52 protein-coding genes (1 of these 52 running past the window's edge) are annotated in these 57,671 nt (G+C 44.7%); 33 read left to right on the forward strand and 19 right to left on the reverse strand.

The window, feature by feature from the left end:
* Positions 1–412 precede the first annotated feature (412 nt).
* The 9 genes from ACE1CD_RS27365 (at position 413) to ACE1CD_RS27405 (ending at position 11,304) form a co-directional block, all read left to right on the forward strand.
* Complete coding sequence (locus tag ACE1CD_RS27365) at positions 413–1,966, forward strand: radical SAM protein (protein ID WP_374826866.1); 1,554 nt, start codon at positions 413–415, stop codon at positions 1,964–1,966.
* Between the two features lie 541 nt (positions 1,967–2,507).
* Complete coding sequence (locus ACE1CD_RS27370) at positions 2,508–3,053, forward strand: hypothetical protein (RefSeq protein WP_374794033.1); 546 nt, start codon at positions 2,508–2,510, stop codon at positions 3,051–3,053.
* A 28-nt stretch (positions 3,054–3,081) separates the two neighbouring features.
* On the forward strand, positions 3,082–4,101 hold the full coding sequence (locus tag ACE1CD_RS27375; protein ID WP_374826867.1) for a substrate-binding domain-containing protein: 1,020 nt from the start codon (positions 3,082–3,084) through the stop codon (positions 4,099–4,101).
* A 77-nt stretch (positions 4,102–4,178) separates the two neighbouring features.
* A complete protein-coding gene (locus ACE1CD_RS27380; RefSeq protein ID WP_374826868.1) occupies positions 4,179–5,819 on the forward strand; it encodes an iron uptake porin in 1,641 nt (546 codons plus the stop codon).
* A 102-nt stretch (positions 5,820–5,921) separates the two neighbouring features.
* A complete protein-coding gene (gene proX, locus ACE1CD_RS27385) occupies positions 5,922–7,880 on the forward strand; it encodes a glycine betaine/L-proline ABC transporter substrate-binding protein ProX (RefSeq protein ID WP_374794036.1) in 1,959 nt (652 codons plus the stop codon).
* A gap of 304 nt (positions 7,881–8,184) precedes the next feature.
* Positions 8,185–9,213: a DMT family transporter gene (locus tag ACE1CD_RS27390; protein ID WP_374826869.1), complete on the forward strand. Its 1,029-nt coding sequence runs from the start codon at positions 8,185–8,187 to the stop codon at positions 9,211–9,213.
* A gap of 268 nt (positions 9,214–9,481) precedes the next feature.
* Positions 9,482–9,652, forward strand: coding sequence for a FeoB small GTPase domain-containing protein (locus tag ACE1CD_RS27395; RefSeq protein WP_374826870.1), 171 nt, complete (start codon positions 9,482–9,484; stop codon positions 9,650–9,652).
* Entirely contained in the window at positions 9,618–11,075 is a 1,458-nt protein-coding gene (locus ACE1CD_RS27400; protein WP_374826871.1) for a nucleoside recognition domain-containing protein, read from the forward strand. The genes ACE1CD_RS27395 and ACE1CD_RS27400 overlap by 35 nt, the downstream gene beginning before the upstream one ends.
* A 1-nt stretch (position 11,076) precedes the next feature.
* On the forward strand, positions 11,077–11,304 hold the full coding sequence (locus ACE1CD_RS27405; RefSeq protein WP_374794040.1) for a FeoA family protein: 228 nt from the start codon (positions 11,077–11,079) through the stop codon (positions 11,302–11,304).
* 45 nt (positions 11,305–11,349) lie between these two features.
* On the opposite strand, the gene ACE1CD_RS27410 is transcribed toward ACE1CD_RS27405, so the two are convergent.
* From ACE1CD_RS27410 to ACE1CD_RS27420, 3 genes are all read right to left on the reverse strand, one after another.
* On the reverse strand, positions 11,350–13,209 hold the full coding sequence (locus ACE1CD_RS27410) for a ShlB/FhaC/HecB family hemolysin secretion/activation protein (RefSeq protein WP_374826872.1): 1,860 nt from the start codon (positions 13,207–13,209) through the stop codon (positions 11,350–11,352).
* A 278-nt stretch (positions 13,210–13,487) separates the two neighbouring features.
* A complete protein-coding gene (locus ACE1CD_RS27415; protein ID WP_374794042.1) occupies positions 13,488–14,033 on the reverse strand; it encodes a hypothetical protein in 546 nt (181 codons plus the stop codon).
* Between the two features lie 147 nt (positions 14,034–14,180).
* Positions 14,181–14,858, reverse strand: a complete 678-nt coding sequence (locus ACE1CD_RS27420) for a response regulator (RefSeq protein ID WP_374794043.1) — start codon at positions 14,856–14,858, stop codon at positions 14,181–14,183.
* A gap of 331 nt (positions 14,859–15,189) precedes the next feature.
* On the opposite strand from ACE1CD_RS27420, the gene ACE1CD_RS27425 reads away from it, so the two are divergent.
* The 4 genes from ACE1CD_RS27425 to ACE1CD_RS27440 all read left to right on the forward strand — a co-directional run bounded on the left by ACE1CD_RS27425 (position 15,190) and on the right by ACE1CD_RS27440 (position 19,359).
* Positions 15,190–15,792, forward strand: a complete 603-nt coding sequence (locus ACE1CD_RS27425) for a superoxide dismutase (RefSeq protein ID WP_374826873.1) — start codon at positions 15,190–15,192, stop codon at positions 15,790–15,792.
* A 202-nt stretch (positions 15,793–15,994) separates the two neighbouring features.
* Positions 15,995–16,210, forward strand: a complete 216-nt coding sequence (locus ACE1CD_RS27430) for a hypothetical protein (RefSeq protein WP_374794045.1) — start codon at positions 15,995–15,997, stop codon at positions 16,208–16,210.
* Between the two features lie 152 nt (positions 16,211–16,362).
* Positions 16,363–18,516 carry a polyphosphate kinase 1 gene (ppk1, locus tag ACE1CD_RS27435; protein ID WP_374826874.1) on the forward strand — a complete coding sequence of 718 codons (2,154 nt, stop codon included), beginning with the start codon at positions 16,363–16,365 and terminating at the stop codon, positions 18,514–18,516.
* Positions 18,517–18,954: 438 nt separating this feature from the next.
* Positions 18,955–19,359, forward strand: a complete 405-nt coding sequence (locus tag ACE1CD_RS27440; protein WP_374826875.1) for a response regulator transcription factor — start codon at positions 18,955–18,957, stop codon at positions 19,357–19,359.
* A 97-nt stretch (positions 19,360–19,456) separates the two neighbouring features.
* Here ACE1CD_RS27440 and ACE1CD_RS27445 read toward each other — a convergent pair whose 3' ends face one another.
* The 3 genes from ACE1CD_RS27445 to ACE1CD_RS27455 all read right to left on the reverse strand — a co-directional run bounded on the left by ACE1CD_RS27445 (position 19,457) and on the right by ACE1CD_RS27455 (position 20,321).
* Positions 19,457–19,639, reverse strand: coding sequence for a hypothetical protein (locus ACE1CD_RS27445; RefSeq protein WP_374794061.1), 183 nt, complete (start codon positions 19,637–19,639; stop codon positions 19,457–19,459).
* A gap of 72 nt (positions 19,640–19,711) precedes the next feature.
* Positions 19,712–19,969 carry a hypothetical protein gene (locus tag ACE1CD_RS27450; RefSeq protein WP_374794048.1) on the reverse strand — a complete coding sequence of 86 codons (258 nt, stop codon included), beginning with the start codon at positions 19,967–19,969 and terminating at the stop codon, positions 19,712–19,714.
* A gap of 85 nt (positions 19,970–20,054) precedes the next feature.
* Entirely contained in the window at positions 20,055–20,321 is a 267-nt protein-coding gene (locus ACE1CD_RS27455) for a zinc ribbon domain-containing protein (protein WP_374826876.1), read from the reverse strand.
* A gap of 192 nt (positions 20,322–20,513) precedes the next feature.
* Here ACE1CD_RS27455 and ACE1CD_RS27460 point away from each other — a divergent pair, with 192 nt between their 5' ends.
* Positions 20,514–21,062, forward strand: coding sequence for a DUF2854 domain-containing protein (locus tag ACE1CD_RS27460; RefSeq protein WP_374794050.1), 549 nt, complete (start codon positions 20,514–20,516; stop codon positions 21,060–21,062).
* A gap of 143 nt (positions 21,063–21,205) precedes the next feature.
* Here ACE1CD_RS27460 and ACE1CD_RS27465 read toward each other — a convergent pair whose 3' ends face one another.
* Positions 21,206–21,463 carry a chlororespiratory reduction protein 7 gene (locus ACE1CD_RS27465; protein ID WP_190475854.1) on the reverse strand — a complete coding sequence of 86 codons (258 nt, stop codon included), beginning with the start codon at positions 21,461–21,463 and terminating at the stop codon, positions 21,206–21,208.
* Between the two features lie 76 nt (positions 21,464–21,539).
* Here ACE1CD_RS27465 and ACE1CD_RS27470 point away from each other — a divergent pair, with 76 nt between their 5' ends.
* The 5 genes from ACE1CD_RS27470 to ACE1CD_RS27490 all read left to right on the forward strand — a co-directional run bounded on the left by ACE1CD_RS27470 (position 21,540) and on the right by ACE1CD_RS27490 (position 31,183).
* Positions 21,540–22,001, forward strand: a complete 462-nt coding sequence (locus tag ACE1CD_RS27470; protein WP_374826877.1) for a hypothetical protein — start codon at positions 21,540–21,542, stop codon at positions 21,999–22,001.
* Between the two features lie 323 nt (positions 22,002–22,324).
* Positions 22,325–26,071, forward strand: coding sequence for a response regulator (locus ACE1CD_RS27475; RefSeq protein WP_374826878.1), 3,747 nt, complete (start codon positions 22,325–22,327; stop codon positions 26,069–26,071).
* On the forward strand, positions 26,059–27,090 hold the full coding sequence (locus ACE1CD_RS27480) for a diguanylate cyclase domain-containing protein (protein WP_374794053.1): 1,032 nt from the start codon (positions 26,059–26,061) through the stop codon (positions 27,088–27,090). Before ACE1CD_RS27475 ends, ACE1CD_RS27480 begins: the two co-directional genes overlap by 13 nt.
* A gap of 395 nt (positions 27,091–27,485) precedes the next feature.
* Positions 27,486–29,708 carry a glycogen debranching N-terminal domain-containing protein gene (locus ACE1CD_RS27485; RefSeq protein WP_374826893.1) on the forward strand — a complete coding sequence of 741 codons (2,223 nt, stop codon included), beginning with the start codon at positions 27,486–27,488 and terminating at the stop codon, positions 29,706–29,708.
* 452 nt (positions 29,709–30,160) lie between these two features.
* Positions 30,161–31,183 (forward strand): hypothetical protein, encoded by a 1,023-nt coding sequence (locus ACE1CD_RS27490; RefSeq protein WP_374826879.1) that lies wholly within the window; start codon positions 30,161–30,163, stop codon positions 31,181–31,183.
* Between the two features lie 237 nt (positions 31,184–31,420).
* Here the strand turns inward: ACE1CD_RS27490 and ACE1CD_RS27495 are convergent, their stop codons facing one another.
* Positions 31,421–31,720: a DUF2973 domain-containing protein gene (locus tag ACE1CD_RS27495; protein WP_374794057.1), complete on the reverse strand. Its 300-nt coding sequence runs from the start codon at positions 31,718–31,720 to the stop codon at positions 31,421–31,423.
* Between the two features lie 258 nt (positions 31,721–31,978).
* Entirely contained in the window at positions 31,979–32,314 is a 336-nt protein-coding gene (locus tag ACE1CD_RS27500) for a DUF2605 domain-containing protein (RefSeq protein ID WP_374794058.1), read from the reverse strand.
* 306 nt (positions 32,315–32,620) lie between these two features.
* Between ACE1CD_RS27500 and thrS the strand changes: the two genes are divergently transcribed.
* From thrS to thrB, 4 genes are all read left to right on the forward strand, one after another.
* The gene (gene thrS / locus ACE1CD_RS27505; protein WP_374826880.1) at positions 32,621–34,462 is read left to right on the forward strand and encodes a threonine--tRNA ligase; all 1,842 of its coding nucleotides are present in this window, start codon (positions 32,621–32,623) and stop codon (positions 34,460–34,462) included.
* Positions 34,463–34,842: 380 nt separating this feature from the next.
* Complete coding sequence (locus ACE1CD_RS27510; protein ID WP_374826881.1) at positions 34,843–36,318, forward strand: FecR domain-containing protein; 1,476 nt, start codon at positions 34,843–34,845, stop codon at positions 36,316–36,318.
* 84 nt (positions 36,319–36,402) lie between these two features.
* Entirely contained in the window at positions 36,403–36,588 is a 186-nt protein-coding gene (locus ACE1CD_RS27515) for a hypothetical protein (RefSeq protein ID WP_374826882.1), read from the forward strand.
* 445 nt (positions 36,589–37,033) lie between these two features.
* Positions 37,034–37,999, forward strand: a complete 966-nt coding sequence (gene thrB, locus ACE1CD_RS27520) for a homoserine kinase (RefSeq protein WP_374796189.1) — start codon at positions 37,034–37,036, stop codon at positions 37,997–37,999.
* Positions 38,000–38,133: 134 nt separating this feature from the next.
* Here thrB and ACE1CD_RS27525 read toward each other — a convergent pair whose 3' ends face one another.
* From ACE1CD_RS27525 to ACE1CD_RS27540, 4 genes are all read right to left on the reverse strand, one after another.
* Entirely contained in the window at positions 38,134–38,499 is a 366-nt protein-coding gene (locus ACE1CD_RS27525; protein WP_374796188.1) for a PleD family two-component system response regulator, read from the reverse strand.
* Between the two features lie 310 nt (positions 38,500–38,809).
* A complete protein-coding gene (locus ACE1CD_RS27530; RefSeq protein ID WP_374796187.1) occupies positions 38,810–39,016 on the reverse strand; it encodes a hypothetical protein in 207 nt (68 codons plus the stop codon).
* 252 nt (positions 39,017–39,268) lie between these two features.
* Positions 39,269–39,688, reverse strand: coding sequence for a sensor histidine kinase (locus ACE1CD_RS27535; RefSeq protein ID WP_374826883.1), 420 nt, complete (start codon positions 39,686–39,688; stop codon positions 39,269–39,271).
* 54 nt (positions 39,689–39,742) lie between these two features.
* Positions 39,743–40,819 carry a chemotaxis protein CheB gene (locus ACE1CD_RS27540; protein WP_374796185.1) on the reverse strand — a complete coding sequence of 359 codons (1,077 nt, stop codon included), beginning with the start codon at positions 40,817–40,819 and terminating at the stop codon, positions 39,743–39,745.
* Positions 40,820–41,089: 270 nt separating this feature from the next.
* On the opposite strand from ACE1CD_RS27540, the gene ACE1CD_RS27545 reads away from it, so the two are divergent.
* Together ACE1CD_RS27545 and ACE1CD_RS27550 are read left to right on the forward strand one after the other, a co-directional pair.
* Positions 41,090–41,743, forward strand: coding sequence for a chemotaxis protein CheB (locus ACE1CD_RS27545; RefSeq protein ID WP_374796184.1), 654 nt, complete (start codon positions 41,090–41,092; stop codon positions 41,741–41,743).
* Between the two features lie 2 nt (positions 41,744–41,745).
* A complete protein-coding gene (locus ACE1CD_RS27550) occupies positions 41,746–43,596 on the forward strand; it encodes a CheR family methyltransferase (protein WP_374826884.1) in 1,851 nt (616 codons plus the stop codon).
* A 276-nt stretch (positions 43,597–43,872) separates the two neighbouring features.
* On the opposite strand, the gene ACE1CD_RS27555 is transcribed toward ACE1CD_RS27550, so the two are convergent.
* From ACE1CD_RS27555 to ACE1CD_RS27565, 3 genes are all read right to left on the reverse strand, one after another.
* Positions 43,873–44,001: a hypothetical protein gene (locus ACE1CD_RS27555; protein ID WP_374796182.1), complete on the reverse strand. Its 129-nt coding sequence runs from the start codon at positions 43,999–44,001 to the stop codon at positions 43,873–43,875.
* Positions 44,002–44,224: 223 nt separating this feature from the next.
* Entirely contained in the window at positions 44,225–44,599 is a 375-nt protein-coding gene (locus ACE1CD_RS27560) for a translation initiation factor (RefSeq protein ID WP_374796181.1), read from the reverse strand.
* Between the two features lie 112 nt (positions 44,600–44,711).
* The gene (locus ACE1CD_RS27565) at positions 44,712–44,852 is read right to left on the reverse strand and encodes a hypothetical protein (RefSeq protein ID WP_374796180.1); all 141 of its coding nucleotides are present in this window, start codon (positions 44,850–44,852) and stop codon (positions 44,712–44,714) included.
* A gap of 72 nt (positions 44,853–44,924) precedes the next feature.
* Here ACE1CD_RS27565 and trpB point away from each other — a divergent pair, with 72 nt between their 5' ends.
* From trpB to ACE1CD_RS27580, 3 genes are all read left to right on the forward strand, one after another.
* Entirely contained in the window at positions 44,925–46,151 is a 1,227-nt protein-coding gene (gene trpB, locus ACE1CD_RS27570) for a tryptophan synthase subunit beta (protein ID WP_374796191.1), read from the forward strand.
* A 196-nt stretch (positions 46,152–46,347) separates the two neighbouring features.
* The gene (locus ACE1CD_RS27575) at positions 46,348–46,944 is read left to right on the forward strand and encodes a CAP domain-containing protein (RefSeq protein WP_374796179.1); all 597 of its coding nucleotides are present in this window, start codon (positions 46,348–46,350) and stop codon (positions 46,942–46,944) included.
* Positions 46,931–47,563 (forward strand): ribonuclease D, encoded by a 633-nt coding sequence (locus ACE1CD_RS27580; protein WP_374796178.1) that lies wholly within the window; start codon positions 46,931–46,933, stop codon positions 47,561–47,563. The genes ACE1CD_RS27575 and ACE1CD_RS27580 overlap by 14 nt, the downstream gene beginning before the upstream one ends.
* Positions 47,564–47,748: 185 nt before the next feature.
* Here ACE1CD_RS27580 and ACE1CD_RS27585 read toward each other — a convergent pair whose 3' ends face one another.
* Positions 47,749–48,129, reverse strand: a complete 381-nt coding sequence (locus ACE1CD_RS27585; RefSeq protein ID WP_374796177.1) for a rhodanese-like domain-containing protein — start codon at positions 48,127–48,129, stop codon at positions 47,749–47,751.
* A 249-nt stretch (positions 48,130–48,378) separates the two neighbouring features.
* Between ACE1CD_RS27585 and ACE1CD_RS27590 the strand changes: the two genes are divergently transcribed.
* On the forward strand, positions 48,379–51,699 hold the full coding sequence (locus ACE1CD_RS27590; protein ID WP_374826885.1) for an ATP-binding protein: 3,321 nt from the start codon (positions 48,379–48,381) through the stop codon (positions 51,697–51,699).
* Between the two features lie 337 nt (positions 51,700–52,036).
* Here ACE1CD_RS27590 and ACE1CD_RS27595 read toward each other — a convergent pair whose 3' ends face one another.
* Together ACE1CD_RS27595 and ACE1CD_RS27600 are read right to left on the reverse strand one after the other, a co-directional pair.
* The gene (locus tag ACE1CD_RS27595) at positions 52,037–52,645 is read right to left on the reverse strand and encodes a rhodanese-like domain-containing protein (protein ID WP_374826886.1); all 609 of its coding nucleotides are present in this window, start codon (positions 52,643–52,645) and stop codon (positions 52,037–52,039) included.
* 13 nt (positions 52,646–52,658) lie between these two features.
* Complete coding sequence (locus ACE1CD_RS27600; protein ID WP_374796174.1) at positions 52,659–52,925, reverse strand: hypothetical protein; 267 nt, start codon at positions 52,923–52,925, stop codon at positions 52,659–52,661.
* A gap of 20 nt (positions 52,926–52,945) precedes the next feature.
* On the opposite strand from ACE1CD_RS27600, the gene ACE1CD_RS27605 reads away from it, so the two are divergent.
* The 4 genes in view from ACE1CD_RS27605 to ACE1CD_RS27620 are tightly spaced (at most 15 nt apart) and all read left to right on the forward strand, a layout consistent with a single transcriptional unit that may run on beyond the window.
* Entirely contained in the window at positions 52,946–53,851 is a 906-nt protein-coding gene (locus ACE1CD_RS27605; protein WP_374796173.1) for a phosphate ABC transporter substrate-binding protein, read from the forward strand.
* Between the two features lie 15 nt (positions 53,852–53,866).
* The gene (locus ACE1CD_RS27610) at positions 53,867–54,490 is read left to right on the forward strand and encodes a DUF3859 domain-containing protein (RefSeq protein WP_374826887.1); all 624 of its coding nucleotides are present in this window, start codon (positions 53,867–53,869) and stop codon (positions 54,488–54,490) included.
* 5 nt (positions 54,491–54,495) lie between these two features.
* The gene (locus ACE1CD_RS27615; protein ID WP_374826888.1) at positions 54,496–56,331 is read left to right on the forward strand and encodes an asparagine synthetase B family protein; all 1,836 of its coding nucleotides are present in this window, start codon (positions 54,496–54,498) and stop codon (positions 56,329–56,331) included.
* Positions 56,319–57,671, forward strand: the 5' portion of a protein-coding gene (locus ACE1CD_RS27620; RefSeq protein WP_374826889.1) for a diaminopimelate decarboxylase family protein. 42 nt of this gene lie beyond the right edge of the window; the window shows 1,353 of its 1,395 coding nt (coding positions 1–1,353); its start codon is at positions 56,319–56,321; its stop codon lies off the right edge, out of view. Before ACE1CD_RS27615 ends, ACE1CD_RS27620 begins: the two co-directional genes overlap by 13 nt.

Below are 57,671 nucleotides of genomic sequence, written 5' to 3' on the forward strand. Positions count from 1 at the left end.
GGAATCTCTAGATTTATTTAGTGAACAAACTGCTAAATTAATGTCTTTAAGTCCTCATAAATTACCTTATTATCAACGAGGTCATCGCGCCGAAATGCTTATCCAGTCTACCTTTGAGCTATAGTTGTCGCCCCGTCAGGGCGAAAGGGGGGAAGGGAGAGAGGGGGAGAGTGGGGGAGTGGGGGAGTAGGAGTTGGAATAACAAAGTTTAAGCATTATAGCAAAACAGCATCAGCAGAGAAACTATGAAGAAAATTAAAAATTTGGTTATTCTTATATATTTGATATGTTTTTCATGTATATTGTAAGTTTTATAGAGCATCAACTCACCGACTTGTTTTACTGTTCTAAAGAGTTGGGAGCGTGACAGCTCCAAAGCTCCTACGGTCATCTCACTTACGAAACCTGAACTATGGTCAGCAATAAGACTCCCTCGATTGGATTGGTTGAAGTTCCAGCCACGGGACTATACGATGCAGAAGGCAAAAATTGGACTTCTCTATATAGACATCGTTCTTTAATCAGCAAGCAAGTTTTGATCGCTGACTTGCAAGCCGGAGGATTTGATGCCCGATTGGTCAACCTCAGAGATGAGAGTTATAGTGAAGAATTTGGGGAGATTGACTGGAAAGGAATGACCCTGCGGAAAACTTATGTAGGGGGCCAAATTTCCGCTCTCGATCCCCACGCCTTCGATGCTTGGGGAGTTACAGTCAATTTCTCCCAAGATCGTCAAGTTAGCTGTATGCTGATCGAGCATCTGGCTAAGGGGGGTCGTCCTATTGTCGTTGGCGGCTCGGATGCTTTCGCCGAACCGCACCACTACTTCCAGGCTGGCGCAACAGCCGTAGTTCAGGATAAATCAGGGGCAGCGAATTGGGCTATTTTCGATTATGTACTGGGAAGACCGCCGCGAGAAGAAGTCACGGGTGTGATTCTGGCAGATGGTAAACAGTATCCCAGGAAGACGAAATCAAAAAGTCCAGATGAGTGGGCACTACCCTCACTGGAAGTGGCGCGGGACTGTTTGGGAACACTCCCCAATGTGCAAGGATTTGTGCCAGTCGGTTCGTTGGTGGCTGATATTGGTTGCGATCGCACCTGCGATTTCTGCATGACACCCACCTACGGCACAGGTTTTCGGCGAATGTCCCCAGAAACAGCCCTCAAATGGTTGGCGATTCAGAAAGAAGCGGGAGCTCGATCGATCAATATCGGTTCCGATCAATTCCTGGCGCGTGTACTCTTTCCGGGAGGACGAGAAGAAATCCTTGAAATTACCAATGGTGCGCGAGAGATGGGTATAACTCTCATGTGGCCCAATGGTTTAGAGCTGAGAAAAACTACTCTGGGGGCGGGGCGTAACTACGAAAGCACCGACCTCAGACCTGATGAAGAACTGATTGAAGCACTGTTTGGTTGGGATGGCAAAGTCGGTTGTCCTTTGGCATATATCCCTGCCGAACGTCCGGTTTTTGGACGAGAAGCATACAAAAAGCTCTTGCCCTGGCAAGAGCATTGTGAGTTGATGAAATCTGTAGTGAGAACGGGTGTCCCTGTCATTGCCTATGGCATCATTATCGGGTTAGCCGATGATGACCATGAGGATTTGTTACGTCTTGAGGAAGCGATCTCAGACTTGGTGGATGAACTGGTACAGATTAACCCTCAACTGGAATTTCAGACTTCGTGCTACAGCATTATTCCCTTACCCGGAACTCCCCAAGCTTATAACTTACGCAAATCAGGAATGCTTCAGTTTGAAGACAGCTGTCTTTGGGGGGTATGGACAACCACTTCCAAGACTCATCACCTTACCTACGAGGAAGTTTCCGATTGGCAAATTCGTCTATCTAATATTCGGAGAGGCCCGTCTGGATTTACTAACTATAACGGGGAATATTCCGCGATGGTTAGTGAAGCTTCATCTGACGACTCAAAGATTGTATTGGCGAATGTGAGCTAAACACCGCCGATTATTCTCGGCTGTAACTAGACCCTTTGCAGTTATGGGTCTGGTTACACCCACTACCCGATCGTGCTTCTCCATTCACGATCGCAGCTCTGGGATTCCCGCGAATAACCTCGAAACCCAATACTGCTCGGTTAAGGGTTTTTGATACTTAATTCTGTATTAAGTATTGATAATCAAGCCAATCGCTCGAGGAAATACACGAATCGTGATTTTTCTGATGAGTCATTGCCATTCAATAACAAGGAGATTTAGATAGTGCAAACAACTTTTATCAACAAATTAGTCCTGCCTCATCATAATTACTTTCTTTGTTAAGTCAAAAATCAACTACCTTTGAGCTAACCTATGCAAGCAATGTTAGACATACTGAAAAATTTCGACTAATCCCGGCATACCCATCAGCATTTAAGTAGCCAAAATTAATTTGGTATTATTTGGGGTTGGAAGATGCAATGGAGTTAATAAATAATTAAATTTGACAAAATTTCAGCAAAAGTAAGGTATAAATGTAACACAAACCAAGGAAAAACTTATGATATTTTACTCGCATACTTGGCAAAGCATATTAATCATTACAGGCATGGTTGTTTCTGCCTCTTCCATATACCCCTGTCATGTTCGAGCTCAATCAAAGATTGAGACAGAAAATATATTAATCACCCAAAATTTGGGGGGAATAGTCCGCAAAATACCCCTGGAAGAAGTAGTACCTACAGCAATGTCTGCCGCCAAAACAGCCACTAATGCTGAATTTAACCAAGCCCGAATAGAATTAAAGTCAGATGGTTCGTTAATCTACATTCTCAGAGGTAAAAATCAACAAGGTTTTGAAGTAGAAGCACAAATTACTCCCACTGGTACTATTGTTCAAGTTGACGAGCAAATAGATATCAGTGCAGTTCCTGAAATTGCTGTAAAAGCTTTCAAACGATGGGCCCCAAATGACCAACTGCTCAGCACTTGGCGGAGTACCCGTCTTGGCGAATTTTTCTATCAATTTGTCATTCAGGATTTTTGGTTAGAAATTTCTCCAGATGCTAGTAAAGTTGTTATTTACCGCAAAAAAATCAATGTTTAGTAAAACGCTTGCTCTGAGCAGAAAACTCATGAAAAACTTGACAATCAATAACTGGCAAAAAATGTTAATTCCCACATTAGCTATAACCGCAATTTCTTTTACCGCTAATGCAACTGGGGCAGAGTTACTTAGAGGTGCTGGTGATTCTTTTGCCGAACCTCTTTATCAGCGTTATAGCAAAGAATACTCAGAGCAAACTGGAGCCAGCTTTAAATACAGTATTATTGGTAGTGGTGGTGGGATTCGGTTATTTATCAACAAGTCGATCGACTTTGGTGGCAGTAGTTTAATTCCCACGCCTATTGAGCGAAATCAAATGGAAGATGGTTTATTAATGATACCCACAGGGGGAGGTGCATTAGCGATTGTTTATAACCTGCAAAGTGTGACAAAACAAGTCAAATTATCCCGCGAGCAGTTAACGAAAATTTTCACAGGTCAAATTACCAATTGGCAACAGATTAATTCCACCTTTCCCAATCAAAAAATCCAAGTAGTAGCTTGTTCTGGTAATTGTGCTACTAGCTTTATTCTCACTAAATACTTAAACAAAATTACCAGGAGAAAAATCGAAGCCAGTAGAAATCCAGTTTGGGGATTTCAGGTATATTCTGCCTTTCCCGAAGATAGTGAAATAGCGGGAGAAGTACGCCGAATTGATGGTGCTATTGGCTATGTACAAAGCAACCTTGCTGTCGCTAACAAGCTGTCTATTGCCAGTATTGAGAATCAGAAAGGTCGTTACGTTCAACCAACTTTAGCAGAAACCAAAAAAGCCTTAGTAAATGTCAAGTTTAATGATGATTTTACCACTGAAGATATCAAAGATCCAGAAGATGGTTATCCTTTAGTAAGTTTAACTTGGTTGCTAGTTTATCGTAGGTATCTCAATCCAGATATGTTGAAAGCAACACAAAACTTGTTGACTTGGATTTTAACCAATGGTCAAGAATTTAATGAGCAGTTGGAATATACCAGAGTTCCTGAAGATGTGGCGCAAAAGGCGATCGCATCTGTAAATAACGAATTGAGAATTCAACCTTATTAAAACTTAGATTTTTGGCGATTGTCGCCGCAAATATAACAGTGGCTTTAGGTGTGATAATTAATCTGTCAGGGGCAATCATGAAGAACTTAAATGTCTTATTTTCTTTTACCTCAGTAATCCTGAGTTCTCATTTACTAAATTTATCTCCAGTCTTAGCGCAAGCAAATTTAAATTCCAAATCTGAAGTTCAAGAAACTCCGATTCAGCAAATCGAAAGATTATATAGCGACATACCTCGCAAACTTGAGAAAAACATCACCTATGTCGATCGACTGTCAGATGTGACGCCCGATCATTGGGCTTATCAAGCTCTTATAAGTTTAACAGAAAAATATCGCTGTATTAGTGGTTTTCCTGAAGGAAATTTTAATGGAACTCGGGCGATGACTCGCTATGAATTCGCTGCGGGATTAAACAGTTGCTTAATCAGTATTAGACGTTTAGTTGAAAGCTCAAACAATCGATTTCCACAAAAAGAGGACTTGGCCGTTATCGAAAGATTGCAATCAGAATTTGCCACAGAACTCCAAATTATTACTGCCAAAGTAGACAAAATAGAACAACAAGTAACTTTTCTCGAAAGGCATCAATTTAGCCCTATGACAGTGTTACGCGGTAGAGCAGATTTTGCTTTAGTTAGTGCTTTTGGGGACAATAAAGCAGTTTCTCCAGGAAGTCAATCTACGGAAAACGTGGAAGATAATCCGACTTTCTCAGGATCGAGGGTACTGGGATTGGTTACTAGCTTTACTGGTAAAGATATATTGCGAGCTCAAATTGTAGCCGGTAATATTAATAGTTATGGTAGTGATGTCACTGGCACAGATATGAGTCTGTTGATCGGTGGAATAAACACTCGTAATAATATTAGGTTAGGGTCATTATTTTATCAATTTACGCTTGGAAAAAAGGGCGTAATAGCTATTGCTCCTGTTGCCGACTTTCCCACTCGAATTTTTCCGGCTTTTAATCCGGTTAACTCGATCTCAAATTTTGGTGCAGAAAGTCCTATTTATTCTTTTGCTTTTGGTGGTGGTGGCATAATTTATTATAATTTCACTGACAAACTAGCTGGAGGAATTACTTATTTAACTACTTCGGCTGGGAATGTAAGTCAGGGACTATTTAACGGTCAATATACTGTCCTGAGTCAAATAAGTTATACTCCATCTAAGCAATTTGGATTAGCTTTTACTTACGGTCATTATTACGCCCCCGAACCTGGTGCGACTGTTAATGTCACTGGGAGTAAAGGGAGTAGATTCGCTCAATTACCTTTTGGGGAAAGTACCGCTACTTCCTCCAATGCTTTTGGCTTACAATTTACTTACCAACTCAACACTAAATTTATATTAGGTGGTTGGGTTAGTTACTTTAATTCTAAAGCGGAAGCTTCTCCCAGTGTTAGTGGTTTAAATGGTTTTCGGGGTTCTCAAGCAGATATTTGGAGTTGGGCGATGACTGCATTTTTAGCAGATTTAGGTAAAGCTGGTTCGCAATTAAGTTTTGTTTTTGGTATGCCTCCTAAAGTGATAGATAATGATATTTATGTACGGGAAGATCCGGATACTTCTTTGCATTTTGAGTTATCTTATAGCTACCCAATAAGTGACAAAATTTTTCTCACTCCAGGATTTTTAGTAATTACTAACCCAGAGCATAATTCAGATAATTCTCCGGTTTGGATCGGCTCGCTCCGAACTTCTCTTATCTTCTAGTTTAGATCCTCGAACAAAATGAAACAGGATTTACGCAATAGTCAAACTTTAACTCTTGCTTGTTGTAGGATGAGCCCACGTCAATTCTATAGGAATAAATGTATGTTCGCACAACGCATAAAACAATTTAGTTCGTTTTTTCTAATAACTCTATTTTCGATCGTTTTAATCAATTTTTTCTCCTTAGCACAAACAACAACTAACTCAAATCTACCTGGAAAAGGCATTACGATTCGTCCGGGAACAAGCGATTGGATTGAGGATCGGTTTCAAACTGAAATTATCAATATTGGCTTGGAGAAACTCGGCTACAAAATAGCGCCACTGGTAGGAGCGGCTTATCCAGCCCTTTATACCGCAGTCGCTAATGGTGATTTGGATTTTGCTCCTGTCTTTGGAGAACCCGGGCATAATTTATTTTATCAAAATGCTGGTGGTGCAGAAAAATTAGAGAAGGTAGGTTTGCTGTTTCCACTCATCCAGGGGTATCAGATTGATAAAAAGACTGCGGATAAATATCAAATTACTAACTTACAACAATTTCAAGACCCAAAGATTGCCAAGCTATTTGATACCGATGGAGATGGCAAAGCCGATCTAGTTGGTTGCGATCCGGGTTGGAGTTGTGAGTTAGAAATGGATGGTCATCTAGATGCTTACAAATTGCGGAATACTGTAGAAATTAATAAGGGAAATTATACAGCTCTGATTGCAGATGCCTTAACTCGTTACAAACAAGGAAAACCATTTTTTTCCTATGTTTATAGTCCTTTCTGGCTGGGTCAGGTAATGAAAGTCGATCGAGATACGATCTGGCTGGAAGTTCCATTTACTACCTCTTCCAAAGCCACTGGAAAACTTACGGCCAAAGATACATCTGTAAACGGAAAAAATCTGGGGATGGTTCAAGGTAGATATCGAGTACTTGCCAACCGAAAATTTTTAGCGAAAAATCCCTCGGTTAAACGTTTCTTTGAACTGGTGAAAATTCCTTATCAAGATATGATTAGGGAAAGTTTTATCATTAAACGGGGTGAAGATAAACCCCAAGATATTCGTCGTCATGCCGAGGAATGGGTGAAGCAAAATAATAAACTGTTTCAGGGCTGGATAAATCAAATCAAGCAAACCGATAATAACCTGTTAGAAGAAACCTCTTCAAGTATTGGGAATAATCCTAACCCTAAAACCCAAACTTTAACGAGACTGAGTATTTTATTAAATCCATTTCAGCTTTACACCGTTCCTCTAGACAAGTGGATTACAGCAACTATTAATTTCTTGGTGGATAACTTTCGTCCTTTCTTCCAAACAATTCGCATTCCGATCGGTTGGGTATTACAACAAATTCGGAATTTATTATTGGCGATTCCGCCGATAATCTTGCTACTATTAGCCAGTGTTATGACATGGCGAGTTGCAGGAAAACCTGTAGGAATTTACAGCTTACTTGCCCTAATATTAATTGGTTTGACTGGGCTGTGGGAAGCGGCGATGCTTTCCTTAGCTCTTGTGGTTACGGCTGTGGTATTTTGCATTATTGTTGGTATTCCATTGGGTGTAGCTTGTGCCCGGAGCGATCGATTTGAGCGAGCGCTTTTACCCATCCTTGATGCTATGCAAACTCTGCCAGTGTTTGTTTATCTGGTGCCGGTAATTATGCTCTTTGGAATTGGAGAAGTTCCGGGGGTGATTGCTACGATTATTTATGCCCTTCCTCCCTTAATTCGCTTTACTAATTTGGGGATTCGACAAGTCTCTCCAGAGATTGTGGAGGTAGCTAGTGCCTTTGGTTCAACACCCAGACAAACCTTATGGGAAGTGCAAATTCCGCTGGCTATACCCACTATTCTGGCTGGAGTTAATCAAACTGTGTTGTTTGCTCTGGGGATGTCGGTGGTTGCTTCCATGATTGCAGTTCCAGGACTTGGTTTAACGGTATTACAAGGCGTGGGGCGCTTAGATGTGGGGATGGCAGCGGTGGGGGGATTAGGAATTGTTTTGTTGGCAATTCTGCTCGATCGCATCACTCAAGCTATTGGAAAGAGGTATAACGGTTGAAGTTTTACCGGAATACCCAAATAGGGGTCTATCTTTCCCAGGAAATGTTAGAAATTGCTCGAAAAAAAATAAGTCGATTGAGATTTGTAACAGGAAACTTGGGAAACAAAATTTCTTTCAGCAGGAATCATTAGATGCTATTATTTATGTAGGAATATCCACCTTTGGTTACGCTCATTAGATTGAACAATGAAAAGACGAAGCAATTCTCTGGGATAAAAGTCGGAGCAAAACTTACTCACCCCAGTATCAGGATTTTCCCAATTTACCCAGGGATTTCCCACAAAAGTGCAAGAGCATAAATTTGCCAACATATTCAAGTAATACAGAACAAATCGAACAACTACCAATGTCAATATTAGAGCCATCTCCGCAGATTGTCACAAAAGATTCCCATTTCCTGGCAATTGCTGCCATATTATTAGCTGTTTTAATTTGTGGATTCACACCAATACTGATTCGATTTTGCGAAAGCGAAGTCGGACCAGATGCGCTCGTCTTTAACCGCTACTGGATAGCCACAACAGTTTTACTATTATGCAATGGCTTGGGGGCTGGACACCGCTTTTGGAGCAAATCTCAAAATCTGTCCAGTCAACTGAATGAGGAAACATCCTCCCCCATATCTTATACGACTCAAACAGTATGCCTCTTGTTAATATCGGGATTCTGCTTCGCTACTATGCAGGTTTTATGGTCTTGGTCACTCACTCAGACTAATCTTGCCAACTCTGCCTTGATTCATAATTTTTCCATCTTTTTTACAACAACAGCGGAATGGTTGCTCTTCAAGCAATACTTTCATAAAAACTTTATGATGGGTCTTGCTATCGCTGTAGGAGGAATGATTTTACTAGGATTAAATGACCTGCAATTTGAGCCATCTCAAATCCAAGGAGATATTCTTAGCCTAGTCTCTAGTGTGGCGTTAGGAGCGTTTTTAATGAGTACAGAAAGAGTGAGAAAACGAGTAAATACTAACACCACAATGTTTTGGTGTTACGCATTAGCAATTATCCTGACTCTCCCGCTGGTTGCGATCGTTCGCGAGCAACTATTCCCTATATCAGTTCAGGGGTGGTATGGTACTGTTATTTTGGGGCTTAATGCTGCTATATTCAGTTTTTTGCAAATATATAGTCTTCAGCAGTTATCTGCATCTTTCGTTGCCCTAGTTTTCCTACTAGATCCAATTTTGACAGGTATCTTTGCCTGGTGGATATTTGGAGAAACGTTGGCTTGGCTCAATTTATTTGCATTTGCTGTAATTTTAGTGGGGTTGTATTTCGCGGTATCTAGTCCATCGGTAGCGAGCGATTTTGAGGAGGATTAAGTACGGAATAGCCATAAAGGTTGAAATCGGGTACACTCATTCAGATCCAGCCAGAAACCATATCATTCCCCATACCCAAATCGATCGAGTGCTTCTGTATCCTATTTAACCCAACTCAATTATCAAGTATTGTTAAAATTATTTCTCAATAACTCTAAACGTTATATAAGTGTTTTAGGTCTGCTTATTGAGAATATTTTTTAACAACCCTCATGTTGTTTTAGTTAGAGGTGCGAACATAACAACCTTTGACTGTGCAACTTATAATATGATGGACGAAGCACAACGTTTGGGTATCCAAATCAATCCCGCTCGCCTGGAAAAAGAATTGGGAATTACAGTCGTGACAATGGCGGCGGCACAAAATGTCGGTATTTCGGTATTGAAGGAAAGGGTGTTTGAATATGTTAAGTCAGATTGCTTATCCGCAGCCTATTGAGGAAGCGATCGCCAAAATAGAGTCTCTGCTTTCCCCAGAACTATTTATATCTACTCGTCATCCAATTTCCCAACGCAGTATCGCTTTATTGCTGTTACAAAAAGACCCCGATTTTTGGGAAAAAGTGCAGCAAAAAGAACAGCAATATCAAGCAATTGAAGCAGCAATTAATTTAGCACAACAGCAACTAAACCAACCTCTCAGTTTAGCGATCGCGCACGCCCGTCAACACCAAGCTTGGAAAATTGAAAAAGAGGTACTCTCCGAACCCAATCAACAAGAAAAAATCCTCAATGACAGGTTACACCAGTTAACTGTTAATCCCATCACCGGATTTCCCATTTTACTCTCGATCCTCTACTACGGCGTTTATAAATTTGTCGGAGAATTCGGTGCGGGGACTTTAGTAGATGCGATCGAAACTTTCTTTGAAGGTAATATCAATCCCATTGTCAATACGGTGACAGCGCAGATTTTACCTTGGCCACCCCTGCAAGATTTAATTGCCAACGAATACGGCATTATCACGCTGGGAATTCGCTACGCCGTCGCCATCGTCCTACCAGTAGTCGCCACTTATTTTTTAATGTTCTCCCTCTTAGAAGATAGCGGCTACTTACCGAGATTATCCCTCATGCTGGATCGCTTATTTAAATCGATCGGTTTATCGGGACGCGCCGTGATTCCTATGGTGTTGGGATTGGGTTGCGATACAATGGCGACAATGGTAACCCGCACTTTGGAAACCAAAAGAGAGCGCTTGATTGCGACCTTTCTCCTCTCTTTAGCCATTCCCTGCGCCGCGCAATGGGGCGTAATTGTCGGTTTGTTAGCCCAAAAACCGGCAGCGTTGTTAATTTGGGGAGGATTTATTACCGGAATTTTCCTAGTAGTCGGTTATTTAACAGCCAAATTACTACCAGGAACAAAAGCCAGCTTTTACATGGAAGTTCCGCCTTTGCGGTTGCCCAAAATTAGAAATATTCTGATTAAAACTTGGGTGAGGATGAAATGGTATTTCATCGAAATTATTCCCCTATTCGTTTGGGCATCTGTGATTATTTGGATCGGGCGTTTAACTGGGTTATTTGATGCTATCATTAAAGGCATCGAACCGATCGCGATCGCTCTCGGATTACCCAAAGAAGCCGCTCCCATTTTCTTATACGGTTTCTTCCGCCGAGATTATGGAGCCGCCGGACTTTTCGATATGCAGCAAGAAAATATTTTCAACGGCAATCAATTACTCGTTGCTTCCGTTGTCCTCACCTTATTTCTGCCCTGCATTGCCCAATTTCAAATCATGCTGAAAGAGCGAGGTGCCAAAACTACTTTCGCCATGACAGCATTTATTTTACCCTTCGCTTTCCTGATGGGTTACTTGATGAATTTAGTTTTGAACGTTTTGAAGGTGACAGTATAAAATGGTAGATCTCTCGACAGTAAAAAGCGGACACAGCGGCACCATCGCCGCTTTGAAAACTCAGGACGAAGCAACGATTCGCAAATTAATGGCTCTCGGCGTAATGCCAGGAATCACTCTCACATTAGAACAAAAGTTTCCTTCCTACATTATCAAAGTTGGCAGAACTCGCGCTGCGCTCGATCGGGAAACTGCATCAACCATTTATTTGCATAAAACTATCAATTAGTCACTATTTCGCTTATCTAAGAAGGGTGCGTAAGGGAGCTAACCATTACGGTTGATAAACAACCCGGAAGTAAAAACCCATATCTTGTGCATTTTCCCCTTTATCGCTAATACTAATGAGCGGCACACCGTAATCAACTCGTACATTCAATCTGGGAAATGGCTCCCACAGCAAACCCATCCCAACTCCCGCTAAAAACCTCTCGTCATCTATCTCTTCTGATGTATTGGGATTATTCGGGTTATTCCAAACTCCTCCCACATCAAAAAACGGTGCTATTTGTAATGTCGGCAAATCGTTTTTATTGCGTTGCAAGGTAATGCGGTCTTCTAGAGAAACTCGAAAGCCACTATCACCCGAACGCAAATTTTGCCGATAGCCGCGCAATGATTGACCGCCGCCGATCACAAACTGTTGGGATGACAATAAGCTATCCGGTGTTAATTGCACATCCGCTTGTAAGATGAGCAGATGATTGTTGCTGAGTCTTTGAACGCGCTGCACTTGACCTAACCAACTCAAAAAGCGTCCATCTGGAATTGGATCGGGATTAATAGTAGCGTCAAGTAAGCCGGTACCGAGACTGAATTGCGATCGCACCGCCGTCGCTCCCTTCGTATCCCGGCTCACATACTCCTGTTGAAAGTTAATTACACTCGTGCGGCTTCTCCCTTCTTCATCTGGCCCCTCACCAAAAGGAGTTGGCTCGCCATCCAGAAACGTCTGACTTTCCCGACGGGTAAAACCAAGCGATAAGGTAAATTCTCGACGAGGCGATCGAAATATCGGTTGACGGTAACTGACTTCATAAAGATTCGATTGACCTGTAATATTAAATCGATCGAACGGAGGCTGAGTAATTTCGTAGAAATTAGGTGCAACTCTTAATTGTAGAGTGCCATCCCTCGCATTGAGGGGAACGCTGTAGGTAAAATCCAAAGCATTAGAACCTCCTGTAGTGGAACGATAATAAGCAGCAGCAAATTCATCCCCAAAACCGGTTATATTGCGATAGTGCAGATTAATTCCCAATCTTTCCGAACCTACGCTGGGTGCAGAGTAATTGTCAATAGTAAAGTTACTATCAAATTGCTTTGCCTCGGTGACGCGAACGATGAGAACACTTTTTCCCAACTCGCTGCCAGCTCGCAGACTCGCTTCGACATTTTCAAATAACGGGTTAACGCGCAGTAATCTGAGTCGATCTTCTAGTTGGTTGGTATTTAAGGGGTTACTGACTCCCAAACGCACGCGATCGCGCACATAAGATCTTCTTAAGCGTCGCGTTCCTTCGATCTGAATTCGTTCTAAACTACCTTCAATAATCCGAATTAGCACCACACCATTATTAACAGTTTGGTCTGGCAAAACCGCTCTTGATGTAATGTACCCACGGTCGATGTAAAGCTTGGTGATTGCATCGGCAACCGCCCTCAATTCATCCAAACTAACTTCCCGTCCTTCAAAAGGTTTGGTGATGGCGTTAATTTCTTCTGTACTTAAAACTGTGTTACCGACGACTTCGATTTTTTGAAGCGCTATTCTGATGGGAGGTGCATCTGACTCTGTTTCCGGTGTCGTTATTTCCAAAACCGGACGCTGGTCTTCCGGTCTGGTCGGTAAGGGTGTCGGTGCTGGTTGCAAAAAGCGATCGGTATTCGGATTCGGTTGCGGATTCGGTGGTATTTGAGGCGGTATTTGAGGCGGTATCTGAGGTGCATTCTGTGCTAATTCCTCAGTAAATTCGGCTGCGGAGGGACTTGGCAGCAAAACAACTCCAACTGCTGCATTACTGGGGCTTACGCCACAAAATACAGCACTGAAAATGGAAAATCCCGAACATAGCGATCGCCCTAAACTGCGATGAACTAATCCCTTATATCTGGAATAAATTTTTTTTCCCATTGGTCGAGCCCAAGTTGCTATCAAATAATTAGTTTTGTTTACAGGAAATTTTCTTGTTGTCTTTTTGTCCTGCTTACACATTACACTTTTTGAACGCAACTCGCTATCGGTAAATCGGTGCAAACAGTTTCACTTACTATGCTTTTGGACGATTTTTATAGTTAAGCTGCCTTATGGCGAAACATAGATTTGAAAAATTTATCAAAAAATATTTTTTAAAATTCTCTTTCCGAAGCAGATTTTGGCCATCTGCAATTTGAAAGTTAAAAATATCTCACTTACACCTGTTCAAATGGTACTCGATCCGATTGCTCTAACACAAGCACTGGTATCGGTTTAGCATTTTCATCCCATTTTATGTAAACAATGCGATCTTCAATTGTGGGTTGCCAAACATCGTCTCGATCGCAAGGACTCAAAAACGTTTCAATGCAGTCAATAATTTGATTTATTGTCACATAAGTGTATTGAGTCGGGAACTTCTTTAAAAGAACTTGAATGCGAAACAGCACAATATTTTGGCCTTTGTCAGATACGTTTATCTCATGTTCCACATCAAATACTTCGTCAACGGGTCGATCGCCAGCGCTATCACTTTTTAAATTGCTGGAGCGCAGTTTGGAGGAAAACTTTTCTTTTAGTTTGCCTTTAATTTGCTCTACGATCGCCAAATGAAACACTTCCTCGCACATCCGCATCCGGATATAGTCCAAGATAATTTCTCGCGAGTACATCAGATCCCGGTTTGCAGGCGTCTGCTTGTAGGCGATCGAATCCTCTGCGTCTCTTGAGCTTGCGAGGCTGGGCTGCTTTTTGGGCTGCATTGTCGATTTACTCCGCCTTTGGGGAGTGGGAATTTATTTTGAATATACTCCACTTCAGACAAAACGACGGAAAGCGATCGTCATTTTTAATCATCAGCCATCAAACCCCGAAACATCAGTAAAGAAAAATCACCCATGACGATTTTCTCAAACCAGTCCCGATCGCAACGCCACCACAGCTGCCTGCACGCGGTCATCAACCGATAACTTATTCATAATCCCCCGCACATGAGTTTTCACAGTGTTAGGACTGAGGTATAATGCCTCCGCAATTTCCGGATTGCTGTAACCTTCTACCATTAATTTCAACACCTCTAACTCCCGCTGCGACAAATTCGCCACATTACCCGTAGGAGAAGGAGGTTTGAGATGGTCGATCACTTTGCGAGCGATCTGAGGGTCGAGATAAGTAGCACCCTCCGTAGCAGCTGCGATCGCCGCCAGCAGGCGATCCACACTCGCCCCCTTAATACAGTACGCATCCGCACCGCTAGAAAGAGCGGCAATAATTTCCGTTTCAGTCGTGTGGGAAGTCAGCATCACCACCCGCACACTGGGAAGTTCCTTCTTAATTCGCTGCGTCGCCGCAATACCATCCAATCGGGGCAAACCAATATCCATTACCACCAGATCCGGCTTGAGTTTTAAAGCCGCCTCCACTCCCAGATAACCATCTTCGGCTTGTCCCACAAGCTCGATCTGTGGATGAGCGGCTAAAGATTGCTCCAACCCCAGTTGCATCATGGGGTCATCTTCCACAATCAAAACCCGAAGCAGCGGGGAATCAGCAGGCAAATTTATCGGGGATGGTGTTTCAGGGGACATGATAGGGACTAGGTAAAGTCAAAAGTCAAAAGTCAAAAGTCAAAAAGGGCTTGGGGCTACGGTAAAGAGGGAGAGGCAAAAGGAAACCGAAAAAGAGAAAAATATTAATTCTGCTTTGGTCGCCCCGACGCGCCTCTGCTCCGTTGCTCTTCCTCAGAATAGTGTATTTCAAATCCTCGAATGCAAAGATGTTCGACTTTTGATATAAACTTCTATCATAAGTTAGGGGTTTACCAGTCTTGTAACTCGAACTGGTGAGCGGGAACCCGCCAGTTGAAGCTAGCTGTAGCATTAGCTCAATAACCAAAACATCGTAGAGAGGATCGAACCAATGGCATTTACACTTCCCGATCTGCCTTATGCTGCCAATGCCCTAGAGCCACATATGTCGGCGAACACTTTTTCGTTCCATCACGACAAGCACCACGCTGCTTACGTCAACAACCTCAACAACTTGATTAAGGATACGGAACTAGCCGATAAATCCCTTGAGGAAATTATCAAAGCAACCTTCAAAGACTCCTCCAAAGTCGGTGTGTTCAACAACGCCGCCCAAGTATGGAACCACACCTTCTTCTGGAATTCCATGAAACCGGGTGGTGGCGGCACCCCCAGCGGAGCCCTAGCTGACAAAATCAACGCTGACTTCGGCAGCTTCGACAAATTTAAGGAAGAATTCAAAAACGCTGCTGCTACCCAGTTTGGTAGCGGTTGGGCTTGGCTGCTGTTAGACAACGGCACCTTGAAAGTTAGCAAAACTCCCAACGCCGAAAACCCCCTAGCCCACGGACAAACTGCTCTGCTGACTTTGGATGTTTGGGAACACGCCTATTACCTGGATTACCAGAATAAGCGCCCCGACTTCATCGCTACCTTCCTCGACAACTTGGTTAACTGGGACTTCGCTGCCGAAAACTTGTCCAAAGCTGCTTAAACCTTTACTGGGATAGCCTTTGACCGATTAATGCACCCAGTAGTTACGCAAAGAAACCCGGTTTCTTTAAGAAACCGGGTTTGGAAGGATACACTTTGTACAACTCAAAACTGCTATAACAGCTGCGATCGCGATCGCGGCTGTCTTTCATTTGTTGTCGTTTTTTGCTACTAAATATGTCAAACTTGTCACAATTTAAACTATGGATAGCAAAGAACTAGCTCAATACGTCGAAGCAACAGACAGCATCTCAAAACCCTGGCTGCTGGTGCAACTCCGCCTCAAAAAACTCGAAGAGCGTCGCGGCACTCTTTCACCCCAAGACTACGCCAAAGAGTTGGCCGACATTCATCAAGACTTGATGAATTTGGGTGAATGGTGGGTCGGCATCGAAGATGAGGCATTCGGCACAGATTAAAACATAAATATTTTTTGGCACGATCGACTTTTTACAGCCACCGCTCTCGTCAGTTAGGACGTTGTTAATTCCACCAAACCCTTTATTCTAGCCCCGACGCCCGACGCCCGACGCCCTACCCTCTAGCCCCTACGCCCGACGCCCTAGAAATCATGGCTAAAACCAAAAAAACCACAACCGCCATCAACCTTAGCGATCCCCAATATTACTTCAGCCGGGAATTGAGCTGGTTAGAGTTTAATCACCGGGTTCTCCACGAAGCGATCGATCCCCGCACTCCCCTGCTAGAACGCCTCAAATTCATGGCGATTTTTAGCTCGAATTTAGATGAGTACTTCATGGTTCGCGTCGCCGGTCTCAAGCAACAAGTAGAAGCAAACGTAAGTCGCCCCACTCCGGACGGTCGGACGCCCAGCGAACAACTCGATCTGATCGGTCAGCGGCTGCGCCCCCTCGTTACCCAACAGCATCAACACTTCGAGCAAGAATTGCGACCCCAACTGGCTAAACGCGGAGTCCATCTCCTCGACTACATGGACTTGAATCAGGAACAACGCATTTACCTGCAAAATTATTTTGAAGAGCAAATTTTTCCCGTCCTGACTCCTCTTGCTGTCGATCCCGGTCATCCTTTTCCTTATATTTCCAATCTCAGTCTCAATCTTGCCGTGGTAGTTCAAGACCCGGACACCGGAGAGGAATTGTTTGCTCGCGTTAAAGTCCCAAAGATGTTGCCCCGCTTTTTACGATTGCCAGAAGAATTGCGGGATAGTACCGATATTTGGACGGTAGTTCCCCTGGAACAGGTAATTGCCCATAACTTGGCATCTTTGTTTCCCGGTATGAATATTCAGGAATGCCATCCGTTCCGAATTACTCGCCACGCCGACTTGACAGTAGAAGAAGACGAAGCCGAAGATTTGCTGTTAGCGATCGAACAAGAACTCCGCAAACGTCGCTTGGCAGGATCGGTAGTGCGTCTGGAAATTCAAGCCACTACTTCCGAGCCGGTACGCCAAACTTTAATGCAAGAATTATCTTTGAACCAGAACCAAGTCTATGAAGTAGAAGGTTTGCTGGGACTGGGGGATTTAATGGCATTTATGGAATTGCCCCTGCCAGAACTCAAAGATCCTGTCTGGACTCCGGTAGTACCCCCCCGCGTGCGCCGCATCGTCGAACCCGATGGCTCTCATTTCCAAAGGGATACGGAAGAAGGAGAAGATTTTTTCAGCGTCATTCGCGCCTCGGATTTGCTGCTACACCACCCCTATCACTCTTTTGCCGCTACCGTGCAGCGCTTTATCACCCAAGCCGCACACGACCCAAACGTTCTGGCGATTAAAATGACTCTCTACCGCACTTCTGGAGATTCACCCATCGTCAATGCTTTGATTGCAGCAGCAGAAAATGGCAAGCAGGTGGCGGTGCTGGTAGAACTCAAAGCTCGCTTTGATGAAGAAAACAATATCATCTGGGCACGCAAGCTGGAGCAAGCTGGAGTTCATGTCGTCTACGGTTTGGTCGGTTTGAAAACTCACACCAAAGTCGTACTGGTAGTACGTCGGGAAGACGATCGCATTCGCCGCTATGTCCATATAGGTACTGGTAACTATAACCCCAAGACTGCCCGTATTTATACCGATCTGGGCTTGCTAAGCTGCCGTGAAGAATTGGGAGCAGATCTGACGGATTTGTTTAATTATTTGACAGGTTACTCGCGACAGCGGTCTTACCGCAAGCTGATGGTAGCACCTGTAAACCTGCGCGAGCGGATGACTTCTCTGATTCTGCGAGAAGCGGAACATTGTCAAAAAGGTCATTCCGGTCGCATTGTTGTCAAGATGAATTCACTGGTCGATCCTAAGATTATTGCGGCTCTCTACGAAGCTTCCCGTGCTGGCGTTCAAATCGACGCGATCGTGCGAGGAGTATGCTGTCTGCGTCCCGGCTTACCAGACGTGAGCGAAAATATCCGCATCATCAGCATTGTCGGTCGCTTTTTGGAACACTCGCGCATCTATTATTTTCATAACGCAGGTCAAGAGGAAGTGTACATCGGCAGCGCCGATTGGATGACTCGCAACCTCGACCGCCGCGTAGAGGCGATCGTACCTGTAGAAGATGCCAATCTTGCCAAAGATTTACAAGAAATTTTGGGAATTATGCTCGCGGATAACCGCAAAGCTTGGGAATTACAGCCTGATGGCAGTTACATCCAACGCCGAAGCGCCGATAGCGCCAGCGAGCAAAATTCACAAACTATTTTGATGGAAATGGCGCTTTCTCCCGGTGGAACAGCATAAAGTTTAGCTACCAAGCTCTGCAATCTCAGAAACAGACGATATAAATAATTTTGGCACTCAAAACTCTCGAAGGGCGGGAATCCCGCTCTTCTTTTCTATTGCTCGATCGCCTCATACTCTTTGCCCTAATTACCAATTTCCAAGCGTTTCTAAACACCTGGGGCAACCTTATACCCGTGAATATACGTAGAAATAACGCGCTACTCTGCGCCCAGTCACAAATTAACCGCAATTACACTGAAAAAAATTGATTTTAAACATCAGTATTTTTATCTTAAGTCTTTTTTAAGAATTAAATCTTTATATAACATGGTAGAGAAGCTTGTCCAACAAGTAAAGAATTAATTGATTGATTCGCTCAAATGATAGATGAAGCAGACCGATAAGCAAACGTACACTGTAACCATATGTGACATTAGAAAAGCATCTGAGGTCGTAATGTTGTCCTGTTGTGAGAGTTCCAGTTTACGAGTCCTAGTGGTTGACGATCACGAACTCACTCGGCTGAGCTTGAAATTTGCGCTTTCCAGCCAAAAAAATATCGAGCTGGTTGGCTTGGCCTCTAACGGCCAAGAGGCGATTAGAATGGTGGAAAACCACCGCCCTGACGTGATCATTCTCGATTTGCAGATGCCAGTCATGGATGGCTGGAGCGCTTCTAGATATATCAAAAGTATGTATCCCCACGCGCAAATCATCGCTTACTCAGCCGTGGAGGAGCAACAAGCTGCCGCCACGAACCCAAAGCCAAGCGTTGATGCCTTTTGCAGCAAAGAAACGGCCACCCAGGAACTGATAGAGCTAGTCAAGGTATTGGGGAATCGGAATGGCAGTGGTACTTGATGGCGTTAGCGGTTGCCAAGTTTGACACTCCCCCGCATAAATCACGGGGGCTTTCCGCATCACGCCATACTTGGTTACCAGGCAGGGCTATGACTGGTTAACTTGCTTCCGCATCGGGAAAAGTGCGTTTAAATTCCTCGATCAAATCGTCCATTTCTTCCAGAGCTTGGTTGACATCTATTCTCAGAGTTCCCAAGTCTGGCTGTTCCAGAAGCCTTAACAAAGCTTCGCGCTTGCTTTCAATCAAGGAAATTCGTTCTTTAATTGTTTGTGGCTCCATCATTTTTTTTTTCGCTCGCTTACACCTCAAGTTTAAAAGAGAGCAGCAGTCAGTCGATCGCATCTCCCCTGTTTACCGCAAAAAAGGAGGCCGATCTGTATCCGTATGCTTGTTTTTGTTCGATTCGGCAATAAACCGCTTGAGAGCTTTTTCCCGATTTTTCATGAACGCCGCCCAAAACCCAGGTTGAAACTCATCCATAGTTTTGGCAAGCGCCCAAACATCTACCGCTAGGATATTATAAAGCGTTTCGTCCTCCCGCTTGAGCGAGTTGATCTGCTCTAGTAAGGTACGCTCTTGAGTGCCATTCTGATTTCCGTCTCCAGTCATGTTTAAGCCCACACTTTAAGAATTACGGCGATGAGTCAGGAACGTTGTTGTGGAGCAAACCATCTGGATGAGTGTTGACTCGGCTTTATTGACATAACGCTGCTCTTAAAATATTTTTATTGGTGTTGACATCCCGCTCTTCCACATACCCACAGTGAAAACATCTGTGAGCCCTCAAATCGCGGGACTGTTTCCGAATTTCACCAGAACTGGAACATTCCCGGAAAGTGTAATCAGGTGCCACAGCAATTACCGTTACACCAAAAATCTTTCCCACATACTCCAACCACTGACAAAATCTTAACTGGGCTGTATCGGAAATCGATTTAGCTAGGTGATGGTTTTTCACCATTTTCCCCACTTGCAGATCTTCTAAAGCTACCAAATCGGGTAGGGCCGAGGGGAGATCGTAAATTTACGATACGTCAACCACCTTAAATTTACTTGGCTAAATCTAAAACACCAAGCTGTAGAGGCAGGGGTTTGGGATTTCACCCAAACCCCCTTATTCTATAAGGATTGGTGATTTAACTACCCAACTAATATGTTACGTCAAACTTCGTTGGCAACATTGGGCTTAAGTCTGGGCAGCGTTCTAACTATAGTTGGATTTGCAGCTTACTTTGCCGATAATGCCACACTCAACCTCATCGGATTCTTTTACGGCTTTCCTCTCCTACTGGGAGGACTAGCGCTCAAGGCGAACGAACTCAAACCTATACCCTTTACTCAACCGACACCTCCGAACGTGCTGGAACTGCGAAAGGAGCAAGCGACCTTGACGCAAAACAAGCTTCGCAAAGATTTAACTCGCTACACCTACGGTCAGGATACCCATTTTGACAGACCTCTCGCTCAGCTGGGTCTGAGCCCTTCTGACGAAAAACGGCCAACGATCGTCGGACTGCGAGAAACTGAAGTAGACAGTGCTTACGCTTTGGTGCTGGAATTTGAGTCCCCCGACGTACCCCTCGAAGTTTGGCAAGAAAAGCACGCAAAAATGGAAAAATTCTTTGGCCCTGGCGTGCGAGTTGAGTTGACTCAAAAAGAAGCCTCACGCATCGATTTAACTCTGATAACCACACTCCAGTAGTCAAAAGTCAAAAGTCAAAAGTCAAAAGTCAAAAGTCAAAAGTTAAAAGTCAAAAGTCAAAATTCCTCTACCCTAACCCCTAACCCCTAACCCCTGACCCCTGACCCCTGACCCCTGACCCCTGACCCCTAACCCCGACGCCCTCACTTTTCCAAGCGCACGGCATACCACTGTAGGTACTGCCCTGGCCCAACATCCAGATCGCAGGATGTATCGAGCAAATACTGAGCTTGAGACTCCAGAGATGTAAATTTCTGCAAATCCCGTGGCAAATTATCCTGTCGCTGCGCCAAAATTTGCTTGAGCTTTTCTAACAATTCCGACGGCGTAAGGAATTGCTCTGGTTGGTTTGGTTCTAGGACGACAAAAGCATCCTGTTGGAACATCATCGGATCGGGCATCTTTGGTTCTTTATAACTTTATGAGGTTTGAACTGAGACAGATTCATTGCTTATGGTTAATTTTTCGCGCCAATAAATGAGCAATAAACTGCGAAAGAAGCAAGTAATGGTTTTGCTTGCTGGTATTGGTTTTGAAGCAGAAACAGTCGAAAAAGCCGATCGCGAAGCTAAAAATCGCTTTGGAATGCTCGCTTATATTTTAGCTGGAGTACAGCAGATCGGAGATTTAGAAAGGTTTGAATCAGAGATTGAAACTGATGACAAAATTATTACTGTAACCGCAGCTGCCGTGACCGTCGCCAATGTCGCACCTCCTACCTCGATGTTGGCCCAAGGGCCGACTGGCTTGATTCCGGATGATGGTTTGCTGGATGTGACTGTAGTAGCGCCGATGAATATAGCTGGAGCGCTCGCTGCTTCCGATCACCTGCTTCAAACAGCTCTTAGCGGCAACGCAGCTCAACGCGACGACATCGGTTATCTGCGGACAAGAAAAGTTAAAATCAACACCCTCCCTCTTATCCCCTCAATCGATTAGCTAAATTTATCCTTCTTAAGGTAGAGGTAAATTTTACAAATATACCCAACACCCAATTTTAACATAGAGAAGAAACTCCGGCAAACAAATATAAAACTGATAATTGCAATTTATTTCCTGACTGTTTTCGAGAATAGTAGATTTTAACTGTGACTGCAATCCCATATATGACATTTTTATTGCTGAATTGCAATAGACTAATACCTAATAGCATTATTGGCTATTAGCGAGGCGGTATCGGTAACTGGCCATCCCAAATCACACTTTAAAAATGACTGCTGCGGCAACCACTAGGGAAGTTTGAATCAAGGAAGTTTTAATTGATGCCTATAAAACTTGCGCTCGGCACGATTATCTTTATTGCCACTTGCTACTTTATGATTGCATTTATAATTATTAAGCAACTGGTTATGGGGCAGCATATATTATGGAATCGGCTGTTAGCAGCAGGCTCCGCAATCTTTTTTACTTGCACATTTACATACTCAGGCTATGTCCTGGCAACTGCCGTTGGCGGCGAACAGCAGATGGTCTCCACAGCATTCATATTGCAAGTAGGATTTGACTTTTTGATTACCCTAGCGGCTGGGATTTCGATCGCTTGGGTTTATCGCACATCGCGCCAAAGCATTGCGGATGGGACTGCGACTACTGTAGCCGATCGCCAGCGAATTTTCCGCTGGTGGGGCGGTGATATTTTTCAGCCGCCCCACCAGCCTCAACGTGCAGAGCGAGTACTGCGAGAGAGCGAAGCGTCAATTCGAGCGCTTTATGAAGTGACGGCATCGCAAGAAATGGATTTTCAGCAGCGTCTGAAAAGGATGCTAGAAATTGGCTCTCAGCGGTTGACCCTAGATTTTGGCATCTTGGCTTATATAGAAGGAGATCGCTATGAAGTAGTTGCAGCAGAAACGCCCGATAATAGCATCCGTAGCGGAGATGTGTTCGATTTGCAGCAAACTTACTGCCGCGAAACCTTGCAATCCGAAGAACCCATTGGCATTGACGCCAGCAATTGCGAATGGCGGCATCATCCAGGCTACGCAGCGTTTCAAATGGAAGCTTATCTGGGTACCAGAATAGTTGTAGCGGGCCAAGTCTACGGTGTGCTGTGTTTCTGTAGCCGCAGCCCGCGATGCACGCTGTTCCAATCTGTGGACAAAGAATTTTTGAAGTTAATGGGGCAGTGGATCGGCAGCGAGATCGATCGCGCTAAAGCTTACTCGGCTTTAGAACAACAACTGGAACGCAGTCTTCTTTTAGCACAAATTACGCAAGAAATTCGTGCCTGTTATAACACAACACAAATTATTCAAACCACGGCCAAACTGCTAGGTAATGCCTTCAAAGTCAACCAATGCGTCATTCATACCTATATTGCCACTCCTACCGCCCAGCTTACCGTAGTAGCTGAGTATTCAGAACCTGGATACGAATCGATTATAAATTTAGAAATCCCCGTAAATGCTAATCCCTACGCACAGCATATACTGGCTAGCGATCGGGCGATACCTTCTCCTAATGTTTACATCGATCCGCTCTTAGAACCCGTGATAGAACTCTGTCGTAAAATGAATCTCAGATCGCTTTTAGGGATTCGTACCTCCTATCAGGGGGAAGCTAACGGGGTCATTGGTTTGCATCAGTGCGATCGCTTCCGTCAGTGGACTAAAGACGAAATTGAATTGTTGGAAGCTGTCGCCGCTCAAGTCGGGATCGCCTTGGCGCAAAGCCACCTCCTAGAGCAAGAAATGCGCCAACGCGAGGAATTAATCGCCAAAAACTTCGCTCTCGAACAAGCTAAAAAGTCCGCAGAAGCTGCCAACCGCGCCAAGAGTGAATTCCTGGCCACTATGAGCCACGAGATTCGGACTCCCATGAATGCGGTTATCGGTATGACAGGTTTGTTGCTGGATACGCAATTAACGCCTCAACAGCAAGACTTTGTGGAAACTATCCGCAGTAGTGGCGAAGCGTTGCTCGCTATTATTAACGACATCCTCGATTTTTCTAAAATTGAGGCGGGTAAGCTGGAGTTGGAAAAAACGCCTTTTGTTTTGCGTAGTTGTATTGAAGAATGCCTCGACTTGGTAGCGCGTCAAGCAACTGAAAAAGGACTGGAATTAGCTTATCTGATTGAGCCCTCTGTGCCTGTAACTTTAGTAGGGGATATCACCAGAGTACGCCAAATTTTAGTAAATTTGCTCAGTAACGCCGTCAAATTCACTGCGAATGGGGAAATATTGGTGTCGGTGTCTGCCCGCCCCCTGAAGAGCGAAACAGAGTCGGAGGAAAATTTTTTAACTCAAAACTCAAAAACCGAAGTTAATCACTCCCCTACTCCATCAAAATACGCGATTCGTTTTGCAGTCCAAGATACTGGCATTGGTATTCCTTCAAATCGGATCGATCGCCTATTTAAAGCTTTCAGTCAGGTTGACGCTTCTACTACCAGACAATTTGGCGGTACGGGATTGGGCTTAGCGATCAGCCAAAAGTTAGCAGAAATGATGGGTGGGCGGCTGTGGTTTGAAACAGAAGAGGGAGAAGGCTCTACGTTCTATTTTGCGATAGTTGCTGAAGTTGCTCTCAACAGCAGTCCCGACAACCTTGCCAGCGTCACGACAACTTTGGGCGAGCTTCGCTCTCATTTAGCAGGAAAGCGACTGCTCATAGTTGATGATAATGCCACCAATCGCAAAATTTTACTTTTACAAGCTCAGTCTTGGGGAATGTTAGCTCAGGCGGCTGCATCTGGTAGCGAAGCATTGGAATGGCTGCTTCAGAAAAAGGAATTTGACTTGGCAATTTTGGATATGCAGATGCCGCAGATGGATGGTCTTACCCTCGCCACTTGCATTCGTAAAATCCCAGAGTACCGTCAATTGCCTTTAGTGATGCTAACTTCACTGGGACGACAGCAAAGGGATTTCCAGAACAGCAATGCAGATTTTGCCGCTTTCGTGAACAAGCCGATTAAACAATCTCAACTTTACGATATTTTGGTTGATATCTTTTCCGTTCGTTCGTCTTTTATCAAAAATAATTTTTCATCGTTAAAAGACAGAGAACAAATGACTTTCGAGACAGGGCAAACATTGCCCAAACTCGCTGAATCGCTACCGCTGCGAATTCTGTTAGCGGAGGACAATGTGGTAAACCAGAAGGTAGCTCTACAAATCTTACAGCGCCTGGGGTATCGGGCGGATGTGGCGGCGAATGGCTTGGAAGTGCTGGATGCCCTGCATCGGCAATCCTACGACGTGGTGTTAATGGATGTGCAAATGCCAGAAATGGACGGACTGGAAGCCACTCGTTGCATTTGCCAGAAATGGGGAATGGAGAGAGAAAAGCAGAAGAGAGAAGAGGAGGAAGGAAAGGGGAAATCTATTCCATCCCATTTAAAATCTAAAATTCAAAATCTCAAGTCGAGTAGACCTTGGATTATTGCGATGACGGCTAATGCTATGCAGGGCGATCGCGATATTTGTCTGCAAGCGGGGATGGACGACTATATCAGTAAACCAGTCCGGCTGGAAGAATTGCTCTTGGCATTGGAGAGGTGTCAGCAGCACAATTCCACCTGTGGGATTTTCGATCGCGCATCGGAGTTTAAGGATAATTACCAGCAGACCATCCCATCCGAGGCGCGACCCCACGATCGAAAAACTCAAATCCCACGTCCGCAATCGATCGATCCTCTCGCTTTGCAAGCAATCCGCGATATGGCAGGCAAAGAAGCTGCTGGCGAACTTCTGGAGGAAGTAATTGATTGTTTCCTAGAAGATGTCCCCCAATTGTTGCAAGCGATCCAAACTGCTGTTGAAATCGGCGATTGGCGGACGCTCATCCGGGCGGCTCATACCCTAAAATCAACCAGTGCTACTTTGGGTGCAGCTACTCTTGCCGAATTAAGCAGACAATTGGAAGCACTCGGTCAAAATGGCAATCTCGAACAGGCGTCGGCAATTGCCTTGCCCGCACGAACTGGCAATCAGTCTCTCATTAATCTCGAATATGAAGCCGTTAAGGCCGCTTTGCAAATAGAACGCCAAAAATGTCAACCATGAACACAGGAGTTTGTCAACCAGAACCACCTTCGATCCTGATCGTGGATGACGAAAAAATGATGCGAATTCTACTCCGGCGTGCGCTGGAAAAAGAAGGATATCGGGTTGTAGAAGCTTGTGACGGTCAGGAAGCGATCGATATTTACCAACGCATCAAGCCGGATCTGGTGCTATTAGATGCGGTCATGCCAATCCTGGATGGCTTTGCCTGCTGTGCAAAATTGCAATCTTTAAATGAAGATGATGCCAAACAGACGCTGCTTTACGGTAATCCAGAAGGTCAACACAATTCTCTATGGCAAATGCGATCGGGTCGCACGCCGGTCTTAATTGTGACCGGTTTGGAGGATGCGGCATCTGTCGATCGAGCTTTTGAAGTGGGTGCTACTGATTATGTGACTAAGCCAATCCACTGGGCTGTACTGCGCCAGCGGGTGCGTCGTTTAATCGAACAAGCTCAACTTTACAAACAGCTGGAAGCAGCTAATCAGGAGTTACAGAGGATTGCCTGTTTGGATGGTCTGACTCAAGTCGCCAATCGTCGCGGTTTTGATGAAACTCTCGAACGCGAATGGCGACGAATGGCACGCGAGCAAGCTCCCCTATCCTTGATTCTGTGCGATGTAGATTTTTTCAAAGCCTTTAATGACCGTTTCGGTCATTTAGCTGGAGATATATGTTTGCAACAGGTTGCTCATGCTATTCGCGACGCTACGAAACGTCCCGCCGATCTAGTGGCGCGTTATGGAGGTGAAGAATTTGCCGTGATTTTGCCCAATAGCCCCAATAATGGTGCAATTCACGTAGCTCAGCAGATCCAAGCTAACATAGCAGCGTTGAAAATCAGCCATCCCCAATCTGGGGTAAGCCAGTACGTCACTGCTAGTTTGGGTCTTGCCTGTATTGTTCCGCCTCCTAATTCCCAGCCGAGAATACTGATTGATGCTGCTGATAAGGCGCTCTACGAAGCAAAAGCTAGCGGACGCGATCGCTTTATCCTTAACGCATGGGAATCCTAGCACATCTTCACAGAAATTTGAGGTGTTTCAGAATTTTTACGCTCATCTATACCATGAATGTTTGAGCATATTTAATATTATGTCCGGTTGCATCGGTAGTATATGACTGATGCTTAAGATTATCTGTGGGAGATCGGGAGTTCAATTTTTACCGCAGATGAATACAGATAAACGTTGTTTTTATAAGAAAATTTTTATTTCTTTTCTCCTCTGCCGTAAGTAGAATAACCAGGGAAGATCTGTTTTTGATTAGGTGATTTGCAGTCGCTCAGAGAGCGACAAGCCAACTTTTCCGACTGAGAGGGGCAGGATATTAACCTGGGGGGATGTCAATCGAAAATCGAAAATCTAAAATCTAAAATCAATAACGTACACTGGAGCGAAAATTGATTGGAATGTTGCCGGATATTGTTGAGCTAGACGATAAAATTTTTGTCCCCGCAGATCGAGAGCCAATTCCAGAATGGCCTTGCGTTCTGAATGAAGAACCCCAGCCAACGCTCACTATCAAAGACCACGATATGTTTTTGGTGACCGATACGCTGGGTAACATCGCTTGCAGTTTAAGAGACGATGTAGACACCAGTATGGGTCTATTCTGCAAAGACACCCGGTTTTTGAGTCGCCTGGAGTTGCAAATAGAAGGTCGAGCCCCAGTTTTGCTCAACAGCACAGCCGATAAAGGTTTTGTGCTGTCGGTTTTGTGTACCAATCCTAGAATCGAAAATCTTCTCGCACCCGATACGTTGGGAATTCGGCGCGAACTTCTTCTCAATGGCGCTCTTTTTTCAGAAATAGAAGTCACTAATTACAGCACCAACACCGTTAGCTTTGAACTGAGCATTAGCTTTGATGCCGATTTCGTAGATTTATTTGAAGTGCGAGGTTTCGGGAGAGAAAAACGCGGGCAACTTCTGCGATCGATCCGAGATGGAAAACCAGCCGAACAAGAAACTGGCGAGCTGACCTTAGCATACCAAGGTTTGGATGGTTCGATTATGGAATCTCGCATCCAGTTCAACCATCGCCAGCCAGATTTTTTCAAAGGTTACACTGCTATTTGGCGTCTGGAGTTGCCATCTCACCAAAGCGAAACCATCGGATATCGGCTTCAGATGTTTACCAATAACCAACCGATATCTACAATACAGGCTCCCGTTACGCTAGGCCAAGCCAAGGCGGCTGAGTTAGTGGAGGAGCAAAGTTGGATGCAACAAAGTACGCGGATTCGCTCGGACAAAGCTATTTTTAATCAGGCGATCGAACGAGCTGAAAAAGATGTTTATTTGCTGCGCCAATCGTTCGATAAAGGTACGGTGCTTTCTGCTGGAGTGCCTTGGTTTTCTACTTTGTTCGGTCGCGATTCTATCATAGCGGCGTCTCAAATTTTAATGTACAACTCGTCGATCGCACGGGAAACTCTGATGATTCTTGCCGAATACCAAGGCAAAATAAATGATGAGTGGCGCGACGAGGAACCGGGTAAAATTTTACACGAGATCCGCTTTGGGGAAATGGCTCGCTGCGGTGAAGTTCCCCATACACCGTACTACGGTACTGTGGACGCGACACCTTTGTGGTTGATGCTTTATGCAGAGTACTATGCTTGGACTGCGGACAGCGAAACCTTAGACCGTTTGTGGCCAAACGCTTTGGCGGCGATGGATTGGATCGATCGCAATTGTCAGGAAACCGGTTATCTCAGGTATGCTTGTCGATCGTCGCGAGGTTTGGTAAACCAAGGTTGGAAAGATTCCGGCGACTGTATTGTCGATCGTAAAGGTCAGCTGGCAAAACCGCCGATCGCTCTTTGCGAAGTCCAAGCTTACGTCTACGCCGCGAAGGTGCGTTTGGCGGAAATTGCCAGAATAAAGAAGCACATCGATTTGTCCGAGCGCTGGCTAGAGGAAGCAAATGATTTAAAAACCCGCTTTAATCGCGATTTTTGGCTGGAAGATGAGGGTTTTTGCGCTTTAGCTCTCGATGGCGACGGCAATCAAGTAGATAGCATTACTTCCAATCCCGGTCACTGTCTCAATCTCGGCATTCTTACCCCGGAAAAAGCTTATAGTGTAGCAGAACGACTGGCAGCGCCAGATATGTTCAACGGTTGGGGTATTCGCACCTTGAGCAGTTTGTCACCCGCCTACAATCCTATGGGCTATCATATCGGTTCTGTTTGGCCGCACGATAATTCGCTGATTGCAATGGGGTTACGCAGTCTCGGTTCGATCGATCGAGCGTTGGAACTTTGCCAGGGATTGATCGATATGACCCTGCATCAACCCTATCAACGTCCCCCAGAATTATTCTGCGGCTACGAACGTAACGGCGACAATACTCCCATACGCTATCCTGTCGCTTGTTCGCCCCAAGCTTGGGCAACTGGCAGCATTTTTCAGTTGTTGCAAATGACGATCAATTTGGTGCCGGATGCGCCGAATAATTATTTGCGAATTATCGATCCGGCGCTTCCGGAGTCGATCGAATCTCTATCGTTGCACAATTTGCGAGTAGGCGGAACTTTGCTCGATTTGGAATTCGAGCGAACTGGAAATACAACTTCCTGCCGAGTCGCTAAAAAGCGCGGTAATTTGCGCGTAGTCATCGAAGCTTAAGCTTGTAGGGTGGGCATTGCCCACCTTACTTTTTCAGCTTGTAGCTTGGGTTTCTTGGTTAATGATAACAACTACAAGGATAATGTCGGCACGCTGATTGTCGATTGGTCAGCTAACTTAATCTAAATGGCTAGTTAGAGAGTCGGTAAGTAGTCGGACAAAAGTAAACGATACTGTGTTAACTTTTGTAAAACTTCTGCGATCGTTGCCAGCAGCCTGATTGAGCATCTTTCTAAAACTTAAGACAGTTAACATTATTTATGTCCGACTACTTATTTCGATCCGACTACTTAATTTCCTCCGAAAGTATCAAATTTAAATTCTAAAATTGTCCCTCAGCTCCTCTTCATTTTTTGGATTAAAATTTTTCTTACTTAACTTGACAATCCAAATTTTTGGCTCATATAATTGACCGAAGTGTAAAAATAAATACTTCATAAAAGGTGAATGTAATGCCAGCAGCAAAAATAAAACCAGGCAAGATTGTAATCAACCATGACGAATGGACTTTATCTGACACCGGATTTCAAAATTCTCCTGATGCGGAGATTTTTGTAAAAAATGTTGCTAATTGGTTTAGTGGCGGTCGTCCCGGCAAGTTCCACGCCTACTCAAGTAACTTTGGTGTGAGCCAAACTAAATTGAAAGAGGCAATAACTAAAGCAGGTCATACCTGGACTGTGGATGTTAACAATAAATTCGATTTGGGGACTTTGTTAACCTTTGATGGCGTATTTGTCGGTGGGGAGGCCAAGGATAACAAAGTGTTGACCGATTATGTCAAAGCCGGAGGTAACGTTTACCTCATGGGTGGTACGGGAGTCGTGGGTAGCGCTCAAGCTGAAAGCAATACTTGGAAGGCTTTTCTGAATGCTTTTGGTTTTGAATTGGCTGCACAATACAATGGTGTCAGTGGCAATCAGGCAATTAATAACGCCCATCCAATTTTTGCCGGAGTTAAATCTCTCTATCACAATAATGGGCAATCAATTATCAATAGCGCTACTAATTCAAAAGACAATCAAATTCTGGTCAGTCATACCTCCGGCGGGTTGTTTGCAGTATTTGACCCGACGACTGGAGAGTTTGAAGTGCCAACCAACTCCGACGCAGGCGTTGAATTTACTAACAGCCAAACGAAAGATATCTCGTATAAATTCACACCATCCGGTACTTGGAAACCAAAAGCCGATATTCCAGATTGTACCGCCGCTGGATTGAAGGGTTTCCCACCGGAAATTCAGACACCTCTGAATGAGGGCTTGAAAGCATTTGAGCAGTACCTCAAATATCCCAAAAACACGACATTTGCACTGCTGGCAGTGAACAAAACAACTGGTGCTGTAACTGAAGTGGGTCAAGAAACGACTATTGTTCTCAAAGCAAATGAAACTTTGACTTTCTTGGTCAATGATTTTACACCCAATTATGGCGATAATACTGGCATTTTAACGGTCAAGTTCTCTGCCATTTGAACGAAATGAAGAGGCGGCGAGCGGCTGTTGGTGCCTTCTTTAAGAGTTAAGGCAACGAAGCTGATGCTGGGTTAAGGCAGGGCAACTCAATTATGGGTTAAAAGTAGGGGCGGGTTTGGCCATTATTCTGCTCTGGAAACCATAAATTATCTGCCAAACCCGCCCCCGTCACAGCGAAGCTTTGACGATGGGAGTATGTCAATCACAAACCAGCGCCAGATGTGTTCCTACAGGCAGTTAGCCATTCGCTTCGGGAGGATTTTCGTAAAGCGATTCTAATTTTTGACGAGCATCTTCTACGCCGATCGATCGCATTACCAAAAGCGGTTCGTCAATGACGTTGCCAGCTTCATCCAAAAATTCTGGATGCGGCACCTGCTTAACTCGGCGAGAATAGGGGCGGGAAGTCGATCGATCGCTTGCAGACCAATTGCTGTAATTGTAATCCGCACTTATACTCATCAAACTGCGGATCAGATTGCCTACAGCTAAAAAGGCAAGAATAGTAAAAGCCAAAATGTAAAGCAGGTGCAACATCACATTTTCCTCCAAGTCAAACAGTCTATAAAAAAGTCAAAAATCAAAAGTCAAAAAGGCAATAGGAACTTGGCACTAGGGGCTGGGGCTTAAATGAGCGGATTTAACGAGACATAATTTTTTCTTTTTCCACTTTTGAAAACATGGGCTGGAAAGTTTTTGAGGCACGGTCAAAAATTTTTAGGGAAACAAGCGCGTTTTATGATATATTTACAAGGCTTCTGCAAGTGCAGAATCGGAGCTATTTTTATTTTGCGTCTACTCGTCTTGTTTTTGTTTGGCAGACTGCTCCATCCGAAAACGCATCCCAACCTGCCAACATTCCATAAGCAAGCGGTGCCAGGGCATTAGCGTTGCCGTTTCGACGCCTGCTTGACAGCCGGTTGCTTCGTAAAGCAGATGGACTGTACTTACCTCACTTTGAGCGTGTTTCACCCGTTCCAATAGCTCAGATTGCTGCTTTCGACTTAAGAAAGTAATTTCTTCTGTTTCCAGCAGCTCGCGCGATCGCCCAAACCAATATTGAAAGTCTTCTAACAAAGGTTGCAGAAGGGTTTTGAGCAATTCAGGCTCAGGCAGGTTGGAGTTAAGCATGAATTATTTACAGATTACTAACCTATCTAAATATTAACCTTAATGCAATTTACAATTGTTTACAATGCTTTAATCAAGGCTAGGGGCAGGGGAGTGGGGGAGTGGGGGAGTGGGGGAGTGGGGGAGCGGGGGGGCGGGGGGCGGAAGAATTAATATTTTCCCTCTCCCTTTTCCCTGTCCCTCTTCGTTTTGACTTTTGAATGAGTGACTTTTGACTTCCCCACTCGCTCGGCTCGATAAGATAGAAGCTATGGGGCATTTATACAGCCTCAACCTAATCAGTTGCCCGTCAAACATAATCGTCACATGGTAAAGTCGCCGTCAGTCAGATCGGAATCTGCCGATTCCTCACAACAACCAGCTAAAATTCATCTCCCTCGCACCAGTGAATCGGAATCCTTAAAAAAGATTCGTCATACGACTTCCCATGTCATGGCGATGGCGGTGCAGAAGCTGTTTCCCAAGGCTCAAGTTACGATCGGCCCTTGGATTGAAAATGGATTTTACTACGATTTTGACCATCCAGAGCCTTTTACGGAAAAAGATTTAAAGGCGATTAAAAAAGAGATGATCAAAATCATCAATCGCAAACTACCCGTAATTCGGGAAGAAGTCAGCCGCGAAGAAGCAGAACGTCGAATCAAACAAATTAACGAACCTTACAAACTGGAAATTCTGGAAGGCTTACAAGAACCAATTACCATTTACCATCTGGGAGACCAATGGTGGGATCTTTGTGCTGGCCCCCACGTTGAAAATACCAGTGATTTGAACCCCAAAGCAATTGAACTGGAAAGCTTAGCCGGTGCGTACTGGCGCGGGGACTCCACCAAGGCGCAGTTGCAGCGAATTTACGGTACTGCATGGGAAACGCCGGAACAGTTGGACGAATATCAGCGCCGCAAGGAAGAAGCACTGCGTCGAGATCATCGCAAGTTGGGTAAAGAACTGGGACTATTTATCTTTGCAGATTTAGTAGGGCCGGGATTGCCTTTGTGGACTCCCAAAGGTACGGTATTGCGAAGCATTTTAGAAGATTTCTTGAAGCAGGAACAGCTCAAACGCGGTTATTTGCCAGTTGTAACCCCGCACATCGCCAGAGTGGATTTATTCCAAACCTCCGGACACTGGCAAAAATATAAAGAGGATATGTTTCCCCTCATGGCAGAAGACGAAGAAGCCGCAGCAGCAGAACAAGGCTTTGTCCTCAAGCCGATGAACTGTCCTTTTCATATTCAGATATATAAGAGCGAGTTGCGTTCCTATCGGGAATTGCCGATGCGGTTAGCTGAATTTGGCACGGTTTACCGTTACGAACAATCCGGGGAACTGGGTGGCTTAACGCGGGTACGAGGATTCACTGTTGATGATTCTCACTTATTCGTAACGCCAGAACAATTGGATGACGAATTTTTGAATGTGGTGGATTTAATTCTATCCGTGTTCAAGAGCTTGCAACTGAAAAACTTCAAAGCCAGACTGAGTTTCCGCGATCCAGCTTCTGATAAATACATCGGTTCAGATGAAGTTTGGGAAAAATCGCAAAATGCCATTCGCCGCGCTGTCGAAAAACTGGGAATGAATTATTTTGAAGGCATTGGCGAAGCCGCATTTTACGGCCCGAAACTGGATTTTATTTTCCAAGATGCCTTAGAAAGAGAATGGCAATTGGGTACTGTTCAGGTAGATTACAATTTGCCAGAACGATTCGAGCTTGAGTATGTTGCGGAAGATGGAAATCGCAAACGTCCGGTGATGATTCACCGCGCTCCTTTTGGCTCGTTGGAAAGGCTAATTGGCATATTAATTGAAGAGTATGCAGGTGATTTTCCGCTGTGGTTAGCACCAATACAAGCGCGATTGTTGCCTGTGAGCGATGAGTTTCTGCCGTTTGCTCAACAAGTGGCAAAAGATATGAAATCGCTTGGTATTCGCGCCGAAGCAGACAGCAGCAACGAGCGGCTGGCCAAACAAATTCGCAATGCAGAAAAAGACAAAATCCCCGTGATGGCAGTGGTGGGAGCGAAGGAGGTTGAATCTAATAGTTTGAATATTCGCACTCGCGCTTCTGGAGAATTGGGAGCAATTCCGGTGCCGGAAGTGGTAGAAAGGTTGAAGCAGGCGATCGCTAACTACAGCAACTTCTAGAGGTTAGGGGTTAGGGGTTAGGGGTTAGGGAAGAGGGAAAGAGAAGAGGGAGAGAGAAGAGGGAGAGGCAAAAGGGAAAATATTAATTCTTCCGCTCCCCCGCTCCCCTGCTCCCCTGCTCTCTCCCAGAATAACGGGGTAATCGAGGCTGATTTGGTATAATTCGTCCGGTCGAAATAGTAAGTAAATAAATAAGCAAAAACTTGGCAAAATAGCCTATTTTTGGGTTTTCATTTAACTAAAGCTCTATTTAAAATCGCCTTACTTCAGCTTACACTTATTTATAGCTAAGGCGATTCGGAGGCGATTCTGTACGATGGAAGTAACGGATCTCGATCGACTTTGGTACGGGTTAAATTTTCTAGCGTTGGGAAAAACCCATGTCTCGTAAGTTAGTTCTGCTCCTGAGTCTCGTTTTGTGGAGCATTATGACGCTACCTCCAGCCAAAGAGGTCAGCGCGGAAATGCCACTGTCTAAAGCCGTTATACAAAGCATACGCAATCTCGTGCGCCTCATCCCGCAAAATCAAACAGGGCGTCCGGCGCGTGTATCCGAGCCTATGAATCCTGGAGATTCCTTAGCCACAGGTCGAGAGTCTTTGGCTGAGTTGCGCTTCAACGATGGTTCTTTGGCACGAGTTGGCGAACAAGCACTATTTCAGTTTCTACCAAATACACGCACTTTTAAATTGTCTGACGGTACGGCGCTGCTGCTGATTGCACCCGGACGCGGTACAACTCAGCTGCAAACACCCAACGCGAGGACAGGAATTCGGGGCTCAGCTTTATTTGTGCGCTATAACCGCAAAACAGACACCACAATTGTCGGGGCTCTGACAAATAGTAATATCGAGGTATTCAATCAAGATGCTTCTCAAGGAGAAGTGCTGCGAGCAGGTCAGCTAGCAGTGATCGTCAAAGATAGAATTGAGCGGATATACGATTTTGATATCAGAACTTTTTATGAAACTAGCGACTTGGTAAGGGGGCTAAACTTAACTCAGCCAGGTGATAAAGCTAATCCAGATTCGGCAATGGCCGAGGTTCAATCTGAAACTTCTACTGCTGTCACACAACAGACTCCCATTGTTGGGCAAGGTGTGATTGAAAACCCAAATTTTATACCACTAGGTGCCACTTTATCAAACTTACCCAGTGTTGATGCTGGCAATGATAACCCCTCAGATACAGGCCGGCCCGATCGCAATTTGGGACAGTCGATCGGCCCCAATCCATTTAGTGGCAACGCCGGGTTAGAAAATCCTCCTCTAGAAGGAGGACGGATTCTGATCGATCGGGAAAATCCTCCCGATCGATCGCAGCCGCCGACTGACGATGGCCTACCGAATACGCCCGCTAATCCCAGCAATTCCGGTAATCCAGACAATTCCGCTAATCCCAGTAATCCCGGTAATCCAGACAATTCCGGCAATCCCAGTAATCCCGGTAATCCCGGTAATCCAGATAATTCCGGTAATCCCGGTAATCCAGACAATTCCGGTAATCCCAATAATCCAGACAATTCCGGTAATCCCGGTAATCCAGACAATTCCGGTAATCCCGGTAATCCAGACAATTCCGGTAATCCCGGTAATCCTAATAATCCAGACAATTCCGGTAATCCCGGTAATGGGGGAGATAATGGCCCGCCATCAAATCCCGGTAATTCAGGCAATGGCCCACCAGGGCCTGAAGGTAATCCCGGTAATGGCCCACCATCGAATCCCGGTAATTCAGGCAATGGCCCACCAGGGCCTGAAGGTAATCCCGGTAATGGCCCGCCATCAAATCCCGGTAATTCAGGCAATGGCCCACCAGGGCCTGAAGGTAATCCCGGCAAACCCAGAGGGCTATAACCGAATCGCACTTACTTAAGTAAAACTTACTGCCTAGACCGAGAGGTAAGAACAGCGTGATATTTGGGTTCAAAGTGTCGATTAGTGAGTAAAACAGTCAAAATCTTATCAGAAGTAGTAGAGAGATTACCCAGGTGTCAAATTCGATCGAATTGTCGATGGTGGAAACAAGAAGGTAGAGCGGCTTGTCGGCGGTGTCCTCAAGTTGTGACAACGGTATATAAACCTGCCGAACAAATTCGTAAAGTTACAGATCCGATGAATTATTAATAGCTTGGCAAGCAGTTGCACAAGTTAAAATGATTTTTTCGGGTTGATGGGGTAATACTAAATCCGAATTAACTACCCCCTTTAATTTTTGGCCATTTCATTAGACATATCCAAAAATTCTTGTGGGGTAGGCATCCTGCCTGCCCTTTGAGATTCTTTTGGAGGAGAGGTCTATTGTAGAGAGGTTTCATAAAAGGTTTCTACAGCCGATCGCGATAAAGGGGGTAATCAACCCGGATTTGGGATAAAATGTGCAATTGTGTTATCAATTTTGGGGATGGTGCGTTAGTCACAGCAATTTAATTACTGGGTGCAATACTCCATTTGTTTTGATGCGTGAGATACCCTAGAGTTAAATAAATTTTATTATCCCCATAAATATGACAGAGCAGGCTATAAATAGAAAACCTCCTGTAAATCGAGATAAATCGAGATAAATATCAAAATGGTTGATGCTTCTACGGTCAGCGTTACTGTTCCGGCCACTACTGCTAATCTGGGGCCGGGTTTCGATTGTATCGGCGCAGCTTTAACGCTGTACAATGAATTTAAGTTCTCTCGGCTGGAACCCTCCCTTTCATCCGCGCCGCTCTTGGGGGGGGAAACAGGGCAAGTTAAAATAACCGTTACAGGTGTTGAGGCCGATCGCGTTAAAACTGATGAAAGCAATCTCGCTTACCAATCATTCTTAAAGTTGTACCGACATATCGATCGCACCCCACCAGCAGTAGAAATACAAATAAACTTGGATGTTCCTCTGGCAAGAGGTTTGGGTAGTTCGGCAACGGCTATTGTGGGTGGGTTGATTGGTGCTAATCAGTTAGCTGGCGCACCTTTGAGTCAGACAGAAGTGATGGAATTAGCGATCGGATTGGAAGGACACCCAGATAACGTAGTACCGGCATTTTTGGGAGGTTGTCGTCTGGCGGCTACCGCAGAAACGGAAAACAAGATTGATTGGCAAATTTGCGATGTTCCCTGGCACAGCGACATTGTGCCGCTCGTCGCTATTCCCGACTTTGAACTCTCGACGGCAGAGGCGAGGCGAGTTCTGCCAACTGAGTACAGTCGCGCTGATGCGATTTTCAATACCGCACACTGCGGTTTGCTAGTACGGGCGTTAGAATCCGGTCGGGGAGATTGGTTGCGCGTTGCTTTGCAAGACCGCATTCACCAACCTTATCGGCAAGCGCTGATTCCAGGATACGATGCTGTGCGGGAAGCTGCTTTGGCTAAGAAAGCCTACGGGATGGTGATTAGCGGTGCGGGGCCGACTTTATTGGCTTTGGCAAATTTTGTCGATGCACCTGATGTGGCGGTAGCAATGGCGGCGGCTTGGCAGCAGGAGGGAATTAAATCCCAGGTGCGATCGCTCTCTATTGACGTTCGCGGTGCAAAGATAGACAGCTAGTGCAAGAAGGCAGAAGGCAGGAGGCAGAAGGGAAGAAAGCTTATACAGTCAGCTTTTGTCCTTTTTTCAAGTGCTGGATTATTTTTGCCGCGCTGCACTAGAAGCAGCATTTTTGAGCCGATTGCCTCTAAATCTCATCTTTTTAAGAATTGCTTGAGAGTTCTCAATAGTTCGCCTGGATGAAAGGGTTTGGCAAGGTAAGCATCCGCGCCTTGTTTTAAACCCCAGTAGCGATCGAGTTGTTCGCTTTTGGACGAACACATCACTACAGGTATTTTATTCGTTTTGGGATTAGATTTGAGGCGACGACAACATTCGTAGCCGTTCATCCGAGGCATCACGATGTCCAGAAGCACTAGATCCGGACGGTTAACCTCAACTTTTTCCAGCGCCTCTACACCATCACTTGCGACTGTTACCTTCAGTCCTTTCTGTTTGAGAAAGTCTGAGATCATTTCGCGTTGGGTGGCACTGTCCTCTACCAGCAGAACCGTACTCATAAATCCTTGCCGTTACTCAGAGTAGAAACATTTATATTAAGGACTTCTGTCCTCAACTGGAACTTCCTGAAAGTAGGTATGACTACCCACTTTCAGTTCTCCATCGATTCTTCTTTCTTCAATTTAAGTGAAATCCCGGTTTACTTACTCGTTTATATTTGATATAAAATCCGATCTTCTTTTTCCGGATATCACTCCTAGAGAGGGGCTAGCGGTTAGGGGAAAAGGTAAAGGGAAAAGGTAAAGGGAGGAATTTTGACTTTTGACTGAGTGACTTTTGACTCCTCCTTTTCCCCTAGCGCCCGATCGTTCAAGCAATTTGTGCCATTGCTTCCAATTCCAATATGGCATCGATCATCTGCTGCGCCTTGTACATAGAATCGCGTAGCGTAGTAACGCGAACGCCGTATTGAATGCCTTCATATACCCATTGAAGCCAAACCTCTTTCTCTTTTTTTAGAGTTTTCAGATAAATCGGGATGGTATGGTACGTAGTAATTGGTGTCAGATTAATCATCGTTACAGCCCTCTATGCTTAACGGTTCAGGCGTGGATAGGTTATCGACAATCAGCCTTGCACCCCGGTGTTGTCATAGATACTAATCTTATTTAATCAATAAATTGTTATTTAAAAGCTCTATCTAAAGATCTTTTATAAATTATTTACAAGTCTTTCTATAGGTATATACTTAATTGTAGTTAAACATACAAAAAAAAATCCTGCGTAGGCAGGATGTGGTTGAGGTTTTTTGCTACGATCGCAAATATTTTAATGACTGGGCTTTTGTTCGTCGGGGGATCGCAGCTGTCGCAACGGCAGCGTTACAGTCACCACAGTCTGTGCGCCCTCTTCGCTTGATAAGGTAATTTTACCGCCGTGCAAGTCTACACACTGTTGGACAATAGATAGCTCCAGTCCCATGCCATCCATATTGCCGACATTACTACCTATGTAGAACAAATCAAATAGTTGCTTTCGCTCTTGTTTCGTCACGCCACTATCTTCATATTTGACGCGGAAAATTGCTTCGCTATTTTCACAAATTAAATCAAATTTAATGGGGCGGCCTTTAGGAGAATAATCGAGAGCATAGGAAAGCAAATTTGTCAGAATAGACCGCAGCAGTTTATTATCCAAACAAGCGCTCGTATTGCCTTGACTGGAAAAAGCGATCGCACAATCTTCCAACTATATAATAATCAAAAAAATCGACAATCCCACTTGTCCTGTGCATTGCTAAGTTTAGTTGTGTCGATCGCTTTCCAGCTCCTCTTTAGGATCGTCTAATAGCCGATCGATCTCACTTGCCTTCGTCTCTTCCTCACCATTGTTGTTGCTATCATTCCTGATCAGAGCTTCTCGGATGAGTGCAATGCTTTGGTCTGCATCCTTTGCTTGAGCTTCAAAACGCTGCGCTGACAGCTTTTGGTTTCTTTCTTTCGCTCGCTCTGCCATCCTGCGGATCAGAGCGGACTTTTCCTCCAGGGCGCGGAGGGCACTCCAAAGCGCTTCTTCCAAAGCTTCAGACTGACTGGCTAACAAACTTTTCGGCGAAAAGGCGTGACCGGTGCGACACCGAAAGCGAACATACTTTCCATCCTTCAATTCCCACAAAACACCGCCGCACTCCGGACACGCAAAAGCCGAAGGTGTTCCCGGTCTACCATCGCTTTGCAGAGTCTTCATATCCATCTGAGCCAAAGCAGATTCTACTTCCATACTATTGGAAACCCGATCGGCTTCTTCTACCACTAACTCACGGGCTAACTTTACTAACACGCCTGCAATCTCCGACAGTGGTAATATGCAGTCAATCTCTACGTTTTCGATCGCACTGCGCGGCATTTCCCCGAAAAGGGCGTGGTTCGGGTCTTGCACAATCGCCAGTCCACCTCGCTGCTTCACGGCTAACAAACCCGCAGTACCATCGTCTAAAGTGCCCGTTAGCACCACACCTATGACCCGACGCCCGTATGCTATTGCTGCCGATCGAAACAGGGTATCGATCGCAGGTCGGTGGTTGTTTTCTCTGGGGCCGCGAGACAGGTGAATATGTTCTCGTTTGACAATTAAGTGCCAATCCGGAGGTGCCACATAGATATGGCCGCGTTCGATCGCTTGCCCATCTTTAGCGTGTTCCGCTTTCAAAGGGCCTGCGCGGTTGAGGATTTGGGGCAGAACGCTTTTGCTGTAGGAGGGAAAGTGAACAACCACAAAGATAGCCGCCGATATATCCAAAGGCAGATCGGCTGCTAGATTTATCAGTGCTTCCACTCCCCCCGCTGAGGCTCCGATAACGATAATGTCGCGTGTGGGCATATTTTTTCGCTTCGATCGAGCGGCTGATGGGCTGGAATGGAAGGATTCTTGACTGTGGTTTAATGATTCTCCTTATAATTTTAGGGTACTCTGCTATGGCAGAGCGGTTCGGGAGCCCAAGGGAAAAGAAATAAAAATGTTTTTATCAAAAAAAACAAATCTGCAAGCGCAAAATAAGTAAATATTCTAAAATAAATAGCTCAATCAGAATGAGATTGTGCGCGAGCTCAACTCAGCCCAGGGTAAAGTTTGGTTGCTTGCTGGGGAAAAATGGTGAAAACGGAACTAAAGTCAAGGTGGTTACCTGCAAAACCGGAAGACATTATGGCAACCGAATGCAGCATCAGTCCAGCTTTTGACATTGTGGCTCTGGCAGCTTCGGCTGGGGGACTGAACGCTTTAAGTTGCATCCTGTCTTGCCTACCGACTGATTTTCCAGCGGGGATTGTAGTGGTGCAGCATATGTCTCGCCAGCATCGCAGCTTTTTAGCAGAAATCCTTAACCGTCGCACGCCCTTGCCAGTAAAGCAGGCTGAAGAAGGAGAACAACTGATTCCAGGTACAGTTTACCTTGCCGCACCCGATCGCCACTTACTGGTTAACCTGGATGGCACTCTTTCTCTGACTCAAACCGAAAAAGTGCATTCTGTGCGTCCCTCTGCGGAGATATTATTTAAGTCGGTAGCAAAAAAATATCATAAAAGAGCGATCGCCGTAGTCTTGACGGGAGCAAATATGGATGGCTCAAAAGGAGTAGAAGCAATTAAAAAAATGGGTGGCAAGGTAATTGCACAGGACGAAAGTACATCAGAAGTTTTCGGTATGCCTGCTGCGGCGATCCAGACTGGCTGTGTTGATTGGATTCTGCCCTTAGACAAAATCGCAGATGCCATCAAAAATTTAGTAATGGGAGGGCAGATCTAACGATGAGCATTGCCCCCAAAGACGAAGAATTTGAAACCTTGCTACAGTACCTCAAGCAAAGTCGCGGTTTTGATTTCACAGGTTACAAACGCCCCAGCTTAATGCGCTTGACAAAAAAACGTATGCAGCGGGTGGAGATCGAAGGCTATGGCGATTACCTGGATTATTTGCAAGTACATCCGGCTGAAGTAAATCATCTTTTCGATTCACTCCTAATTAATGTGACAGGCTTTTTTCGCGATACCTCCGCTTGGCAAGCTCTAGCTAATGAGATTATTCCTCGCATTATGGCTGCCAAGCCAGACAGAGAGCCTATTCGGGTGTGGAGCGCTGGCTGCGCGACCGGCGAAGAAGCTTATACAATTGCGATCGTACTGGCGGAAATTCTAGGGGCAGAAGGGTTTCGATCGCGAGTCAAAATTTATGCAACGGATTTAGACGAAGAAGCTCTCAATTGCGGTCGTCAAGCTACCTATTCGAGCAAGTCTGTGCAAGAGCTTCCCGAAGAGCTGCGGCGCAAATACTTTGATGTGTCGGGCAGAGATACATACACTTTCCGCAACGACTTTCGGCGCTGTGTAATTTTCGGTCGTCACGATTTGGTGCAACACGCGCCCATTCCCCGCCTTGACTTACTGATCTGCCGCAATACTTTGATGTATTTTACGGCAGATACTCAGGCTCGGATTCTCGCTCGCTTTCACTTCGGTTTAATTGACACAGGTTTTTTGTTTGTTGGCAAGGCGGAGATGCTGCTAACTCACGCTAATCTGTTTATGCCAGCTAACCTAAAGTATCGCATTTTTTCCAAAGTAGCTAGAATCAGTATGCGCGATCGTTTACTGGTAATGGCAGACTCTGGTAATACGGAAGCAAGCAACCAAATTGTTGCAAATATGCGTTTGCGAGACGAAGCCATAGAAAACACACCTGTGGCGCAGATAGTAGTCGATATTCAAGGTAACTTAGTACTCGCAAATCGATCGGCTAGGATTTTATTCGGTCTGACTTCCCACGATTTGGGGCGTCCTTTGCAGGATTTGGAACTTTCTTATCGTCCCGCCGAATTGCGATCGCGTATAGATCAAGCTTACGTCGAACGTCGTCCGGTGGTAATTCCCAACGTGGAACTAATCCGGGGAGAAGATAATATCATCTTTTTGGAAATACAGGTGATTCCTCTTTTGGATACCAACGCCGATATACTGGGTGTGTCGATCGTCTTTAACGATATAACTCGCTACAACCAATTAGAACGTGAATTGCAACGTTCCACTCAAGAATTGGAAACTGCTTACGAAGAACTGCAATCTTCCAACGAGGAATTAGAAACCACTAACGAAGAACTGCAAAGTACCAACGAAGAATTAGAAACCACTAACGAAGAACTCCAGAGTACCAACGAAGAACTGGAGACAATGAACGAAGAACTGCAATCTTCCAACGAAGAATTGCACACCACCAACGAAGAACTGCGCCTGCGTACTGAAGAACTCAACCGCGTTAATATTTTTTTAGATTCCGTCCTCACCAGCCTGCGGATTGGGATGGTGGTTTTGGATAACCGCCTCAGCATCCAACTTTGGAACGATCGAGTTGAGGATTTGTGGGGTTTGCGAACGGAAGAAGCGCTCGGACGTTTCTTTTTCGATCTCGATATCGGTTTGCCGGTGGAACAACTCCGGGGAACGATTCGCGCCGCCCAACTTGCCAATCGCGACGAACAGGAAATTATTTTAGATGCCATTAACCGCAGAGGCAAAAATATTCGCTGTCGGGTTATTTGCACGTCGCTGACTGTCTCGAATCAACCCCAAGGTATCATTCTTCTGATGGATGAGCGGCACGAATAAACGCCGCATCATTGGAATTGCAGATTTCAGATGGCAGATTTCAAATTGAAGAAATCTAGGTTCAATTTAAAATCTTAAACTTACAGCAGATTTCCAGTCAGTGAGGTATGGATTTGAAAAAGTGGGAGAGCCAAAAGTCAAAAGTCAAAAGTTAAAAGTCAAAAGTTAAAAGTCACCAGGTAATATTGTGTGCGATGCATCGCTTTCCCGTTTTTGTGCTGATAATAGAAACTTCTCTAACCGTAGGGTGGGTTAGTTATCTAAACGTAGGGTGGGTTAGGCACGGGCGATAATTTCAACACTTTCGCTCGATAATTTAGTTTCCGTGCCGTAACCCACCATCTCACTCAACTGTAAGATGAGGAACTTTTTTCCCCATAAATCCGAAAGAGCCAAAGTAACCATAATACCCGACAAAATATCAGATAGAAAAAAATCTACTCTTTTGGGTTTATGGTGAAAAAGTTGATTTTTGTGACAGATAAGGTGATGGTGGGTTACGGCACGGAAATTTAATTATTGGTTGAAAACCTGAAATTATCGCCCGTGCCTAACCCACCCTACACTTAAATAAGTTTTTATTATCACCATAAAAACGGGAGAGCCAATCTAAAATCCAAAATTTCTATTACCCGCCGCTGACTTTGGCTTTGTAACCCAATTGCATGAGAATTTGTACGATTTGTTGAGCGCGATCGCCCTGAATTTCGATCGTATTTTCCTTGACAGTGCCACCAGCACCGCATTGGGTTTTCAACTGTTTGAGCAAAGCGTTGAGAGTTTCCGGCTTACTCTGAAAACCGGTAATTACCGTCACGGTTTTGCCCTTGCGACCTTTGCGGGATGCCTGGACGCGCAAATCTTGGCGATCGATCGGCAGTTCTTGCACGGGTCGTTCAAAGGCAGCGGCGTTGTTGTTGTTGTTGTTGCCAAATTCCGAGTAGACAACGCGATTTTCATTGCGATCTTTGGGCTCGGAAGATTTACGTTTGGAAGAAGACATAGAAAAGTCAAAAGTCAAAAGTCAAAAGTCAAAAGGGAGGAGGGAATAGTTGATCGTAAAAACTTATCGACGTGTAGGGTGGGTTAGACACGGGCGATCTAAAAGTCAAAAGTCAAAAGTCAAAAGTCAAAATTCCTTCCTCTCCCTCTCCCTTACTGAGCGTGCCGTAACCCACCATCTCATACATCTGTAACATATACAAACATTTTCCACCATAACCCGAAACTCCCGTCTTCGCTAGGTTCAACAGCATTGAGCCTATAATGGAGGTCTGTCGTGTATTCTAGCCCTGCCCGTGACCAGTACACCTATCTCTTACTCTTATATTTCCCAACCGGCAACAGACGATCTCGCACAGCGACCCGACTCCTTGGGAAGATTTGGGCGTTTTGGCGGCAAATACGTGCCCGAAACGCTCATGCCTGCTTTGAGCGAACTGGAAGCAGCATTTTTCCAATATCGCTCTGACCCAGACTTCCAAAAACAACTCCAGCAACTGCTGCGGGACTATGTGGGACGCCCCAGCCCCTTGTATTTCGCCGAACGCCTCACCGCTCACTATGCCCGACCCGATGGCGACGGGCCGCAAATTTATCTCAAACGGGAAGATTTAAATCATACAGGCGCTCATAAAATCAATAACGCTTTGGCTCAGGTATTGTTGGCCAAACGGATGGGCAAGCAACGCATCATCGCCGAAACAGGTGCGGGTCAACATGGCGTGGCAACCGCAACAGTATGCGCCCGCTTTGGACTGAGCTGCATTATCTATATGGGCGTTCACGATATGGAACGACAAGCCCTGAATGTGTTCCGGATGCGGTTGATGGGAGCCCAGGTGCGACCTGTGGCGGCGGGAACGGGAACGCTCAAGGATGCCACTTCCGAAGCAATTCGCGACTGGGTGACGAATGTGGAAAGCACCCACTACATCCTGGGTTCGGTGGCTGGGCCGCATCCCTACCCGATGTTGGTAAGAGATTTTCAGGCAATTATCGGTCAGGAAACTCGCGCTCAAGCGATCGAAAAATGGGGCGGCTTGCCGGATATCGTTTTGGCTTGTGTGGGTGGCGGTTCCAATGCGATGGGACTGTTCCACGAATTTGTCAACGAGCCTTCTGTACGAATGATTGGTGTGGAAGCTGCCGGTGAGGGCGTCGATACAGAAAAACACGCTGCCACCTTGACAAAAGGGCGGGTTGGTGTATTGCACGGTGCGATGAGCTATTTGCTGCAAGATGATGACGGTCAGGTGATCGAACCGCACTCGATCAGTGCTGGGTTGGATTATCCGGGTGTTGGCCCCGAACACAGTTATCTCAAGGATGCCGGACGCGGGGAGTATTACAGCGTCACGGATAAGGAAGCTTTGGCAGCGTTTCAACGTTTATCGCAGCTGGAAGGAATTATTCCGGCGTTGGAAACAGCTCATGCTATAGCCTACTTGGAAACTCTCTGTCCTCAGCTGACTGGCAGTCCCCGCATCGTCATCAACTGTTCCGGACGCGGCGATAAGGATGTGCAGACTGTAGCTAAGTTTATTGGAGGCTAGAAAAGTCAAAAGTCAAAAGTCAAAAGTCAAAAGTCAAAAGGAAGAGGGAGAGGGAGAGCGGAAAATGGAAAAAGAGAGAGGGAAGAGGGAGAAGGAAAGCGAAAACGAAAAAAATAAATTCTGCCCTGTCCCTCTGACCAGATGCGCTTTTTTTCTTTTGACTTTTGACTTTTGACTTTTGACTTCCTAGAAAAATATGCAAAAACGATTTACCGTAATTGTGTTGGGAATAGTTGTTATTGCTAGTGGTGTAGTTGGTTGCGATTCTGGCGTTAACATCCGCAAAATTGTGGGCGGAATTGTGGGCGGTCAAAATCAGCGTTCTACGCCTGCACCTGCTGTAACTTCTGACCCAAAACCTGTGCCAAAAACATCACAATCTAGTTCCTTAAGTGCTTTGGAACAATCAATTTACGCACAAATAAACGAGTATCGCAAATCGCGTAATTTGCCGCCTTTGACTTTGGATGCTCGCATTAGCGCACAAGCCAAGCTGCACAGCCAAGCAATGGCTAGCGGTAAAGTTCCTTTCAGTCATGACGGATTTGAAGGGCGAGTTAAGGCTATTTCTAAATCGATTAATTATCGCAGCGCGGCTGAAAATGTGGCATTCAATCAAGGTTTTAACGACCCGGCGACTCAAGCTGTGCAAGGTTGGTTAAAGAGTCCCGGTCATTATAAAAATATTGTCGGTGACTTCGATTTAACTGGTGTGAGTGTTGTAAAAAACGCTGAAAACGAGTACTATTTTACACAAATTTTTATCCGCAGTGCGAGATATGGATTATTCTGAAGAAGATTTTCAGGTGTGCGATCGCGATATTTCCGATGCCCTTTTATCTAAGTATCTGCAAGCAGAAGCTGTGGCGGTGGATACGGAAACGATGGGATTGTTGCCGATGCGCGATCGCTTGTGTTTGGTGCAGCTTTTTTGTCCTGGTTTACTGACTGTAATTCGCATTGAAAAAGGGCAAACTGAAGCGCCGAATTTAAAGCAATTAATGACAGCAACGAACGTTGTCAAGGTGTTTCATTTCGCTCGCTTCGATGTCGCCCAATTGCGTCAGAATCTCGGCATCAATGTTGCGCCGATATTCTGCACGAAAATCGGTAGCAAGTTAGCCAGAACTTACACGCAAAAGCACGGTCTGAAAGATGTGGTGCAAGAATTAGAGCAAGTGGAATTGGATAAATCTGCCCAAAGTTCTGACTGGGGAAATGCGGCGAATTTATCTGAGAAACAATTGCGTTATGCTGCTAACGATGTGCGTTATTTGTTAAGCGTCAGAGAGAAATTGATGGCGATGCTGAAACGCGAGGAGCGTTGGGAACTCGCGCAGCAATGTTTTGAGTGTTTACCGACAGTGGTGGCGCTGGATTTATTGCAGTTCAAGGATGTTTTTGAACATTGATTTTTGTCAGTTGTCAGTTGTCAGTTGTTAATAGATTGACGCCTGACCAATGACAACTGACCGAAAAAAGGGCTGTAAAGCCTCCCATTTCAAGGGGAATCATCAAAAAATTTTGACGAATTTCAAGCTCCGCCGTTTCAAGGCGGAGCTAATCTAAAATCCTCTCATCCAAAATCGGGTGACTGCTAGTTAATTGCAGCATATGGAATTGCTTCTACAGGAAAACCTACGGCTTTCCATGCTGCAAGACCGCCTCTTAGTTCGGAAACGTTTATATATCCAGCTGCACGCAGTTTGGCTGCTGCTTCGGCTGTTTCTTCGTCAATTTCGCCGTAGACGTATAAGTCGCGGGTCAATTCGAGACTGGTGCGGGCGCGGTCTACTAATTCGTTGAGGGGTAAGGAGATTGCACCCATGATATGGCTGATGTTGAAGAGGTTGCGATCGCGCACGTCGATTATTGTCAGTGCTGGCTCTCCCCAGTCTAGCCTAGCTTTCAAGTCATAAACGAGCGATCGCGCCTTCAGAGATGCAGGCGTGGGAATCGGATTTGTCAACCGGCTCATAGCGTTTATAATTCTTTATCACGTTAACTGCACTTTAACAACTTCTTTTACGATTTGCAAACTTTTATTGATAAATTGTTTACATTTATAAGTATTTATGCTTAGAGAGTGAGGGGAGAGCGCGATCGCAGCAGGAGCGATCGCAAAAGTTAGTATAAAAACATACATAAATTCGCAAATATGGACATTAAAGCCGCCAGTAACGTATAACGTTGATTGACTCAGTTGGCTTTGCAGGATATTTAAATAATGAAGCTTGCATTCAATCTGCCCCGCGCCCGGACTTTATTGTGTATAGGCGCGTTTTTGCTGACTGTCTTATTGGGGCAGTTTTTCACCACAGCACCCAGTTACGCCCAAAACCAGATTATCGCCGACTCGCCGCCAGTAGAAATCGCGCAAGGATGGCAATATCGATGGGGTGACTCTCCCTTTAATAATGCGGGTGTTCCGATTTGGACTTATGACAAACCCTCAAACAGTGCGTGGAATTCGTTTAAAATTCCGGCAAAGCTAGCAAAGCCAACAGGGGAAAAATTGCTGTGGTTGCGCGTCAAATTACCTTCAGGAAACTGGGAATATCCCACTCTTTATCTGAGTGGTATTCCTTATGGCTTTCAATTTTATCTAGACGATCGACTAATTGCTAAATTTGCGGAAATAGATTCATCAGGTAAACTTCAACAAATTAAAGATAAATTATGGTGGATTATTCCCATAGCGCCAGATTACCAAGGCAAAACTCTGTTTGTAAGGCTTTATGCTGGGGAGAGGAATTCAATTGCGATCGGCAAACCAAAAATTATAGAAATAGGTTCAATTGCAGATATTTTTACAGAAAAATTTAAAACTTATATTCCAAGTTTTGTGGTAGGATTATTCTTTATAATTATCAGCTCATATCCAATTTTATCTGCTTTAAAAAGAAAGAAAATCCAAGCAGGCTTTTGTTTTGGGATACTAGCTTTGTCTTTGGGTATATTTACAACGTTAAACAATGAAATATTTCTGCTCTTCTTTAATTCGTCAAACTTTTATTACCGATACTTAAGCATCGGAAGTTTGCTTTTAATACCTGTAGCTGTATGTGCTTTTTACGAACAAGTTTTTGGGCCAGGATACAAGTTTTTCATTCGGCGTTTGTGGCAAATACATCTAATTTATGCGATGGCAGCATTGTTTTTAGCAGGAAGCCAGACAATTGCTTGGAATTCTGCCATATACAATGGATTTATTTTGATGATAATATCTATATCAATTACATTTATCAGCGCCTTTATAAATGCTTTAAAAGGTAACTTTGAAGCTAGAGTATTTACAGCAGGATACGCTATTTTTTGCGGGACTTGCCTGCGCGATATCTTCAATGGATTGGGCATTATTTATGCAGAGCAACCAATTTATCAATGGGGAATGGTAATTTTTATTATTTTCCTCGCTTTTATTTTAGAACGTCGATTTATAGAAGCAGGAAAACGCCTGCAAGACTATGCCAAAGAATTGGAAACTAATAACGCAACATTGCAGCGAATAGATAAACTCAAAGATGAGTTTTTAGCCAACACATCCCACGAACTTCGCACCCCTCTCAACGGTATTATCGGTATTGCGGAATCGATGATAGATGGTGCGACTGGTAAACTGACATCGCGACAAGTAAACAATCTTTCCATGATTGTATATAGCGGCAAGCGTCTTGCCAACTTGGTAAACGATATCCTAGATTTTTCTAAACTAAAATACAACAATATTATATTGCAAATTAAACCTGTCGATATGCGGGCGATTACAGATGTAGTTTTAGCGCTTTCCGAACCTCTGATCGGGAAAAAATCTTTGCGTTTAGTCAACCAAATACCGACAGATGTACCGACAGTAGACGCCGATGAAAATCGGGTACAACAAATTTTGCAAAACCTGGTTGGCAACGCGATAAAATTTAGCGAAACTGGTGTGGTAGAAGTATCGGCAACAGTGGTTAACGAACATTTAGAAATTGCTGTTTCCGATCCTGGTATTGGTATCCAAGATGATAAATTAGAGCGCATTTTTGAATCTTTTGAACAAGCAGATGGTTCCACGGCGAGGCAATACGGAGGTACAGGTTTGGGATTGGCAGTTACCAAACAGTTAGTGCAGTTACATAGAAGCGAAATTCGAGTTGAGTCAGTTGTTGGCAAAGGTTCAAAATTTAGCTTTACCTTGCCGTTATCTCAGAGTCAAGTGGAGAGAACGGAATCTGTTTTGCCAGCAGTCAATCTAGCCGAAATTCCTGTTACTATTGATGAAGCGATCGTCAGTACGGAAATATCAGCGCCAAACAACGGAGATTACAAAATCCTGATTGTGGATGACGAACCGGTGAATCTTCAGGTATTGGTCAACCATCTATCGCTGCAAAACTATTATTTAGTCCAAGCTTCTAATGGTTTGGAAGCTTTGGCAGCAATTGAAAATGGGTTTTTTCCAGACTTGATATTGCTCGATGTTATGATGCCGAAAATGACCGGGTACGAGGTATGCAAAGCAATTCGCGAGAAGTATCCTCCCAATCAACTGCCAGTGGTGTTTTTGACTGCTAAAGAACAAGCTTCGGATCTGATGGAATGCTTTGGTTCTGGTGCGAATGATTATCTGACCAAACCGATTTCTAAAAATGAATTGCTGGCGCGAATCAAAATTCATATCCAACTAGCGAAAGTAAATATTGCCTACGGTCGCTTTGTCCCGCACGAGTTTCTGCGCTTTTTGAAAAAGGAAAGCATTATAGATGTAAATTTGGGCGACCAAGTGCAGAAAGAAATGACGATTTTATTTTCCGATATCCGTTCGTTTACAACTTTGTCGGAGAATATGTCTCCTAAAGAAAACTTTGATTTTATTAACTCTTACTTGAAAAGGGTGGGGCCGGTGATTCGCAATCATAATGGTTTTATCGATAAATATATTGGCGATGCGATTATGGCGCTTTTTCCGGAAACTGCTGAAGATGCTGTGCAAGCGGCTATTAATATGCAAAGGCAGGTAACGATTTATAATTCTCACCGCCAAAAGAGTGGCTATCCAACTATTGCGATCGGTGTGGGATTGCATACGGGGAATTTAATGCTGGGTACGATTGGAGAGGAACAGCGGATGGAAAGTACGGTGATTTCCGATGCTGTCAATCTTGCCTCTCGTATGGAAGGTTTAACAAAGGTTTATGGTGCGGGTATCGCGATTAGCGAGCAAACTTTGTCTCGCCTGGATGAACCGACAAAGTATAACTGTCGCTTTCTCGGTCGAGTCAGGGTTAAAGGTAAAAAGGCTCCCGTGGCGGTGTTTGAAGTTTACGATGCCGATCCGGAACATTCGATCGAACTAAAGACGGAAACTCGCAGTAAGTTTGAGGAGGGAGTTTATCTTTATCATCAGCAAAAATATACCGAAGCGTGTCAAATCTTCCATTACCTTTTGCAGAAAAATCATCAAGATAAAGCGGTGATGTACTATCTGGAACGCTGCGAGGAGTTGCAAAGTTACGGGATATCCCAGGATGGGGATGGTATCGAAACTTTAAATGAGAAATAACAGGGGTTAGGGGTTAGGGGTTAGGGGTTAGGGATTAGGGGTTAGAACACCGATTTAGTATAGGGCTCTTGTGGATTTATGGGGAAAAATGTTTGTTATGTTACATTTGAGTGCGATGGTGGGTTACGGCACGGCAACTAAATTATTCGTTGAAAGTGCTGAATTATCGCCCGTGCCTAACCCACCCTACGATTAGATAAGTTTCTATTATCACCGCAAAAACGGGAGAGCCACTTTTGACTTTTGACTTTTGTTAGATATTTTCTTTGTTGTTAAAACTGAGATCCCCGACTTCTTGAAGAAGTCGGGGATCTTTAACGATCTTTAACTTTGTACACTACTTGCTTTGGGTGGCTTGATGATTTTTGAGGCGATCGACTACGTTATAGTCATCAGAACCGGGAGGAGTTCTCGATTCGGAAATACCTTCGGTGGGGCCACCTACTGCTTTCCATGCGGCCAAACCGCCTTTGAGTTCGGCAACTTTTTGGAAGCCAGCGGAACGAAGTTGAGAAGCAGCTTGGGAGGTTTGTTCGTCGCTGTCGGCGTAAACGTAGATATCGCGGTTGAAGTCAATGGAGGGTGTGGCGCGTTCTACCAATTCATCCATAGGCATTGTCATCGCACCCATGATATGACCGTCGTTGAAAGTTTCGCGATCGCGCACATCCAAAATTGTAAATGCAGGTTCCCCCCATTCCAAACGAGATTTCAGGTCATGTGCAGAAGATTGGGGTTTGAATCCGGGAGGAGTGGGAGTAACGTTTGGCAACTTACTTTTAGCGGTTTCGATCGCGTCTGAAACCTTGTCTCCGGAGTGTTTGATGTCCTCTGATAATTTTTCTTTAACGGTTTGACCCGCTTCTGAAACCTTGTCGCTAACGTTTTGAATGCCTTGGGAAATGTTATTTTGAGCTTCTTTAGCTTTGTCTGCCATGTTTTCCATGTGTTTATCCTTATTACATCACCTGAAATGTAACAAGCGACTCAAAATCAGCTAATCTTTCTGTAGGGAGATCGCTGCAATTTTCCTTCTTTAGGTACAGTTGAGCTATTTCTACAGATAGGGTTGAGTTAGCTAGCTGAAACTGAAAGCGATTTGTTGGGGTGTGCGATCGGCTGCTGAGTCTCCCAGAAGTCCCATATTTCTGGCGCAGACCTTGGCAAGCGCCGGAAATTGGCGAGAAAATGGTAAGTAGGGTTAACCTGGAATTCAGGGAAGTCAATCCTGAAAAAGTATGATTTTATGCTCAAAAATAAAGAGCCGTCGCCAATCCGCTATATTCTCGTTACGCTGGCTTTACTGGTGGGAGGTTATATTTGGTTTTTTCTGCTGGGAAAGCTTGATTCTTCCCTCACAACTAATGCGCCGACAAAGCCTTCGCCGACAGTGGTAAATAGTCCAAAGATTGCCGCGCCGCCGATTTCAGTTCCGGCTGGTACAAAAATTAATATTGATGGTTCTACCAGTATGGTAACTATCAATCAAAATCTTAAAAAAGCTTTTGAACGGCAATTTAGCGGCACAAGTGTCAACATCCAAGCCAATGGTTCCGATCGCGGCATTCAAAACTTGCTTGATGGCAAAGCAGATATGGCGGCGATTTCGCGTCCGCTGACTGCACAAGAACAGGCGCAAGGTTTGCAAGCGGTGGCGATCGCATCTGATGCTATTGCCTTGGTTGTTGGCATCAATAATTCTTTCACAGGAGGACTGACTTCACAACAACTGGAAGGCATTTTTAAAGGTACGATTACCAATTGGTCGGCAGTTGGCGGTGCGTCACAAAATTTACGGGTAATTAATCGTCCGCAAATTAGCGGCACTCATCAAGTTTTTAAAGAATTGGTGTTAAAAAATGCTAATTTCGGTACGACATCAAACTTTACTACTTTATCCACTGATGCGACAACGCCACTGTTAAGAGCGTTGGGTAATGATGGCATTGGCTATGCTACTTACGCACAACTGGCAAATCAGAAAACCGTGCGTACTATTGCGATTGACGGGGTGCTACCGGATAGTGCCAATTATCCCTATAAACGGACGCTGTTTTATGCTTACAAAAATCCCGCTTCACCGGGAGTAAAAGCACTTTTGAATTACGCGGCTTCACCGCAAGGGAAGCAAGCAATTAGTTCGGAAAATTAAAGAGAGTTTTTATCTATGGAAAACCGATTAAGTCAAGCAGAATTGGCAAAAATAGTGGCGGAAGTGGAAAGACTTTCTCAACGTCAGTCAGAGGAACTTTCTTCAGAACAAGTGCAGGAGATTTTAAGAGAATTGAATCTGCCGCCAGAGTTGCTGGATGAAGCGATAATTCAGTTGCGGCGGCGGGAAGCTTTGTCAGCACAGCAGCAACGAAATCGCTGGATATATGGTGGAGTAGCAGCGGCGGCGATTGTGGCGATCGCATCTACGGGATTTTTTATACAGCAAAATCAACAGGCGATCGCTCGCGTTTCTGCACAACAAGACCGCATCACTTTCGCACAAGATAACGGCGGCAATTTCGCAACAATTAACCGCCAAAGTAACCCCGAAGTTTTCTATCGCGTGACTTTGAAAGATGCACCGATCGGCCAAAAATTATCCCTTGCTTGCGATTGGATTTCTCCCAGCGGTCAAGTGGTGAAACAAAACCGCTATCAAACTCGCCAAATTGATAAATCTGTTTGGAATACTTATTGCCGCAATCAACTGGGAACGGCTGCACCAACGGGAACTTGGAAGGTGCAAATGTCTCTGTCAGGTCGTCCTATTAGCGATGCTTCTTTTGAAGTAAAATAATCGGTATGAAAGGCATCGTACAAAGTTATCAATTTTTAGGATTCTGGGGTTACGGTAAGCAATCGGAATTGGAGGAGTTACTAACCAGAGTTTTCGAGGAAATTTCCAGCCAAATATCTCTGCAAAATTTGAGAATTTATAACACGGAACAAACGGAATACGATTTGATTTCCGATGTTTTCGATTTGTCAAATAGCGCCAAGCCAGAATTATATTCTAGGTTGCGTAATGATGAAATAGGTAATTCGTTTAGCGGCTGTGGAATTTCCGCATCTGGCTTATTTACTTACAAACAATATGACGGTTCGACCTTACCTGATGCTTGGGTAAAGATAGAAGAAAATCACCTAATTTTAGGACGAGAACCTTTCGGACGAGTGCCGTTATTTTGGACAAAAATTGGGCAAATTATCTGGTTTGCTTCGCGATTGGAATTACTTTTACCTTTATTGGAAACGCGACAGGTAAGCATTCCGGGATTGTATGGGTATAGCTGTTTTTCTTACGTTCCCACACCCCTAACGCCGGTGAATGAGGTGTTAGCAGTTCCGGCTGGTACGGAGATAATTTGGTCGAGCAAAAGTGAATCAAAAATTATTTGGCAAACTGGCACAAGAAAATTACACGAGTGGCGAGAAGCTTCGCCAGAAATAAAGGATGAAGAAAAAGCGATCGCACAACTGCAAACCCTCCTAAAAGATGCCATTGACCGCCAAATTACTGACTTAAACGATGAACCGGTTGGTGTATTTCTTTCGGGAGGTTTAGATTCTTCAGTTGTCGCCGCGTTACTCGTTCAAGCCGGAGTAAAGGTTCGCGCCTATACCCTAAATTTTGGTGCGGCGGGGATTCCAGAATATCCTTACGCCGAACAAGTTGCTGAATATTTGAAAATTCCTTTAGTAAAAGTAGATGCCAAACCGCGACAAATTCAAAAAGCACTAATTCCCACGGTAAAAGCATTAGATTTACCGTTTGCAGATGGGGTAACCGTACCTTTATTTCTGTTATCCCAAGCCGCAAGTCAAGAAACTCAGATTATTTTCAACGGTGAAGGAGGCGATCAACTATTTGCGGGATGGACGAATAAACCATTAATTGCCGCTGGAATTTACGAAACCGAACATCCCGATGGGGAACAAACATTCGTGCAGCAATATCTGCGGACATTTCATCGTCTTTGGGGATATGAGGAGCAAATTTATCAGCCAGAATTGTACGCGCAAATTCAACATTTGCAGCCGGAAGATTGGTTGAAAGACGCTCTCAATCCAGTTTTTTACACTTCTTTATTAAATCGCCTGCGCCGCGCCACATTAATGTTGAAAGGAGCGCAAAATATTCATCCGCGTGCCACAAATTTAGGTTTTGCTAATGGATTGAAAGTGCGATCGCCTTTTTGCGACTTACCTTTAGCAGAATGGACATTTCGACTTTCGGGAGAACTTTGCCTCAAGGGTGCTTGCGAGAAATACATCCTCAAAAAAGCGGTAGAAAATTGGTTACCCCCAGAAATTGTGTGGCGACAAAAACGCGGTATGGGAGTTCCCTTAACCTCTTGGTGCTTAAATGAATTATGGCCGCAAATGGGTACTTGGCTCAACCCAGGTAGACTTCGCCAAGAAAACCGCTTTTATCCATATTTGGCAGAAAAAATTGTCGAAGGTAAGCTGGGAGGTGCAATTACCGGACGCCGAATGGGGGAAATTCTCTGGTTGTTGATTATTTGGCAATTATGGCGATCGCAAGTTTTAGGCGAAGCAGCAAACGATAAATCTTGGGATCATCCGTTTTGGTTGCCAAATTGGTTATGGAGGTATAGCAAGCGATGGAAAAATTAGAAGTAATGAGAAACCCTACCCCCAACCCCTCCCCGTCCCACGGGGAGGGGGGAAATGCGGGGGGAAATGCGGGGGGAAAGAGGGAAGAATTTTCTATTTCCCACAATCGATCGCCAATTGCCAATCCTCCTTTTTCTCTTGAATTAGCACACGAGTTATTGAGGACTTACGGTTCGCCGCTTTATGTTTATCAAGGCGATTATTTGCGTCAAACTATTCAGCATATTACTCAAGCAATTCCCTATCCTCGCACTCAGTTTCGCTTTGCTAGCGTGACCAATGGCAATATCGCATTGCTGCAAATTTTTCGGGAATTGGGGTGGGGATTGCACGCCAATACTCCCGGCGATATTTATTTGGGACTTCAAGCGGGATTTTCTGCCGATCGCATTGTTTATAGTGGCAGTAATTTGAATCGCTTTGAGATGGAACAAGTTCTGCACTGGGGAATCAGAACGCTGAATTTAGATAGTCTCGCACAGTTGCAATTGTGCGGCGACATCTATATATATATGCAAAAATTGCTATCATCTTCCACGCTGCGATTGGGATTGCGTTTAAACGAACCCGAATTAACTGGAGAAAGTCGCATCGGAGTTCGTCCGGCTGAATTAGAAGCTGCTGTTGCGATCGCCAGAAATGCGGGATTGAAACTTGGTGGGTTGCATTTTTATCGCGGAACGGGAACGAATGCGACCAAAGCATTTACTCAGGTGATCGATGATGTTATTTCTATTGCACAGCAATTACCCGATTGGGAATATCTAGATTTTGGCGGCGGTTTCGGTTATCCTTATCGTCATGGTGGCGCAGCTTTTGACTGGGAATTGTTTGGTGCGGAATTAACGGAACGCCTGAGTAATTTGGAACGGAAAATCGATTTAGTCATCGAACCGGGACGATCTGCGATCGCGGGATGTGCGACCCTACTTGCTGAAGTGGTTTCTGTGAAATGGCAAGGGGAAAAACAAATCGTTGGTGTTGATACAACTGTCGCCAATCTTTCCGTTCCTTCGGTACATGGGGGATATCGAGAAATTGTGAGTTGTCAGGATAACGCAGAGAAATCACCCCACCCCCGACCCCGACCCGTACTACAGGGAGGGGAGAAAGAAAGACAAAAATTTGTTACCGATGTTTGCGGTAATACGACTTATTCGCGAGATTATTTGGGGAAAAATTGTCTGTTACCTGCTTTAGAAATGGGAGATATCCTAGCAATTTTAGATGTGGGTGCTTATGGTTTTGCTATGTCTTCCCATTTTTTACATCGTCCCAAACCGGCAGAAGTGCTGCTAGAAAATGATAAGCATCGGTTAATTCGCAAGCGAGAAGATTAC

Origin of the sequence: Aerosakkonema sp. BLCC-F183 (genome assembly GCF_041929145.1) — a bacterium.
Lineage (GTDB): Bacteria > Cyanobacteriota > Cyanobacteriia > Cyanobacteriales > Aerosakkonemataceae > Aerosakkonema.

Excerpts from the sequence above, each read along its gene's own strand:
- ACE1CD_RS27425 (WP_374826873.1), top strand. The coding sequence starts at position 15,190 with ATGGCATTTACACTTCCCGATCTGCCTTATGCTGCCAATGCCCTAGAG.
- ACE1CD_RS27470 (WP_374826877.1), top strand. The coding sequence starts at position 21,540 with ATGAGCAATAAACTGCGAAAGAAGCAAGTAATGGTTTTGCTTGCTGGT.
- ACE1CD_RS27395 (WP_374826870.1), top strand. The coding sequence starts at position 9,482 with ATGATGGACGAAGCACAACGTTTGGGTATCCAAATCAATCCCGCTCGC.
- ppk1 (WP_374826874.1), top strand. The coding sequence starts at position 16,363 with ATGGCTAAAACCAAAAAAACCACAACCGCCATCAACCTTAGCGATCCC.
- thrB (WP_374796189.1), top strand. The coding sequence starts at position 37,034 with ATGGTTGATGCTTCTACGGTCAGCGTTACTGTTCCGGCCACTACTGCT.
- ACE1CD_RS27530 (WP_374796187.1), bottom strand. The coding sequence starts at position 39,016 with ATGATTAATCTGACACCAATTACTACGTACCATACCATCCCGATTTAT.
- ACE1CD_RS27490 (WP_374826879.1), top strand. The coding sequence starts at position 30,161 with ATGCCAGCAGCAAAAATAAAACCAGGCAAGATTGTAATCAACCATGAC.
- ACE1CD_RS27510 (WP_374826881.1), top strand. The coding sequence starts at position 34,843 with ATGTCTCGTAAGTTAGTTCTGCTCCTGAGTCTCGTTTTGTGGAGCATT.
- ACE1CD_RS27400 (WP_374826871.1), top strand. The coding sequence starts at position 9,618 with ATGTTAAGTCAGATTGCTTATCCGCAGCCTATTGAGGAAGCGATCGCC.
- ACE1CD_RS27540 (WP_374796185.1), bottom strand. The coding sequence starts at position 40,819 with ATGCCCACACGCGACATTATCGTTATCGGAGCCTCAGCGGGGGGAGTG.
- ACE1CD_RS27440 (WP_374826875.1), top strand. The coding sequence starts at position 18,955 with ATGTTGTCCTGTTGTGAGAGTTCCAGTTTACGAGTCCTAGTGGTTGAC.
- ACE1CD_RS27410 (WP_374826872.1), bottom strand. The coding sequence starts at position 13,209 with ATGGGAAAAAAAATTTATTCCAGATATAAGGGATTAGTTCATCGCAGT.
- ACE1CD_RS27445 (WP_374794061.1), bottom strand. The coding sequence starts at position 19,639 with ATGGAGCCACAAACAATTAAAGAACGAATTTCCTTGATTGAAAGCAAG.
- ACE1CD_RS27365 (WP_374826866.1), top strand. The coding sequence starts at position 413 with ATGGTCAGCAATAAGACTCCCTCGATTGGATTGGTTGAAGTTCCAGCC.
- ACE1CD_RS27450 (WP_374794048.1), bottom strand. The coding sequence starts at position 19,969 with ATGACTGGAGACGGAAATCAGAATGGCACTCAAGAGCGTACCTTACTA.
- ACE1CD_RS27460 (WP_374794050.1), top strand. The coding sequence starts at position 20,514 with ATGTTACGTCAAACTTCGTTGGCAACATTGGGCTTAAGTCTGGGCAGC.
- ACE1CD_RS27595 (WP_374826886.1), bottom strand. The coding sequence starts at position 52,645 with ATGGAAAACATGGCAGACAAAGCTAAAGAAGCTCAAAATAACATTTCC.
- ACE1CD_RS27485 (WP_374826893.1), top strand. The coding sequence starts at position 27,486 with ATGTTGCCGGATATTGTTGAGCTAGACGATAAAATTTTTGTCCCCGCA.
- ACE1CD_RS27545 (WP_374796184.1), top strand. The coding sequence starts at position 41,090 with ATGGTGAAAACGGAACTAAAGTCAAGGTGGTTACCTGCAAAACCGGAA.
- ACE1CD_RS27555 (WP_374796182.1), bottom strand. The coding sequence starts at position 44,001 with ATGGTTACTTTGGCTCTTTCGGATTTATGGGGAAAAAAGTTCCTCATC.
- ACE1CD_RS27375 (WP_374826867.1), top strand. The coding sequence starts at position 3,082 with ATGAAAAACTTGACAATCAATAACTGGCAAAAAATGTTAATTCCCACA.
- ACE1CD_RS27565 (WP_374796180.1), bottom strand. The coding sequence starts at position 44,852 with ATGCTGTTGAACCTAGCGAAGACGGGAGTTTCGGGTTATGGTGGAAAA.
- ACE1CD_RS27605 (WP_374796173.1), top strand. The coding sequence starts at position 52,946 with ATGCTCAAAAATAAAGAGCCGTCGCCAATCCGCTATATTCTCGTTACG.
- ACE1CD_RS27580 (WP_374796178.1), top strand. The coding sequence starts at position 46,931 with ATGGATTATTCTGAAGAAGATTTTCAGGTGTGCGATCGCGATATTTCC.
- ACE1CD_RS27525 (WP_374796188.1), bottom strand. The coding sequence starts at position 38,499 with ATGAGTACGGTTCTGCTGGTAGAGGACAGTGCCACCCAACGCGAAATG.
- ACE1CD_RS27550 (WP_374826884.1), top strand. The coding sequence starts at position 41,746 with ATGAGCATTGCCCCCAAAGACGAAGAATTTGAAACCTTGCTACAGTAC.
- ACE1CD_RS27495 (WP_374794057.1), bottom strand. The coding sequence starts at position 31,720 with ATGTTGCACCTGCTTTACATTTTGGCTTTTACTATTCTTGCCTTTTTA.
- ACE1CD_RS27475 (WP_374826878.1), top strand. The coding sequence starts at position 22,325 with ATGCCTATAAAACTTGCGCTCGGCACGATTATCTTTATTGCCACTTGC.
- ACE1CD_RS27370 (WP_374794033.1), top strand. The coding sequence starts at position 2,508 with ATGATATTTTACTCGCATACTTGGCAAAGCATATTAATCATTACAGGC.
- ACE1CD_RS27500 (WP_374794058.1), bottom strand. The coding sequence starts at position 32,314 with ATGCTTAACTCCAACCTGCCTGAGCCTGAATTGCTCAAAACCCTTCTG.
- ACE1CD_RS27420 (WP_374794043.1), bottom strand. The coding sequence starts at position 14,858 with ATGTCCCCTGAAACACCATCCCCGATAAATTTGCCTGCTGATTCCCCG.
- ACE1CD_RS27610 (WP_374826887.1), top strand. The coding sequence starts at position 53,867 with ATGGAAAACCGATTAAGTCAAGCAGAATTGGCAAAAATAGTGGCGGAA.
- proX (WP_374794036.1), top strand. The coding sequence starts at position 5,922 with ATGTTCGCACAACGCATAAAACAATTTAGTTCGTTTTTTCTAATAACT.
- thrS (WP_374826880.1), top strand. The coding sequence starts at position 32,621 with ATGGTAAAGTCGCCGTCAGTCAGATCGGAATCTGCCGATTCCTCACAA.
- ACE1CD_RS27590 (WP_374826885.1), top strand. The coding sequence starts at position 48,379 with ATGAAGCTTGCATTCAATCTGCCCCGCGCCCGGACTTTATTGTGTATA.
- ACE1CD_RS27415 (WP_374794042.1), bottom strand. The coding sequence starts at position 14,033 with ATGCAGCCCAAAAAGCAGCCCAGCCTCGCAAGCTCAAGAGACGCAGAG.
- ACE1CD_RS27465 (WP_190475854.1), bottom strand. The coding sequence starts at position 21,463 with ATGCCCGATCCGATGATGTTCCAACAGGATGCTTTTGTCGTCCTAGAA.
- ACE1CD_RS27480 (WP_374794053.1), top strand. The coding sequence starts at position 26,059 with ATGTCAACCATGAACACAGGAGTTTGTCAACCAGAACCACCTTCGATC.
- ACE1CD_RS27615 (WP_374826888.1), top strand. The coding sequence starts at position 54,496 with ATGAAAGGCATCGTACAAAGTTATCAATTTTTAGGATTCTGGGGTTAC.
- ACE1CD_RS27380 (WP_374826868.1), top strand. The coding sequence starts at position 4,179 with ATGAAGAACTTAAATGTCTTATTTTCTTTTACCTCAGTAATCCTGAGT.
- ACE1CD_RS27575 (WP_374796179.1), top strand. The coding sequence starts at position 46,348 with ATGCAAAAACGATTTACCGTAATTGTGTTGGGAATAGTTGTTATTGCT.
- ACE1CD_RS27405 (WP_374794040.1), top strand. The coding sequence starts at position 11,077 with ATGGTAGATCTCTCGACAGTAAAAAGCGGACACAGCGGCACCATCGCC.
- ACE1CD_RS27560 (WP_374796181.1), bottom strand. The coding sequence starts at position 44,599 with ATGTCTTCTTCCAAACGTAAATCTTCCGAGCCCAAAGATCGCAATGAA.
- ACE1CD_RS27455 (WP_374826876.1), bottom strand. The coding sequence starts at position 20,321 with ATGGTGAAAAACCATCACCTAGCTAAATCGATTTCCGATACAGCCCAG.
- ACE1CD_RS27430 (WP_374794045.1), top strand. The coding sequence starts at position 15,995 with ATGGATAGCAAAGAACTAGCTCAATACGTCGAAGCAACAGACAGCATC.
- ACE1CD_RS27585 (WP_374796177.1), bottom strand. The coding sequence starts at position 48,129 with ATGAGCCGGTTGACAAATCCGATTCCCACGCCTGCATCTCTGAAGGCG.